This is a genomic window from Streptomyces sp. NPDC048331, assembly GCF_043201215.1.
Classification (GTDB): Bacteria; Actinomycetota; Actinomycetes; order Streptomycetales; family Streptomycetaceae; genus Streptomyces.
This window is the reverse complement of sequence record NZ_JBICYT010000028.1, coordinates 1-55,753: the sequence shown is the minus strand read 5'-3', so window position 1 is coordinate 55,753 and position 55,753 is coordinate 1. Positions and strand designations below refer to the sequence as shown.

50 protein-coding genes and 1 pseudogene (1 of these 51 cut by a window edge) are annotated in these 55,753 nt (G+C 72.1%); 22 read left to right on the top strand and 29 right to left on the bottom strand.

Going from position 1 to position 55,753, the window contains the following annotated elements:
• The 5 genes from ACGFYY_RS31190 to ACGFYY_RS31170 form a co-directional block, all read left to right on the top strand.
• Positions 1–1,693, top strand: the 3' portion of a protein-coding gene (locus tag ACGFYY_RS31190; RefSeq protein ID WP_365281241.1) for an urease subunit alpha. 29 nt of this gene lie to the left of the window's left edge; 1,693 of the gene's 1,722 nt are visible here — the last part of the coding sequence; the start codon falls outside the window, past its left edge; its stop codon occupies positions 1,691–1,693.
• A 16-nt stretch (positions 1,694–1,709) separates the two neighbouring features.
• Positions 1,710–2,384, top strand: coding sequence for an urease accessory protein UreF (locus ACGFYY_RS31185; RefSeq protein ID WP_393714525.1), 675 nt, complete (start codon positions 1,710–1,712; stop codon positions 2,382–2,384).
• A 19-nt stretch (positions 2,385–2,403) separates the two neighbouring features.
• Positions 2,404–3,099: an urease accessory protein UreG gene (ureG, locus tag ACGFYY_RS31180; RefSeq protein ID WP_393714523.1), complete on the top strand. Its 696-nt coding sequence runs from the start codon at positions 2,404–2,406 to the stop codon at positions 3,097–3,099.
• On the top strand, positions 3,096–3,902 hold the full coding sequence (locus tag ACGFYY_RS31175) for an urease accessory protein UreD (protein ID WP_393714521.1): 807 nt from the start codon (positions 3,096–3,098) through the stop codon (positions 3,900–3,902). Before ureG ends, ACGFYY_RS31175 begins: the two co-directional genes overlap by 4 nt.
• Positions 3,903–4,084: 182 nt before the next feature.
• A complete protein-coding gene (locus ACGFYY_RS31170) occupies positions 4,085–5,758 on the top strand; it encodes an alpha/beta hydrolase (RefSeq protein WP_393714519.1) in 1,674 nt (557 codons plus the stop codon).
• A gap of 36 nt (positions 5,759–5,794) precedes the next feature.
• Here ACGFYY_RS31170 and ACGFYY_RS31165 read toward each other — a convergent pair whose 3' ends face one another.
• From ACGFYY_RS31165 to ACGFYY_RS31140, 6 genes are all read right to left on the bottom strand, one after another.
• Complete coding sequence (locus ACGFYY_RS31165; RefSeq protein ID WP_266358926.1) at positions 5,795–6,505, bottom strand: 1-acyl-sn-glycerol-3-phosphate acyltransferase; 711 nt, start codon at positions 6,503–6,505, stop codon at positions 5,795–5,797.
• Between the two features lie 84 nt (positions 6,506–6,589).
• A complete protein-coding gene (locus ACGFYY_RS31160; RefSeq protein ID WP_030719054.1) occupies positions 6,590–6,748 on the bottom strand; it encodes a hypothetical protein in 159 nt (52 codons plus the stop codon).
• Positions 6,749–6,780: 32 nt separating this feature from the next.
• Positions 6,781–7,743: a cytochrome c oxidase assembly protein gene (locus ACGFYY_RS31155; RefSeq protein ID WP_365280612.1), complete on the bottom strand. Its 963-nt coding sequence runs from the start codon at positions 7,741–7,743 to the stop codon at positions 6,781–6,783.
• A gap of 105 nt (positions 7,744–7,848) precedes the next feature.
• A complete protein-coding gene (locus tag ACGFYY_RS31150) occupies positions 7,849–8,874 on the bottom strand; it encodes a 6-phosphofructokinase (RefSeq protein ID WP_365280615.1) in 1,026 nt (341 codons plus the stop codon).
• A gap of 215 nt (positions 8,875–9,089) precedes the next feature.
• Complete coding sequence (locus tag ACGFYY_RS31145) at positions 9,090–9,818, bottom strand: type 1 glutamine amidotransferase (protein ID WP_393714516.1); 729 nt, start codon at positions 9,816–9,818, stop codon at positions 9,090–9,092.
• Positions 9,819–9,838: 20 nt separating this feature from the next.
• Positions 9,839–11,077 carry a MurT ligase domain-containing protein gene (locus ACGFYY_RS31140; RefSeq protein ID WP_365280621.1) on the bottom strand — a complete coding sequence of 413 codons (1,239 nt, stop codon included), beginning with the start codon at positions 11,075–11,077 and terminating at the stop codon, positions 9,839–9,841.
• 123 nt (positions 11,078–11,200) lie between these two features.
• Between ACGFYY_RS31140 and def the strand changes: the two genes are divergently transcribed.
• Positions 11,201–11,746, top strand: coding sequence for a peptide deformylase (gene def / locus ACGFYY_RS31135; protein WP_393714514.1), 546 nt, complete (start codon positions 11,201–11,203; stop codon positions 11,744–11,746).
• Positions 11,747–11,897: 151 nt separating this feature from the next.
• Here def and ACGFYY_RS31130 read toward each other — a convergent pair whose 3' ends face one another.
• Positions 11,898–12,542, bottom strand: a complete 645-nt coding sequence (locus ACGFYY_RS31130) for a TetR family transcriptional regulator (protein ID WP_393714512.1) — start codon at positions 12,540–12,542, stop codon at positions 11,898–11,900.
• A gap of 216 nt (positions 12,543–12,758) precedes the next feature.
• Here ACGFYY_RS31130 and ACGFYY_RS31125 point away from each other — a divergent pair, with 216 nt between their 5' ends.
• Positions 12,759–13,988 (top strand): acyl-CoA dehydrogenase family protein, encoded by a 1,230-nt coding sequence (locus ACGFYY_RS31125; protein WP_329104625.1) that lies wholly within the window; start codon positions 12,759–12,761, stop codon positions 13,986–13,988.
• A gap of 76 nt (positions 13,989–14,064) precedes the next feature.
• Here ACGFYY_RS31125 and ACGFYY_RS31120 read toward each other — a convergent pair whose 3' ends face one another.
• Positions 14,065–14,502, bottom strand: a complete 438-nt coding sequence (locus ACGFYY_RS31120; RefSeq protein WP_393714509.1) for an SRPBCC family protein — start codon at positions 14,500–14,502, stop codon at positions 14,065–14,067.
• Positions 14,503–14,657: 155 nt separating this feature from the next.
• On the opposite strand from ACGFYY_RS31120, the gene ACGFYY_RS31115 reads away from it, so the two are divergent.
• Entirely contained in the window at positions 14,658–14,843 is a 186-nt protein-coding gene (locus ACGFYY_RS31115; RefSeq protein ID WP_030388211.1) for a DUF5999 family protein, read from the top strand.
• Between the two features lie 152 nt (positions 14,844–14,995).
• Here ACGFYY_RS31115 and ACGFYY_RS31110 read toward each other — a convergent pair whose 3' ends face one another.
• Complete coding sequence (locus ACGFYY_RS31110; protein ID WP_393714507.1) at positions 14,996–17,017, bottom strand: ATP-binding protein; 2,022 nt, start codon at positions 17,015–17,017, stop codon at positions 14,996–14,998.
• 137 nt (positions 17,018–17,154) lie between these two features.
• Positions 17,155–18,111, bottom strand: a complete 957-nt coding sequence (locus ACGFYY_RS31105) for a fibronectin type III domain-containing protein (protein ID WP_393714505.1) — start codon at positions 18,109–18,111, stop codon at positions 17,155–17,157.
• A gap of 293 nt (positions 18,112–18,404) precedes the next feature.
• Between ACGFYY_RS31105 and ACGFYY_RS31100 the strand changes: the two genes are divergently transcribed.
• Complete coding sequence (locus ACGFYY_RS31100; RefSeq protein ID WP_030719085.1) at positions 18,405–18,599, top strand: hypothetical protein; 195 nt, start codon at positions 18,405–18,407, stop codon at positions 18,597–18,599.
• A gap of 127 nt (positions 18,600–18,726) precedes the next feature.
• Positions 18,727–20,292 (top strand): hypothetical protein, encoded by a 1,566-nt coding sequence (locus tag ACGFYY_RS31095; RefSeq protein ID WP_393714503.1) that lies wholly within the window; start codon positions 18,727–18,729, stop codon positions 20,290–20,292.
• A gap of 48 nt (positions 20,293–20,340) precedes the next feature.
• Here ACGFYY_RS31095 and ACGFYY_RS31090 read toward each other — a convergent pair whose 3' ends face one another.
• Complete coding sequence (locus ACGFYY_RS31090; protein ID WP_393714501.1) at positions 20,341–21,792, bottom strand: amidase; 1,452 nt, start codon at positions 21,790–21,792, stop codon at positions 20,341–20,343.
• Between the two features lie 119 nt (positions 21,793–21,911).
• Between ACGFYY_RS31090 and ACGFYY_RS31085 the strand changes: the two genes are divergently transcribed.
• On the top strand, positions 21,912–22,532 hold the full coding sequence (locus ACGFYY_RS31085; RefSeq protein ID WP_393714499.1) for a TetR/AcrR family transcriptional regulator: 621 nt from the start codon (positions 21,912–21,914) through the stop codon (positions 22,530–22,532).
• Between the two features lie 77 nt (positions 22,533–22,609).
• On the opposite strand, the gene ACGFYY_RS31080 is transcribed toward ACGFYY_RS31085, so the two are convergent.
• From ACGFYY_RS31080 to ACGFYY_RS31050, 7 genes are all read right to left on the bottom strand, one after another.
• Complete coding sequence (locus ACGFYY_RS31080) at positions 22,610–23,749, bottom strand: LLM class flavin-dependent oxidoreductase (RefSeq protein ID WP_393714497.1); 1,140 nt, start codon at positions 23,747–23,749, stop codon at positions 22,610–22,612.
• A gap of 47 nt (positions 23,750–23,796) precedes the next feature.
• The gene (locus tag ACGFYY_RS31075; RefSeq protein WP_393714495.1) at positions 23,797–25,197 is read right to left on the bottom strand and encodes an NtaA/DmoA family FMN-dependent monooxygenase; all 1,401 of its coding nucleotides are present in this window, start codon (positions 25,195–25,197) and stop codon (positions 23,797–23,799) included.
• 37 nt (positions 25,198–25,234) lie between these two features.
• Positions 25,235–26,452, bottom strand: a complete 1,218-nt coding sequence (locus ACGFYY_RS31070) for an LLM class flavin-dependent oxidoreductase (RefSeq protein ID WP_393714493.1) — start codon at positions 26,450–26,452, stop codon at positions 25,235–25,237.
• Between the two features lie 180 nt (positions 26,453–26,632).
• Positions 26,633–27,748, bottom strand: a complete 1,116-nt coding sequence (locus ACGFYY_RS31065) for an aryl-sulfate sulfotransferase (RefSeq protein WP_393714491.1) — start codon at positions 27,746–27,748, stop codon at positions 26,633–26,635.
• Between the two features lie 48 nt (positions 27,749–27,796).
• Complete coding sequence (locus ACGFYY_RS31060; protein WP_393714489.1) at positions 27,797–28,795, bottom strand: ABC transporter substrate-binding protein; 999 nt, start codon at positions 28,793–28,795, stop codon at positions 27,797–27,799.
• Positions 28,796–28,873: 78 nt separating this feature from the next.
• Positions 28,874–29,593 (bottom strand): ABC transporter ATP-binding protein, encoded by a 720-nt coding sequence (locus tag ACGFYY_RS31055; protein ID WP_393714487.1) that lies wholly within the window; start codon positions 29,591–29,593, stop codon positions 28,874–28,876.
• Entirely contained in the window at positions 29,590–30,369 is a 780-nt protein-coding gene (locus ACGFYY_RS31050; RefSeq protein WP_393714485.1) for an ABC transporter permease, read from the bottom strand. The genes ACGFYY_RS31055 and ACGFYY_RS31050 overlap by 4 nt, the downstream gene beginning before the upstream one ends.
• A gap of 138 nt (positions 30,370–30,507) precedes the next feature.
• Between ACGFYY_RS31050 and ACGFYY_RS31045 the strand changes: the two genes are divergently transcribed.
• Positions 30,508–31,077 (top strand): helix-turn-helix domain-containing protein, encoded by a 570-nt coding sequence (locus ACGFYY_RS31045; protein WP_393714483.1) that lies wholly within the window; start codon positions 30,508–30,510, stop codon positions 31,075–31,077.
• Here the strand turns inward: ACGFYY_RS31045 and ACGFYY_RS31040 are convergent.
• Both ACGFYY_RS31040 and ACGFYY_RS31035 read right to left on the bottom strand, forming a co-directional pair.
• The gene (locus ACGFYY_RS31040; protein WP_393714481.1) at positions 31,061–35,050 is read right to left on the bottom strand and encodes a helix-turn-helix domain-containing protein; all 3,990 of its coding nucleotides are present in this window, start codon (positions 35,048–35,050) and stop codon (positions 31,061–31,063) included. The two genes, ACGFYY_RS31045 and ACGFYY_RS31040, sit on opposite strands and share 17 nt — an antisense overlap.
• 150 nt (positions 35,051–35,200) lie before the next feature.
• A complete protein-coding gene (locus ACGFYY_RS31035) occupies positions 35,201–35,563 on the bottom strand; it encodes a hypothetical protein (RefSeq protein WP_365274038.1) in 363 nt (120 codons plus the stop codon).
• A gap of 255 nt (positions 35,564–35,818) precedes the next feature.
• Here ACGFYY_RS31035 and ACGFYY_RS31030 point away from each other — a divergent pair, with 255 nt between their 5' ends.
• The 3 genes from ACGFYY_RS31030 to ACGFYY_RS31020 all read left to right on the top strand — a co-directional run bounded on the left by ACGFYY_RS31030 (position 35,819) and on the right by ACGFYY_RS31020 (position 38,849).
• Entirely contained in the window at positions 35,819–36,367 is a 549-nt protein-coding gene (locus ACGFYY_RS31030) for a DM13 domain-containing protein (RefSeq protein WP_393714479.1), read from the top strand.
• Between the two features lie 242 nt (positions 36,368–36,609).
• Positions 36,610–37,755, top strand: coding sequence for a nitrous oxide reductase family maturation protein NosD (locus tag ACGFYY_RS31025; protein ID WP_393714582.1), 1,146 nt, complete (start codon positions 36,610–36,612; stop codon positions 37,753–37,755).
• Between the two features lie 35 nt (positions 37,756–37,790).
• Positions 37,791–38,849: a methyltransferase gene (locus ACGFYY_RS31020; protein ID WP_393714477.1), complete on the top strand. Its 1,059-nt coding sequence runs from the start codon at positions 37,791–37,793 to the stop codon at positions 38,847–38,849.
• An 82-nt stretch (positions 38,850–38,931) separates the two neighbouring features.
• Here ACGFYY_RS31020 and ACGFYY_RS31015 read toward each other — a convergent pair whose 3' ends face one another.
• Both ACGFYY_RS31015 and ACGFYY_RS31010 read right to left on the bottom strand, forming a co-directional pair.
• Positions 38,932–39,183 (bottom strand): acyl carrier protein, encoded by a 252-nt coding sequence (locus tag ACGFYY_RS31015; protein WP_314251526.1) that lies wholly within the window; start codon positions 39,181–39,183, stop codon positions 38,932–38,934.
• Positions 39,184–39,196: 13 nt separating this feature from the next.
• Complete coding sequence (locus ACGFYY_RS31010) at positions 39,197–40,378, bottom strand: SchA/CurD-like domain-containing protein (protein ID WP_393714475.1); 1,182 nt, start codon at positions 40,376–40,378, stop codon at positions 39,197–39,199.
• Positions 40,379–40,479: 101 nt separating this feature from the next.
• Here ACGFYY_RS31010 and ACGFYY_RS31005 point away from each other — a divergent pair, with 101 nt between their 5' ends.
• The gene (locus tag ACGFYY_RS31005) at positions 40,480–42,213 is read left to right on the top strand and encodes an FAD-dependent oxidoreductase (RefSeq protein ID WP_393714473.1); all 1,734 of its coding nucleotides are present in this window, start codon (positions 40,480–40,482) and stop codon (positions 42,211–42,213) included.
• A gap of 118 nt (positions 42,214–42,331) precedes the next feature.
• On the opposite strand, the gene ACGFYY_RS31000 is transcribed toward ACGFYY_RS31005, so the two are convergent.
• The 5 genes from ACGFYY_RS31000 to ACGFYY_RS30980 form a co-directional block, all read right to left on the bottom strand.
• Positions 42,332–42,874, bottom strand: coding sequence for a hypothetical protein (locus ACGFYY_RS31000; protein WP_393714471.1), 543 nt, complete (start codon positions 42,872–42,874; stop codon positions 42,332–42,334).
• Positions 42,871–43,398: a hypothetical protein gene (locus tag ACGFYY_RS30995; RefSeq protein ID WP_393714469.1), complete on the bottom strand. Its 528-nt coding sequence runs from the start codon at positions 43,396–43,398 to the stop codon at positions 42,871–42,873. The genes ACGFYY_RS31000 and ACGFYY_RS30995 overlap by 4 nt, the downstream gene beginning before the upstream one ends.
• Positions 43,399–43,582: 184 nt before the next feature.
• Entirely contained in the window at positions 43,583–44,194 is a 612-nt protein-coding gene (locus ACGFYY_RS30990) for a TetR/AcrR family transcriptional regulator (protein ID WP_393714467.1), read from the bottom strand.
• Between the two features lie 159 nt (positions 44,195–44,353).
• Positions 44,354–46,423, bottom strand: a complete 2,070-nt coding sequence (locus ACGFYY_RS30985) for a discoidin domain-containing protein (protein WP_393714465.1) — start codon at positions 46,421–46,423, stop codon at positions 44,354–44,356.
• Between the two features lie 325 nt (positions 46,424–46,748).
• Positions 46,749–47,945, bottom strand: a complete 1,197-nt coding sequence (locus ACGFYY_RS30980; protein WP_393714463.1) for a serine hydrolase domain-containing protein — start codon at positions 47,943–47,945, stop codon at positions 46,749–46,751.
• A 286-nt stretch (positions 47,946–48,231) separates the two neighbouring features.
• Between ACGFYY_RS30980 and ACGFYY_RS30975 the strand changes: the two genes are divergently transcribed.
• Positions 48,232–49,068 carry a helix-turn-helix transcriptional regulator gene (locus ACGFYY_RS30975; RefSeq protein WP_393714461.1) on the top strand — a complete coding sequence of 279 codons (837 nt, stop codon included), beginning with the start codon at positions 48,232–48,234 and terminating at the stop codon, positions 49,066–49,068.
• 58 nt (positions 49,069–49,126) lie between these two features.
• On the opposite strand, the gene ACGFYY_RS30970 is transcribed toward ACGFYY_RS30975, so the two are convergent.
• Entirely contained in the window at positions 49,127–50,668 is a 1,542-nt protein-coding gene (locus ACGFYY_RS30970; RefSeq protein ID WP_393714459.1) for a monooxygenase, read from the bottom strand.
• A gap of 61 nt (positions 50,669–50,729) precedes the next feature.
• On the opposite strand from ACGFYY_RS30970, the gene ACGFYY_RS30965 reads away from it, so the two are divergent.
• On the top strand, positions 50,730–51,404 hold the full coding sequence (locus ACGFYY_RS30965; protein ID WP_393714457.1) for a TetR/AcrR family transcriptional regulator: 675 nt from the start codon (positions 50,730–50,732) through the stop codon (positions 51,402–51,404).
• 62 nt (positions 51,405–51,466) lie between these two features.
• Entirely contained in the window at positions 51,467–51,823 is a 357-nt protein-coding gene (locus ACGFYY_RS30960; protein WP_365280089.1) for a zinc ribbon domain-containing protein YjdM, read from the top strand.
• Positions 51,824–51,994: 171 nt separating this feature from the next.
• On the opposite strand, the gene ACGFYY_RS30955 is transcribed toward ACGFYY_RS30960, so the two are convergent.
• A complete protein-coding gene (locus tag ACGFYY_RS30955; RefSeq protein WP_393714455.1) occupies positions 51,995–52,969 on the bottom strand; it encodes a ScbA/BarX family gamma-butyrolactone biosynthesis protein in 975 nt (324 codons plus the stop codon).
• Positions 52,970–53,070: 101 nt separating this feature from the next.
• On the opposite strand from ACGFYY_RS30955, the gene ACGFYY_RS30950 reads away from it, so the two are divergent.
• The 3 genes and pseudogenes from ACGFYY_RS30950 to manB form a co-directional block, all read left to right on the top strand.
• Positions 53,071–53,802, top strand: coding sequence for a ScbR family autoregulator-binding transcription factor (locus ACGFYY_RS30950; protein ID WP_393714453.1), 732 nt, complete (start codon positions 53,071–53,073; stop codon positions 53,800–53,802).
• Entirely contained in the window at positions 53,799–54,779 is a 981-nt protein-coding gene (locus ACGFYY_RS30945; protein ID WP_393714451.1) for an NAD-dependent epimerase/dehydratase family protein, read from the top strand. The genes ACGFYY_RS30950 and ACGFYY_RS30945 overlap by 4 nt, the downstream gene beginning before the upstream one ends.
• A gap of 106 nt (positions 54,780–54,885) precedes the next feature.
• Positions 54,886–55,753: pseudogene (manB, locus tag ACGFYY_RS30940) on the top strand (phosphomannomutase/phosphoglucomutase); the annotation flags it as partial.

The following is a 55,753-nucleotide window of genomic DNA, read 5'->3' as shown; positions in this document are numbered from 1 at the left end:
CGACCTCTTCGGGCCGACCACCGGTGACCGCATCCGGCTCGCCGACACCGACCTCTTCGTCGAGATCGAGCAGGACCTCGGCGGCGGCCCCGGACGGGCCGGCGACGAGGCCGTCTTCGGCGGCGGCAAGGTGATCCGCGAATCCATGGGGCAGGCCCGCACCACCCGGGCCGAGGGCGCCCCCGACACCGTCATCACCGGCGTCGTCGTCCTCGACCACTGGGGGATCGTCAAGGCCGACCTCGGCATCCGCGACGGCCGGATCTGCGGCATCGGCAAGGCCGGCAACCCCGACACCATGGACGGGGTCGACCCCGCACTGGTCATCGGCCCCGAGACCGAGATCATCGCCGGCAACGGGAAGATCGTCACCGCCGGCGCCATCGACGCCCACGTCCACTTCATCTCCCCGACGGTCATCGAGGAGGCGCTCGCCTCCGGGATCACCACCCTCGTCGGCGGCGGCACCGGACCGGCCGAAGGCACCAAGGCCACCACCGTGACCCCCGGCCCCTGGCACCTGGCCCGGATGTTCGCGGCCCTGGAGGCCTACCCGGTCAACATCGGCCTGCTCGGCAAGGGCAACACCATGTCCCGTGAGGGGATGCATTCCCAACTGCGCGGCGGTGCCCTCGGATTCAAGATCCACGAGGACTGGGGAGCCACCCCCGCCGTCATCGACGCCTGCCTCTCCGTGTGCGAGGAGACCGGCGCCCAGGTCGCCATCCACACCGACACGCTCAACGAGGCCGGATTCGTCGCCGACACCCTCGCCGCCATCGCCGGGCGGACCATCCACTCGTACCACACCGAGGGCGCGGGCGGCGGGCACGCGCCCGACATCATCACCGTGGTCTCCGAGCCGAACGTCCTGCCCAGCTCCACGAACCCCACCCGGCCGCACACCGTCAACACCGTCGAGGAACACCTCGACATGCTGATGGTCTGCCACCACCTCAACCCGGCCGTCCCCGAGGACCTCGCCTTCGCCGAATCGCGGATCCGGCCCTCGACCATAGCGGCCGAGGACGTCCTCCACGACCTCGGAGCCATCTCCATCATCTCCTCCGACTCGCAGGCCATGGGCCGGGTCGGCGAGGTCGTCCTGCGCACCTGGCAGACCGCCCACGTGATGAAGAAGCGCCGCGGCTTCCTTCCCGGCGACGGCCCCGCCGACAACCACCGCGCCCGCCGCTACGTCGCCAAGTACACGATCAACCCCGCCGTCGCCCAGGGGCTCGCCCGCGAGATCGGCTCGGTCGAGACCGGGAAACTCGCGGACCTCGTGCTCTGGAACCCGGCCTTCTTCGGGGTCAAGCCCGAACTCGTCATCAAGGGCGGCCAGATCGCCTACGCGCAGATGGGCGACGCCAACGCCTCCATCCCCACCCCGCAACCCGTCCTGCCCCGGCCCATGTTCGGCAGCCACGGCCGCGCCCCCGCCCTCAACTCGCTGAACTTCACCGCCCAGGCGGCGCTCGACGACGGGCTGCCCGAACGGCTGGGGCTCGGCAAGCGGTTCGTGGCCATCGAGAGCACCCGCAAGGTGACCAAGGCCGACATGCGGGGCAACGACGCCATGCCGCGGGTCGAGGTCGACGCCGACACCTTCACCGTCACCATCGACGGGGAGGCCGTGGAACCCGCGCCCGCGGTGGAACTTCCCATGGCCCAGCGCTACTTCCTGTTCTGAGAAGAGGTCCCTGCCGATGAGCCGCGCCGCGCTGCTCGTCCTCGCCGACGGCCGCTTCCCCGCCGGGGGCCACGCCCACTCCGGCGGGGCCGAGGCCGCCTGCAAGGCGGGCCGGATCCATGACGCCGCCACCCTGGAGGACTTCTGCCGGGGCCGGCTGCACACTGCCGGCCTCACCGCCGCCGCGCTCGCCGCGGCCGCCGCCCTCGGGCTCGACCCGGCCGTCCTCGACGCCGCCGCCGAGGCCCGCACCCCCTCGCCGGCGCTGCGCACCGCGGCCCGGCGGCTCGGGCGGCAGTTGCTGCGCGCCGCTCGGGCCACCTGGCCCGCCGCCGAACTGGAGTCCCTGGCGGCGGCGTTCCCGCGCGGCGCCCACCAGCCCGTGGTGCTCGGCGTCACCGCCCGGGCGGCCGGGCTCGGGCCACTGGACGCCGCGCACGTGGCGGCGTACGAGAGCGTCGGCGGGCCCGCCACGGCGACCGTACGACTGCTGGGCCTGGACCCCTTCGAGGCGAGCGGGGTCCTGGCCCGGCTCGCCCCCGAACTCGACGCCGTCGCGGCACGGGCGGAGCGGGCCGCGCTGCGTGCCCGCTCCGAGGGCCCGGACGCGTTGCCCGCGGCCTCCTCGCCGCTGCTGGACATCTCGGCGGAGGTCCATGCCGACTGGCCGGTCCGCCTCTTCGCTTCCTGACCTCCTGAAGGAGACCCCCATGCACCTCGACCACGCGGTGACCTACCCCCACCGGCACAGCCACAGCGCCGACCCTCTGCGCCCCGACGGCACCCGGCGGGCCCTGCGCATCGGACTCGGCGGCCCCGTCGGCTCCGGCAAGACCGCCACCGTCGCCGCCCTGTGCCGCGCGCTGCGCACCGAACTGTCCATGGCCGTCGTCACCAACGACATCTACACCCGTGAGGACGCCGAGTTCCTGCTCCGTGAGGCCGTGCTGCCGGCCGAGCGGATCACCGCCGTCGAGACCGGGGCCTGCCCGCACACCGCCATCCGCGACGACATCTCCGCCAACCTGGAGGCCGTGGAGGAACTGGAGGACACCTTCCGGGAGACCGGCCGACTGGACCTGATCCTGGTCGAGTCCGGCGGGGACAACCTCACCGCCACCTTCTCCCGCGGACTCGTCGACGCCCAGATCTTCGTCATCGACGTGGCCGGCGGCGACGACATCCCCCGCAAGGGCGGACCCGGCGTCACCACCGCCTACCTGCTCGTCGTCAACAAGACCGACCTCGCTCCCCATGTCGGCTCCGACCTCGACCGGATGGCCCGAGACGCCGCCGCACAGCGCGGCGAACTCCCCGTCGCCTTCCAGTCGCTGCGCGGCCCCGAAGGGGTCGGCCCGGTCGCCGCCTGGGTGCGCGAGCGGATCGCCGCCTGGTCCTCGCGGTGAGCGCCGCGGTCACCGAGGAGACCGAACACGCACCACCGACGCCTCCCGCGGGACTACGGGCCACCGCCCGCATCCACGCCGTGGCCGACGGGCGGGGCGGCACCGCCCTGCCGCTGCTGGCCGGGGAAGGCCCGCTCGCGCTGCGCCGCACCCGCTCGTCGTCGCGGGCCGAGGCGGGGGTCATGCTGGTCGGCGCGATGAGCGCCCCGCTCGGCGGGGACCACCTCACCGTCGAGGCCGCCGTCGGCCCCGGGGCACACCTCTCCCTCGCCTCGGCGGCGGCCACCCTGGCACTGCCCGGCCGGACCGGCGCGCCCGCGCGGTACGACGTACACCTCACCCTGGAGGACGGGGCGTCGCTACGGTGGCTGCCCGAGCCGCTGGTCTCGGTGCGCGGCAGCGACCTGAGGGTGCGCACCCGGGTCCGACTCGCCCCCACGGCACGGCTGGTGCTGCGTGAGGAACAGGTGCTGGGCCGCACCGGGGAGGCTCCGGGCCTGCTGCGCAGTCGCCTCGCCGTCGAGTATGCGGGCCGTCCGCTCCTGGACCAGGAGCTCGCCTGCGGTCCCGGCGCGCCCGGCGGCTGGGACGGGCCGGCGGGCCTGGCCGGGCACCGGGCGCTCGGCCAACTCCTGGTCGTGGACCCCGCCTTCGGTGAGGACGCGCCCGACGCGGCGGTCCTGGGGGAGTTCGCCGCGGTCACGCCGCTGGCCGGTCCGGCCGTCCTGGTGACGGCCCTCGCCACGGACGCGCTGGGGGTGCGCGAGCTGCTCGACGCGGCCTGCCGTAGGTACGGGTGGTGAAAGCGGGACGCATCAGGCACCGCTCAGCGGTACACGCCTTTCCGGTTATCGGGTTGGCAAAGAAGTCGATCGGGCCCTGTCGCCGGGTCCCGGTCAGACGACAGGATCCCCCTGCACGCCGACGACCGAACCCGACCAACCCGGCCGCCCACGGCGGTACCTGACGCAGGGGGAACAACCACGTGATACGCAACGCGGCGCTGGGGAGCGCCGCCACACTGATCACCGGCACACTCGCGGCGAGCCTGCTGCTGGCCCCGCCGGCCGCGGCTGCCCCGGCCGGCAGTGACGGAAGGCTGCCGGAGGCACTGGGCGTTCAGATCGCCGCGGCCCGCGCCGCCCGCGCCGGGATCGACTGGAAGGACTGCCCGGCGGACTGGGGCTTCGAGAAGCCCATCCAGTGCGGCTGGGTGAAGGTCCCGCTCGACTACGCGAAGCCGTACGGCAAGACCATCGACATCGCCGTCGACCGGATCGGGAGCACCGGTACCAAGGAGGAGCGCCAAGGCGCGCTCGTCTACAACCCCGGCGGCCCCGGTGGCTCCGGCATGCGCTTCCCGCGCCGCGTCACCACCAAGAGCCCGCTGTGGGTCAACACCTCCAAGGCCTACGACTTCGTGGGCTTCGACCCCCGCGGTGTCGGCCACTCGGCGCCGATCTCCTGCATCGACCCGCAGGAGTTCGTCAAGGCTCCGAAGGCCGACCCGGTCCCGGACTCCGAGGCCGACAAGCGCGCCCAGCGCAAGCTCGCCGCCGAGTACGCGGACGGCTGCAAGGAGCGCAGCGGCGAGATGCTGCCGCACATGACCACGCCGAACACCGCGCGCGACCTCGACGTGATCCGGGCCGGCCTCGGCGAGAAGAAGCTGAACTACCTCGGCGTCTCCTACGGCACCTACCTGGGCGGGGTCTACGCGACCCTCTTCCCGACGCATGTGCGCCGCATGATCGTCGACAGCGTGGTGGACCCCTCGCAGGACAACATCTGGTACGAGGCCAACCTCGGCCAGGACGTCGCCTTCCAGATGCGCTGGAACGACTGGCAGGACTGGGTCGCCAAGAACGACGCGGTCTTCCACCTCGGCGACACCCGCGCCAAGGTCGAGGCCCGTTACCAGAAGCTGCGCGCCAAGGCCAAGGCCGCCCCGCTCGGCGGGGTCGTCGGTCCGGCCGAGCTCATCGGCTTCTTCCAGGGCGCCCCGTACTACGACTCCTCCTGGGTGCCCGTCGCCCAGACCTGGGCGGCGTACGAGGCCGGTGACGAGCAGGCCCTCGTCGACGCCATCGCCCCGGACATGACGGACACCAAGGGCAACGCGGCCGCGGAGAACAGCAACGCCGTCTACACCGCGGTCGAGTGCGCCGACGCCAAGTGGCCCACCAGCTGGTCCAAGTGGGACCGGGACAACACCAAGCTGCACCAGAAGTACCCGTTCCTGACCTGGTCCAACGCCTGGATGAACCTGCCCTGCGCGACCTGGAAGGCCAAGCAGAGCACCCCGATCGCCGTCGGCGCCAAGCGCGGGCTGCCGCCCGTACTGATCGTCCAGTCCGAGCGGGACGCGGCCACGCCGTACAAGGGCGCGGTCGAGCTGCACCGCAGCCTCGCCGGCTCACGTCTGATCACCGAGAAGGGCGCCGGCTCGCACGGTGTCACCAGCCTGGTGAACCCCTGCATCAACACCCGGGTGGACAGCTACCTGCTCACCGGCAAGGTCGACGCCAAGGACGTGACGTGCGCCCCGCACGCCACCCCCGTGGCCCCGGCCCCGGCCGCGGCGAAGTCCCTGTCGTCCGACGCCCCGGCCGAGTCCTCGGTCCTCCCGGCGCCGGAGGAGCTCCCCGCCGTCCGGTAAGGACCGGCGGTAGCGATTCGACGAGCGGGAGAAGGCTCAGCGCGCGGTGCGCCGGGCCTTCTTCCGCTGTTCCTCCTCCTCGGCCTTGACCTCGGCCGCGTACCGGTCGACGTACTCCTGCCCGGACAGTCCGAGGATCGCGTACATGATCTCGTCGGTGACCGCCCGCAGGACGGCGCGCTCGCCCTCCATCCCGGCGTACCGGGAGAACTCCATCGGCTCGCCGAAGCGGATCGTCACCCGCCGGATCTTCGGGAGCTTCTTCCCGGGCGGCTGGATCTCGAAGGTGCCGACCATCGCGCAGGGGATCACCGGCACCCCGGCGCCCAGAGCCATCGCCGCGACCCCCACCTTGCCCTTGTAGAGCCGACCGTCGTGCGAGCGCGTGCCCTCCGGATAGATCCCGAGCAACTCGTCCTTGGCCAGCACGCCCAGGCCCTCGCGCAGGGCCGCCTGCCCGGCGTTCTTGCCCGAGCGGTCCACCGGGATCTGTCCGGCGCTGCGGAAGAAGAACGCGGTGAGCCGACCCTTGACCCCAGGGCCCGTGAAGTACTCGGCCTTCGCCAGGAAGGTGATCCGCCGCTTGAGGATGGCGGGCATCAGGAAATGGTCGGAGAAGGACAGGTGATTGCCCGCGACGATGGCGGCCCCGTCGGCGGGGATGTTCTCCAGACCCTCGATCCGAGGTCTGAACAGCAGCCGCAGCAGAGGGCCGAGCAACACGTGCTTGAGCAAGTGGTAGAACACCAGGCCGCTCCCGTCGATATCCCGTTGTCACCGCCATTTTACGAACGGTGAGCCGCGGGACGCAGGGGCGGGGAGGGACCTTACTCAGACATTGCGTGTCGCGGCCATCCCGGCGGTCAGCAGCCCCAGCACCACCCAGCCGAACCACAGCCAGCCGTTGCTGCCGAGGGCCACGGAATACGCGGCGACGGCCACCAGAGCGGCGAAGGTCATGACGCACATCGCCTTAACGGATCCGGTCATGCCCCATGGTGGCGCGCGAAGCCGGTGTCGCGCTACTGGCCACGCGCTTGGAGCGAGGCGAGATACGCGTTGTACGCGGCCAGCTCCTTGTCACCGCTGCGGTCCTCGGCCCGGTCGGACCGCCGCGCGGCCCGCTGCTCGGAGTGGTACCACTGGTAGACGAGGGCGATCAGCACCAGGACCGAGGGGATCTCGCTGAAGGCCCAGGCGATGCCGCCACCCCACTGCTGGTCCAGCAGCGGGTCGATGCCGAGGGACGCCGGCGGGTTCTCGTACGTCTTGATCATCGGCTGGCTCGCCATCATCAGGGCGATGCCGAAGAAGGCGTGGAAGGGCATGCCCGCGAACAGCTCCAGCATCCGCATCACGTAGCCCGGCCGGTGCGGACCCGGGTCGATGCCCATGATCGGCCAGAAGAAGATCAGGCCGACGGCGAGGAAGTGCACCATCATCGCGATGTGCCCGGTCCGGCTCTCCATCAGGAAGTCGAAGAGCGGGGTGAAGTACAGGGCGTAGAGGCTCGCGATGAACATCGGGATCGTGAAGGCCGGGTGGGTGATCACCTTCATGTACCGGCTGTGCAGCAGCATCAGGAGCAGCTCGCGCGGCCCCTTGCGACCGCGGGCGGCGGGCGGCAGCGCGCGCAGCGCCAGCGTCACCGGTGCGCCCAGCAGCACCAGGATCGGTGTGACCATGCTGATCACCATGTGCTGCACCATGTGCACGCTGAACATGACCATGCCGTAGTCGTTCAGCTTGGTGCACATCACGAGGATCACCGTCAGCACGCCCACGGTGAAGGCGATGGTCCGGCCGAGCGGCCAGGAGTCCCCGCGCCGACGCAGCCGCAGCACGCCCCACCCGTACAGGGCGAGCCCGACCAGCGAGCCGATCAGGAAGAAGGCGTCGAAGGAGAACTCCAGCCCGCGCCCGAGAGTGAACGGCGGCAGGTCCATGTCCATGTGCATGTCCATGCCGTGCCCGCTGTGATCCATCTGTTCACTCCCTTGACCGTGATGCCCCACCACAGTAATGCCGCCCCCGAGCGCTCGTGCGCGCGGGGGCGGCCTGTCACAAAAGGGACGTCGCGGAAGGGGACGTCACAGAACGGTCTGCGCCTCGTCGTACCGCTCGGACGGCACCGTCTTGAGGGTCGAGGTCGCCTCGGAGAGCGGCACCATCACGATGTCCGTCCCGCGCAGCGCCGTCAGCATGCCGAACTCGCCGCGGTGCGCGGCCTCCACCGCGTGCCAGCCGAAGCGGGTGGCCAGGACCCGGTCGTACGCGGTGGGCGTGCCGCCGCGCTGGACGTGGCCCAGGATCACCGGCCGGGCTTCCTTGCCCAGGCGGTTCTCCAGCTCCACGGCCAGCAGGTTGCCGATGCCGGCGAACCGCTCGTGGCCGTAGATGTCCTTGCCGCGCTCCTCGAAGTCCATCGAGCCCGGCTTGGGCTTGGCGCCCTCGGCCACCACGACGATCGCGAACCGCTTGCCCGCCGAGAACCGCTCGCCGACGATCGCCGTCAGCTCGTCGATGTCGAAGGGGCGCTCCGGGACGACGATCGCGTGCGCGCCGGCCGCCATGCCCGAGTGCAGGGCGATCCAGCCGGTGTGGCGGCCCATGACCTCGACGACCATCACGCGCTGGTGGGACTCTGCGGTGGTCTTCAGCCGGTCCAGGGCCTCCGTCGCCACTCCGACGGCCGTGTCGAAGCCGAAGGTGACGTCGGTGGAGGCGATGTCGTTGTCGATGGTCTTCGGGACGCCGACGATCGGCAGACCGGCCTCGGACAGCAGGTTCGCGGCCTTCAGCGTGCCCTCGCCGCCGATCGGGATGATCGCGTCGAGGCCGAGGTCCGCGACGTGGCCGCGGGCGCGCTCCACGCCGTCGCGCAGGTGCGCGGGCTGGACCCGGGAGGAGCCGAGGATGGTGCCGCCGCGGGCCAGGATGCCACCGACGGCGTCGAGGTCGAGCTTGCGGTAGTCCGCCTCCAGCAGGCCCTTCCAGCCGTCGAGGAAGCCGATGACCTCGTCGCCGTGGTCGACCACGGCGCGGTGCACGACGGAGCGGATGACGGCGTTGAGACCGGGGCAGTCGCCACCGGAAGTGAGCACACCTATGCGCATGGCAGGAACGGACCTTTGCAACGTGGGCCGACGACCGGACCACGTCGTCCGGTTGGAACTACGGCCACCCTACAAGCGGTGGAGAGGTGGACTGAACCATCCTCCACATGCTGGTCGTACTCGTCGTACGAAACCACGTCGGCCCGGTTCCCCCTAGGGAAAACCGGGCCGAACAGATGATGACGGGGCCGCCCCGATGAGCGCTCCGCAGTGCCTCAGGCGGGCTGCGTCGCGGCGGCGATGCGCTCCGCGCGCAGCGCCTCGTACCACCGGTCGTCTATGGCCGGCAGCGCGTTCACGTCGAGGGCCAGCTTCAGCAGCAGGTCCGCGATCTGCGGGTTGCGGGCCATCACGGGACCGTGCATGTACGTGCCGAACACCGTGTCGTTGTACGCGCCTTCGGTGCCGTCACCGGTGCCGTTGCCACGGCCCATGCTCACCCGGGCGAACGGCCTGGCCGTCGGCCCGAGGTGGGTCACGCCCTGGTGGTTCTCGAAACCCGTCAGCTGCGGCAGACCCAGGCGCGGGTCGATGTCCGCGAGGACGTCGCCGACGCACCGCTCGCCCTCACCGCGCACGGTGACGACGTCCAGCAGGCCGAGGCCCTCCTGACGCTGTCCCTGGTCGTTGACGAACTCCTTGCCGAGGATCTGGTACCCGGCGCAGACCGAGAAGACGATCGCCCCGTTCGAGACGGCCCGCTCCAGACCGCCGTCGCGCAGCAGGCGCTCCGCGGCCAGGCGCTGCGGCCGGTCCTCGCCACCGCCGATCAGGTAGATGTCGCCCGAGGTGGGGATCGGCTGGTCGCTGCGCACGTCCACGCGCTGCACGTCCAGGCCGCGCTGGCGTGCCCGGCGCTCCACCACGAGGGCGTTGCCCTGGTCTCCGTACGTGCTCAGCAGGTCCGGGTAGACCCACACCAGACGCAGGCTGTTGTCGCTCATGCTCTTGTCCTTTATGGGTACTAGTTGCCGACGCGGCGGCGCACGTCCTGGAAGGCGGTGTAGTTGGCGATCAGCTCGATCTGGCCGGGCGGCGCCAGCTGCACGGCCTCGTCGAGGGAGTCGCACACCCGGAACTCCAGGCCGGCGACCTCCAGGCGGACCGCGAGGTCCAGCTTGCGGTCACCGATCACGAAGATCGGGTGACCGGCCAGCCGCGGGTAGTCCACGTCCCACAGCCAGGACGTGTCGGTGCCGTCGGCGCCGCGCGCGTTCACCGAGAGGATCACCGGGGTCGGCGGGGGATCGATCAGCGAAAACGTTTCGAGCCAGCCCGCCGGGTTCTTCGCGAGCAGCAGCCGCAGTTCACGGCCCTGGAAGTTCACCACGTCGTAGCGGCCGGCGACGGCCTGCACCTGGTACATCCGCTCCAGCGCGACCTGCGGCGGGACGCCGAAGACGGCGGCCACGGCGGCCGAGGTCGCGGCGTTGGCCTTGTTGGCGCGGCCGGGCAGCTGGAGGTGGATCGGCCAGGCCGAGCCGTGCGGGTCCAGGACGTGGTCGCCGGAGAGCACCCAGGTCGGGGTCGGGCGCCGGAATCCGCACTCACCGCAGAACCAGTCGTCGCCGGGGCGCTGCATGACGCCACCGCAGGAGGGGCACGACCAGGCGTCGTCCTTCCATTCCTGGCCGGCCGCGACCCACACCACGTTCTGGGAGGAGGAGGCGGACCACACGATGAGCGGGTCGTCGCAGTTGGCGACGATGACCGCCTTGGAACCCTGGAGGCCCTCGCGCCACTTCTCCGCGAGCATGCGGGTCTCGGCGGCGCGGTCCAACTGGTCGCGGGAGAGGTTGAGCAGGGCGATCACCTTGGGGGTGACGTCCCGGGCCACTCCGGCCAGGTACTTCTCGTCCACCTCGATGACGCCGTACTTGGCGTCGGAGCCACCGGCCAGCGCGGAGGTGATGCCGGCCGGCATGTTGGCGCCGAGGGCGTTGGAGACGACCGGACCGCTGGCCCGCAGGGCCTCCGCGATCAGTCGGGTCGTCGTGGTCTTGCCGTTCGTCGCGGAGACGAGGACGACATCGAGGTGTTGCGCCAGCGCGCCGAGAAGATCGGGGTCGAGCCTGAGTGCGACCTTGCCACCGATCACCGATCCGCTTCCGCGTCCCGCGGCCCGCGACACCGCCGCCGCGGCCTTGCCCGCCGTCACGGCCAGCTTGGCCCGCGGCGAAAGCGGCTCTGTGTTGCCTGCCATCGTCCCTTGTCCTCCTTGCGTCGGTCGGCCCCAGCCTATCCAGTACCGGCCGGAGCCTTGACCGCGGCGCCCCCGCCCCGCCGCGGATCTCCTCATATAGTCGCCCGTCGTAGGCTTACCGCCATGCGACAGCGCCCCATCCCCGGTACCACCGGCCTCGTCCGCACCATGAGCCTGCTGGGTGATCCGGTGCTCCACTCCGCGTGCGCGGAAGTCACCGAATTCGGCCCGGGTCTCGACCGGCTCATCGAGGACATGTTCGCCACGATGTACGCCGCCGAGGGTGTCGGGCTCGCCGCGAACCAGATCGGCGTCGGACAGCGGGTGTTCGTCTACGACTGCCCCGACGACGAGGACGTCCGCCACGTCGGGCACATCGTCAACCCGCGGTTGGTGACGGCCGACGGGGACGAGTTCCTGGGGCCGGAGGGATGCCTGTCCCTGCCGGGGCTGGAGGCGGGTACGGCCCGCTTCGACCACGCGGTGGTGGAAGGGGTCACGTCGGACGGGGCGGCGGTGCGGATCTCGGGGACGGGGTTCTTCGCGCGGTGCCTTCAGCATGAGTGCGACCACCTCGACGGGACGGTGTACGCGGACCGCGTGACGGGCCTGCGAGCCCGTCGCCTGCGGCGGGCCATCCGCAAGGCGGCCTGGGGAGCCGAAGCCTAGCCCCATCCAGCCTCGCCGGCGTTTGAGGCAGGGGGCACCTCCCGGCGGAGCCGGGTTTCCTGGGGCTCCGCCCCGGACCCCGCGCCTCAAACGCCGGCGAGGCTGAGGGTGGCCCGGCCGAGGCTGGATGTGCCGGCGGGGCTGGATCGGGCTAGAAGCCCGGGCCGTCCTTGCGGTTGCCGGCGGTGGCCAGGCGGCCCCAGAGGAGGTCGGTGAGGCCCGCGACCAGGTCCGCGCGCTCGCAGGGGCGTTCGCCCAGCCACCAGTCACCGGCCGCGTGCATCATGCCGACGATGCCGTGGCCCCAGATCCGGGCGAGGCGTTCGCCCCCCGGGCCGAGGTCCACCCGTTCGCCGATCACCTCGGCCAGCTCCTCGCCGAGCCTGCGCAGCAGCGGGGCCGAGTGCAGGCCGACGTCGAAGCCGCGTTCCGCGGTGTGGGAGTCCTCGGCCGGGTGCATGAGGAAGCGGTAGACCTGCGGGCGGGCCTCGATGGCGGCGAGGTAGGTGTCGAGGGTCGCCTCCACCCGGTGGCGCCGCTCGGCGGGGGCGTCCAGCGCGGCCCTCAGCGAGTCGAGCAGCGCGTCGGTGTGCCGGACGGCGAGGGCCTGGTAGAGGCCCGCCTTGTCCCCGAAGTGCCGGTAGAGGATGGGCTTGGTGATGCCGGCCTCCGCCGCGATCGCGTTCATGGAGGCCTTGGGGCCGTCCCTGAGCACGACCCGGTCGGCGGCTTCGAGCAGCTCCCGCCGGCGGCGTTCGGCCGCTCCCGGCTCACCGGCCTGCTGAGTGGTCTCCATGACGTGTTTCTCTCCCCGCCCTTGCGATGTGCGTGACGCCCACGCAACGTAACACCCCGCACACCCTGTCGTTCGAATCGCCGGTCACCCCGTCCGGCGTCAGGGCCGGTGCGGGCGGTGCTTGACAGTGCTTACTCGTCAGTAACAGACTGTGGCCTTCGCGTAGGTTACCGCTAGTAACTTCCGCAGGGACGAGTACAGACAGGTGGAGGGGACATGGCGGAGTTCACCATGGAGCTGAACGACGACCAGAAGCAGGTGCGGGACTGGATCCACGGCTTCGCCGCCGATGTGATGCGTCCCGCCGCCGCGGAATGGGACGAGCGCGAAGAGACTCCCTGGCCCGTCATCCAGGAGGCCGCCAAGGTCGGCATCTACTCGCTCGACTTCTACGCCCAGCAGTTCTTCGACCCGACGGGCCTCGGCATCCCGATGGCGATGGAAGAGCTCTTCTGGGGCGACGCGGGCATCGCGCTGTCGATCGTCGGCACCGGACTCGCGGCCATCGGCGTCGTGGCCAACGGCACCGAGGAGCAGATCGGTACCTGGATCCCGCAGATGTACGGCACCCCCGACGACGTCAAGGTCGCCGCCTTCTGTTCCTCCGAGCCGGACGCCGGCTCCGACGTCGGCTCCATGCGCACCCGCGCGGTCTACGACCAGGCCAAGGACGAGTGGGTGCTCAACGGCACCAAGACCTGGGCGACGAACGGCGGTATCGCCAACGTCCACATCGTCGTCGCGGTCGTCGACCCCGCGCTGGGCACCAAGGGGCACGCCTCCTTCATCATCCCGCCGAACACCCCCGGTCTGTCCCAGGGTCAGAAGTTCAAGAAGCACGGCATCCGCGCCTCGCACACCGCCGAGGTGGTGCTGGAGGACGTACGGATCCCCGGCTCCTGCCTGCTCGGCGGCAAGGAGAAGCTGGACGAACGCCTCGCGCGGGCCCACGAGCGCGCCCGCAGCGGTGGCGGCGAGCGGGTGAAGAACGCGGCCATGGCCACCTTCGAGGCCTCCCGGCCGGCAGTCGGCGCGATGGCCGTCGGCACCGCCCGCGCCGCGTACGAGGTGGCCCTCGACTACGCGAAGACCCGTACGCAGTTCGGTCGCCCGATCATCGACAACCAGGGCGTGGCCTTCCAGCTCGCCGACATGCGGACACAGATCGACGCGGCCCGGCTGCTGGTGTGGCGCGCGTCCTGGATGGCCGTGGCGGGCCGGCCGTTCGAGTCGGCCGAGGGCTCGATGTCGAAGCTCTTCGCGAGCGAGGTCGCCAAGAAGGTCACCGCCCAGGCGGTCCAGATCCTCGGCGGCAACGGCTTCACCCGTGAATACCCGGTGGAGCGCATGCACCGGGACAGCGCCATCTACACCATCTTCGAAGGCACCAGCGAGATCCAGCGACTGGTGATCGCCCGCACGATCTCCGGCATGCCGATCCGGTAGTCGCGGGGTCCCGCCGGGTACGGGGTGAGCGCCCCGTACCCCGCACCCGATCCGCGGCTGCTGTCAGGCCACCGCCTCAGGGGCGGAGCAGCCGCGTGAGGGCCCGGCCGAAGAGGAGTCGGCCGGCGGCCGCGACCAGGGGATCCAGGGCGCGGGGGAGGCCGCGCAGGCGCAGCTCCTCGCGCCAGTGGATCTCCGCGCCGCCCGTGGCGAGGGGGCGGATCTCGATCTCCGCCCAGCCCGTCACCGTCCGTCCGCGCTTCTCCAACCGGACCAATCCCGACGAACCCTCCGAGGGGGGTCGCCACACGACGACTTCCATGCGGTCGTCGAATGTGATCCTGCTCACGCCGGTGCGCGCGGTGAAGATCGTTCCGACGCGGGTCGGGGGCGGCGTCTCGATGATCGTCCGGGTGAGGGGGACCTGTGCGCCGTGGCGCTCCCAGTCCGTGAGCATCGACCACGCCTGGACCGGCGCGAAAGACGTGCGATGAATGATCCGGATAGCGGGCATGAGCGCATCGTAAGCGGGCATACACACCCTGAACTGGACGGTCGATATGGGTTCCGTCCGGGGGCGGCGATCAGTAATACTCACCGCCACCGTGGATCGCGGATTCGACCGGGTGACCACCGGCGCTCCCGCCCCACTTCGCGAGGAGGTGCGCCATGTGCTCCCACCAGCCACCCTGCCCGACCGCCGACAGCGCCGATCACGACGCCGCCCGCATCGTGGCCTCTCACCCTGAACAGGGCTGGAGCCTGCTGTGCAACGGAGTCGTGATGTTCGACGACACCGGTGAACTGCTCCCCGACAGCCGCACGGTGGAACCCCGCCGCCCGGCCCTGGTCTGAGCGAGGAGGCAGCATGCGCCAGCAGCTGATCCGTAAGCCCGTCCCGAAGCCCGCCCCCCGAGACCTGGACCTGCGCACACCGTCGGGCAGACCCCTCCCGTACTGACGGGAGCCCAGGTCTCAGGACGTACTCCGGTCCCACCGGCCGAGACTCAGCCGGTGGGCGCGGCCGTGCCGCCCAGGAACGCCGTCTCGTAGGCGGCGTCCCCGATCGCGGCGCGGGCCTGCCGCTCGCCCTGGTCCCGTAGGGCCGTCAGCGAGGGCGAGCCCATCTGCGGCCGGCCGACCGTGCGCCACCAGGCGTGCCCGGTGCCCAGCAGCCGGGCCGCGAGTTCCCCGTCGCCCAGCCCGGCCACCGCCGCGGCCAGCAGGTCCAGGCCGAGCGCGATGCCGAAGCGGTCGCCGAGCAGCCGTTTCCCCGAGAGCATGGCCCGTACGTGCCGGGCCGCCTCCCCGTGATCGCCCAGGCCCAGCGCGGCCACCGCCAGGATGTAGTCCGCGTACGCCCGCAGCCAGCGATCGCCCAGCTCCACGCAGGCCTCCCGCAGGGACCGCGCCTCCTCGGTCGCCTCCTCGAACCGCCGCAGGTCGCACAGGGCGTAGCCGGTGGCCAGCTTGCACAGGAGCCAGCCCGCGCCGCTGGTGCGTCCGCCGTGCCCCGCCCGGGCCCGGGGACCGGCCAGCCGCAGGGCCCGTACGGGGTCGCCGGGCATCAGGACGGATACCGCGTGCAGATAGCCGGCGCGCAGCTCCCGCTCCGGGTCCGCGAGCCGGGCCGCGTCGCGCGCGCACTCGTCGCCGAGCTGCTGGGCCGCGTCCATGTCGCCCTGGAGCAGCGCGGTGAGCCCGAGGGCCCACACCGCCTGGTTGTACGCGGCCCCGGTGCGCGGAGCCGCCCGCCGGGCCCGTTCCAGGAAGCCGCGGCCCTCGTGCACGTGCCCGCACGCGAACCAGTAGAACCACAGCGCGCCGGCCATCTCCAGCGCCGCCGTCGGGTCGGCGGCGATCAGGTGTTCCAGGGCGGTACGCAGCTGCGCGTGCTCGGCGGTGATCCTGCGGTACCAGTCCACCTGCCCCGGGCCCAGCCAGCCCCGGTCGGCGGCCTGGGAGAGCGCCGCGTACCAGTGCGCGTGCCGGTCGGTGACGATCCCCACCTCGCCGAGCTCGCCCAGCCAGTCCCGCCCGTATTCGCGGATCGTGTCCAGCATCCGGTAGCGGGGCCCGGTCCCGCGTTCCTCGGTGCGCAGCACCACGGACTTGGCGGCCAGGCCCGCCAGTACGCGCTCCACCCGGGCGGCGGGCAGCGGACCGCCGGAGCAGACGGCGCGCGCCGCCGCGATGTCGAAGTCACCGGTGAAGACCGAGAGCCGGGCCCACAGCAACCGCTCCAGCGGCTCGCACAGTTCGTGGCTCCAGCCGATCGTGGTCCGCATCGTCTGGTGCCGCAGCGGCAGCGCGGCCCGGGCGTCGGACAACACCTCGAAGCGTGCGCCGATCCGTTCGGCCATGTGCTCGAGGCTCCACAACCGCATCCGGGCGCCCGCGAGTTCCAGCGCGAGCGGGATGCCGTCCAGGCGTCGGCACACCTCGGCGGCCACGGCGGTCCGCGCGGGGTCGGCGAAGACGGCGTCCGCCCGCGGAGTCGCGGCCAGGGCGCGGGCCCGGAAGAGGGCGAGGGCGTCGCTGTCGGTCCCTTCGCAGGGCAGCGGCCGCACCTCGACGACCTCCTCGGTCGGCATGTCGAGCGGCTCGCGGGAGGTGACCAGGATCGTCAGACCGGGTGCGGACTGCAGGAGTTCGCCGACCAGGTGGCGGCAGTCGGCCACCAGGTGCTCGCAGGTGTCCAACACCAGCAGCAGCTCCTTGTCGGCCATCCACGCGCACAGCTCCTCGGCGGGAGGGCGGGGGGAGTGGTCGGCGAGGCCGACCGTGTGGGCGACGGTGGCCGTGAGCAGGCTCGGATCGCGCAGGGGGGAGAGCTCCGTCCACCAGACCCCGTCGGGGCGTCCCTGGCGGGCGGCGGCGACGGCTCGTAGGGCGAGCCGGGACTTGCCGACGCCGCCCACGCCCGTGAGAGTGATCAGTCTCCGTTCTCGCAAGAGGTCGTCGAGCAGCTGGAGTTCGTGCTCCCGGCCGACGAAACTCGCGGGTTCCGCGGGAAGGTTGCCGGGCACCGGGCAGGGGGGCGGCCCGGGATCGCCGGCCGCGGAGTCTGCCTGATTGTCATGGAACGAATACTCACCGAACACGGATGTATTGTGCGCGATCTTCTCGGGCGGCCGCGCCGTTCGAGCCGGATCGGTGTCTTCTTTCACGCGAGGAGTGTGATCCGCCGCTCCGCGGAGAAGGCTCCCCAGTTGCCGTCGGGGAGTCTGGCCCGCAGTTTCACGGCCCACACCGTGCCGGACGGCTCGGTCACCGTGATCCGGTGCTCCGCCCGCCCGCTGGGTACCGCGCCCGCCCCGAACTGGATGACGGTCGTGGGCGCCCCGTTGACGTACAGCTCGTACTCGGTGGTCCGGCCACCGGTGTCCGGGGCGGTCCAGGTCAGGGTGACGGCGCCCGGGGAGGCGGTCGCGGCGAACTCGGCGGGGGCGGTGCCGGGGCCGTCGCCGGAGGCGGGCGGGGTCGTCACGTCCACCGCCGGGCCGTCGGGGGAGGAGTTGTCCGCCCCGTCGCGGGCCCGGACGGTGAACGTGTAGACGGTGTCGGGCCGGAGGTTGTCCAGGGTGGTGGCGCTCTCGCCGGGGCCGGTGGTGTGGATCCGGACGCCGCCCTGGTAGATGTCGTAGGCGGTGATCCCGGTGTCGTCGGTCGCCGCCGTCCAGGACACCCGGGCGGACCGGGGCCCGGTCGCCCGGGCGGTGGTGGTGGCCGGGGAGGTGGGGGCCGCGCGGTCCTCGGCCTTGGCGGCGGGCGTGGTCACCCGGGCGACCGGGGCGGGGCCGGAGAGATTGCCGGCGGCGTCCTCGGCCCGGACCGTGAAGGCGTAGCCCGTCTGCGGGGCCAGGCCGGTGATGTCCACCATGGTCTTCTCGGCGGGGAGTTCGCGGACCAGGCGGTCGGCCTCGAAGACCTGGTAGCCGGTCACTCCGTCCCGGTCGGCGGCCGCGTTCCACATGACGTGCACGCTGGTGGCGCTGCCTGCCTGGGCGGTCAGTCCGGCGGGTGCGGGCGGGGGTCGGGTGTCGGGCGTGGTGCAGGCCGTGAGGCCGGTGATGCCCGCGACGGCCAGGCAGAGGGCGAGCGTGGGGGCGCTGCGTCGCACGGGGTCCCTTCCTCGGTTTCCTTGGCTTCCTTGACTCCTTATTGGTCTAGACATATATGGCACGGTGGGCGGGAGCCCGACAAGACCCCTGCGCCCGGCGGTCGGTGGCCTGCCCGGGTTCGTGTGCTTTGTTCCGGCGAGGGGCGGAGCCTCCGCGATCTCCGACGGGTCGACGAGGTGATCGTCAAGGACCGACCGACCGTCACGGACCGTCAACACCCGTACGGCGGACACGTCTTTCGCCCGAAGGCACCCTCTTCTGCGCCACCATGACGGCGAGTAAGGAGGTTTCGATGGTGATTTCCCTTTCGGTGGTCGTCCTGCTCCTCATCCTGGCCTGGATCTTCCTGCGCAGCGGCGGGCTCAAGTTCTCGCACGCGGTCGTCTGCGCACTGCTCGGCTTCTACCTCGCGAGCAGCAGCATGGCCACGACCATCCACAACGGCCTGACGGCCACCGCGAACGTGGTGTCCGGCCTCAATCCTTGATCGACTGTTGCGCCTTCGTGAATCATCCCGCCCATCCATGGACTCCTCGCGCGGTGCGATCTAGCGTCTGGCGGCGGCGCGACATCAGACGCGATGTCAACAACGGAGAGACATGGAGGAGGCTCGGATGTTCCGAAGATCGCTGAACTGCGCCGTGCTGCCCGTCGTCGCCGCACTCACGGTGATGTACGGCGGCTCCCCGGCCCAGGCCGAGGAGATACCCAAGGCCCCCGGTCACCGCCTCGTCACCCACTACGACGGCAGCCCCGCGGCCGCCACCCCATTGCCCGGCGAGGCGCCGCCGCAGCACCCCTTCCTCGCGCCCAACGGCCGCAGCGGCATGCACTCCGACGCGGCGGGCAGCGCCACCTCCCCCTGGTCGGGGCCGCTCGGCAAGAACCCGAAGGTGACGAGCGAGAAGATCGCCGCCCTCGGCGGTGAGTGCGCCACCGCGACCTTCGACTCGGCCGGCCGGCTCGTCACGGTGTGCGGCACCTTCTCCGGCTTCAAGGTCAAGCTCCTGGAGCCCCGTACGCTCGCCACACTTGCGGAATTCCAGCTCCCGCAGCGCTCCTCGACGGTCGAGGCGATCACCACGCTCGACTTCGCGAAGATCTTCAAGGACACCTCGGGCGGCGCCTACTTCTACCTGGACGACCAGGACCGGGCCGTGCTGGCCGACTCCCGCCAGCACCTCCTGCGCCTCTCCCATGCGCAGAGCCCCGACGGCAGCTGGAAGTTCACGGTCGACGACGACTGGGACCTCACCGGGCAGGTCCCGCACGACTGCGTGACCTGGACCAACCTGTGGCCCAGCGGCACCTGTGACCCCGTCACCTCCGTGATGCCCGACTGGGACGGCCGCATCTGGTGGGTCACCCGCCAGGGCCGGGTCGGCACGGTGGATCCGACGACCGACCGGATCCGCTCCGTACAACTGCGGGGCGAGGAGATCCAGAACTCCTTCTCGGTCGCCGAGGACGGTGTCTCCATCGTCTCCGACCACGCGCTCTACAGCTTCCGCGCCGCCGCCGACGGCACCCCCGAGGTGCAATGGCGCCAGACGTACGACCGTGGCACGGCGGCCAAGCCAGGCTCCGTCAACCAGGGCTCGGGCACCACCCCGGACCTCTTCGGCCAGGGCTACGTCGCCATCACCGACAACGCCGACGACCGGATGAACGTCCTGGTCTACAAGCGGGGGGCGGACGTGCCCGCCGACCGGCGGCTGGTCTGCAAGGTGCCGGTGTTCGGCTCCGGCGCCTCGACCACCGACAACTCCCTCATCACCTGGGGCAACAGCATCGTCGTCGAGAACAACTACGGCTACGAGAACCCCACCACCCTGCTGCTCGGCAAGTCCGTTGTGGGCGGAGCCGCCCGCATCGACGTGCGGGCCGACGGCAGCGGCTGCGACACGGTCTGGGAGAGCGCGATCCGCGCTCCCTCCGTGGTCCCGAAGCTCTCCACCGCGAACGGGCTCCTCTACTTCTACGAGAAGGAGCCCAACGTCTGGGGCGTCGACGCCTGGTACCTCACGGCCGTGGACTTCCGCACCGGCGAGCGGCGCTGGCGGCAACTGACCGGCACCGGTCCGCTCTACGACAACAACTGGGCGCCGATCACCCTCGGCCCCGACGGGACCGCGTACGTCGGTGTCTTCAACGGCATCGTCGCGGTGCGCGACAGCTGACCGGCGAACCGCCCGCCGCCGGGCACCCCGCGCGGCGGGTGGCTCACGTCAGGCCTGACGGGCCGCGCCCGCCCATACGGGAGGCCTCCGGTCCCTCCAGGGGGCGGCCCGCTCCAGTTGCGCGGCGAGCCGGAACAGGGTGTCCTCGCGTCCCTGGCCTGCGGCGAACTGGACGCCTATCGGCAGGCCGGTGGCCGGGTCGGACGCGAGCGGTACGGACATCGCGGGCGTCCCCGCGACGTTGAAGGCGGCGGTGAACGGCGAGCGGCGGAACAGGTGCTCCAGCCGGCCCGGCCCGTCGGCGTCCTCCGCGCCCTGGCCGTAGGTGCCCAGGGGCACCGGCGCCTCGGGCAGGGTGGGGGTCAGCACCAGGTCCTGGGTCTCGAAGTGGGCGCCGATCGAGCGGGCGACCCGGTTGCGCACGTCGAGGGCGTGGACGAACTGTGCTCCGCTCACCCCGAGTCCCCACCGGTAGCTCGTGAGCGTCTCCGGTTCGAGGGTGGACCCGTCCACGGGGCGGCCGGAGGTCGCGGCGAAGCCGTCGATCCAGGTCACCAGGTTCGCGGACCACAGGCGGGCGTTGGCCAGGACGAACTCCTCCCAGCTCACGCCGAGATCCACGGTGGTGACGTCGACCCGGTGGCCGAGGGATTCCAGCAGCCGGGCGGCCGTCAGGGTGGCCTTGAGCACGGCCGGTTCCACGGCGCGCCCGTTCCCCGGGGTGGTGACCAGGCCGACGCGCAGGCGGCCGGGCTCCTGGGTGATCTCCTCCAGGTACGGGCGGCGGGGGCGCTCCGCGAAGTAGGGGTCGCCGGTCTCCGGGCCCTGGATCAGGTCGAGCAGGGCCGCGCTGTCCCGCACGGTTCGGCTGAGCCCGCCGTGCACCGCGAGGCCGTTGAACACCTCGTCGGCGTCCGGGCCGAGCGAGACCCGGCCCCGGGTGGGCTTGAGCCCGAACAGCCCGGTGGAGGCGGCGGGCACGCGGATCGACCCGGCCGCGTCGGTGGCGTGCGCGAGGGGAGTGATGCCGGCGGCGACGGCCGCGGCCGATCCGCCGCTGGAGCCACCCGGTGTCCGGGTGGGGTCCCAGGGATTGCGGGTGGGGCCGTACAGGACCGGCTCCGTGGTGGTGCTGTAGGCGAACTCGGGTGTGGCCGTGCGGCCCAACGTCACCAGACCGGCCCGGCGGAACCGCCGCATCAGGAAGGAGTCCGCCGCGGCCACGTTGCCGGCGGCGAGGCGACTGCCCAGCTCGACGCGCTTGCCCCGCATGGACACGGCGATGTCCTTGATGAGGAACGGCACGCCCGCGAGCGGGGTGCTGCCCGGGGTCGGGGAGTCCTCCGCGGGCCAGCTCTCCACGACCGCGTTGATCCGCGGATTCACGGCCGCCGTCGCGGCCTGCGCCGCGCGGACGAGCTCGGCCGAGGTCACCTCCCCTCGGGCCACCAGCCCGGCCAGTCCCACCGCGTCGTATGCGGCGTATTCGTGCAGTTCCATGGCGCTCTCCCTACGCTACCCAACGGTCCCGGACGATACCGATCGGTATCGTCCGGGAGTGATCGGTAACGTAGCATGGCTCGGGAGGCGCCGGCCGGCGCGACCGAAGCGAGGCACACATGACGAGCGGCACCACTCCGAGGCCGGGGCGGGACACGAGGGTGGCCCGCCTCCCCCCGCGCGAGCGCATCCTCGACGCGGCCGAGGAACTCTTCCTCCGTGAGGGCGTCCGGGCCGTCGGGGTCCAGGCCATCGCCGAGCGGGCGAACACCACGAAGATGGCGCTCTACCGGCACTTCGCCACCAAGGACGCGCTGATCGAGGAGTGGCTGAGGATCGTCGCGGCGGAGTACACCACCGCCTTCGACCGGGTGGAGGCCGAGCACGCGGACGACGGTCGGGCCCAGGTGCTCGCCGTGGCACGGTTCGTCGCGGATGGGCTGCCCGACGTCGCCCGAAGGGGCTGCCCCTTCGTGAACTCCTTCGCCGGCCTGTCCGACGCCGACCATGCGGCCCGCCGGCTCATCGAGGACCACAAGGCCCGGCAGCGGCGACGGCTGACGGCCATGTGCGAGCGGGCGGGCGCGCACGCGCCCGACGACGTCTCCGCGGAGATCACCTTCCTCCTGGAAGGCGCCCAGATCAGCGCGCAGAACGGCAGCGTCGACCGTGCGGGCGACCGACTCGTGGCAGCTGTCTCGGGAGTTCTGGACAGGGGGACGGCGGGGCGCGAGGAATGAGCCGCACCGGCGTCGGGGCGCGCTGAACCTCCCTCGCGGCCCCTCGGCCCGGGCGTCGTGGTGCCACGGCGCCCAGGTCAGCGCGCCGACCGGCGGTGCCACTCCTCGGCGAGCAGGCGGTAGGAGCGGACCCGGTCCGCGTGTCCGTGGGTGATCGTGGTGATCAGCAGCTCGTCCGCGCCCGTCGCCTCCTGGAGCCGCTCCAGGTGATCGGCGACGGTCCCCGCCGAGCCGACGAACCGGGTCTCCATTCGGTCGGCCACCAACCGCCGGTCCGCGTCGGTCCACGGCAGGGCCCGCGCCTCGGCCGGCGTCGGGTACGGGATGGCCCCCTCGGCCGTCCGGATGCCGCGCACCCAGGCCCCGTACCCGGTGGCCAGTTCGCGCGCCGTCTCCTCGTCCTCGGCCACCACCACATCGGCGGACACCGACAGATACGGCCGTTCCAGCTCGGCCGACGGCTTGAACGCCGCCCGGTACCCCTCGGCGGCCTCCAGCACCGCCGCCGGACTGACGTGGTAATTGGCCGCGAACCGGAGCCCGTTGCGGCCCGCCGTCTCCGCGCTCACACCGCCGCTGCTGCCCAGGATCCACACCTCCACGTCGGCCCCCTCACCGGGGACCGCGTGCGCCGCCACCCCCTCCGGGGAGCGGTATTCGCCCCGCAGCAGGGCGAGTACGTCGTCGACCTGCTCGCCGTACTCCTGCGGCCGGGCTCCCGGCAGGTTCAGCAGCTTCTGCTGGAGGGCCACCCGTGGATGGCCCAGCAGAGGGGCGAAGGAGAACGGCTCCGGGATCCGCAGCCCGTTCGGGGCGTACCCGTCCACGACCGCCGTGACCGGCGGCCGCGGGGCGGGACCCTCGGGCGGCCGGGGCCGGCCGGCCGAGCGGCCCAGCCCCAGGTCGACGCGGCCGGGGTGCAGCGCGTCGATCAGCCCGAACTCCTCGACCGTCGACAGCGCGGTGCGGTGCCCGAGCTGCACCGCGCCGGAGCCGAGCCGGATGGTCGAGGTCGCGGAGGCGGTCAGCGCGAGCACCACCGCCGGGGAGGACCCGGCGACCCCGGGATTGAGGTGGTGCTCGGCGAACCAGTAGCGGGCGTAGCCGAACTCCTCGGCCCGCCGCGCGAGATCGATGCTGTGCCGCAGGGCCTCGGCGGCGGTGGAACCGGAGGAGACGGGGACGAGGTCGAGGACCCCGAGAGGGATGCCGGGCATGGCCGGACTCCTTGAAGGTCGGGGAGGGTGGGGGAGGGCGAGGAAGGTCACGAGGTCGGGGTCGACGTCGGGGCCGGGGTCGGAGCCGTTGTCCGAGCCGGCGCCGGGACCGTGAGCCCGAGGTGGTCGCGCAGGGTCGTGCCCTCGTACTCGGTGCGGAACACCCCCCGCTCCTGGAGCAGCGGTACGACGGAGTCCGCGAACCCGTCCAGGCCGCCCGGGGTGATGTGGGGGACCAGGATGAAGCCGTCGGCCGCGTCCGCCTGCACCAGCGCGTCGATGGACTCGGCGATGGTGGCGGCCGAACCGACGAAGGTCTGATCGGCCGTGGTGGCGATGACCAGCTCGCGGATCGACAGGTTCTCGGCCCGGGCCAGCTCGCGCCACTGCCGGGCGGTGGCGAGCGGATCACGGAACTGCCGTACGCTCGCACGTCCCAGCGCGATGGTGTTCTCCCCGATCAGGGGATCGACCTCGGGCAGCGGGCCGTCCGGGTCGTAGGCGGACAGGTCCCGGTTCCAGACGTGCTCCAGGAACTTGATCGCGGTCTGCCCGCTGACCTGGAGGCGGCGCACCTCGTGCGCGATCTCCCGGGCCTCGGCGTCGGTGTCCCCGAGGACGAAGGTGGCTGCCGGAAGGATCTTCAACTGGTCGTGCGTACGGCCGTACTTGGCGAGCCGGCCCTTGACGTCCGCGTAGAATTCCCGCCCCGCGTCGAGGGTTCCGTAGCGGCCGAAGATCGCGTCGGCACCGGCTGCGGCGAACTCCCGGCCCTCCTCGGAATCACCCGCCTGGAAGATCACCGGTCGGCCCTGCGGGCTGCGCGGCACATTGAAGCGACCCTCGATGTCGAAGTGCCGGCCCCGATGGGCGAAGGCCCCGGCCCGCGCGTCCCGCAGGAAAGTGCCGGACCCCGCGTCGGCGGCGATCTCGGAGCCGTCCCAGGAGTCGAACAGCTCGGTGGCGGCGGCCAGGAACTCCTGGGCACGGGAGTAGCGGTCCTCGCGCGGCAGGAATCCGCCGCGCCGGAAGTTCTCACCGGTGAAGGCGTCCCAGGAGGTGACCACGTTCCAGGCGGCCCGGCCCTCCGAGAGATGGTCGAGCGTGGCGAACTGGCGGGCTACCTCGTACGGCTCGTTGAAGGTGGAGTTGATGGTGCCGGTCAGCCCCAGCCGGTCGGTCACCGCGGCCAGGGCGGCGAGCACCGTGAAGGTGTCGGGTCGACCGACCACGTCCAAGTCGTAGATCTCGCCGCCCTGTTCCCGCAGTCGCAAGCCCTCCGCGAGGAAGAGGAAGTCGAACTTCGCGCGCTCGGCCGTCCGCGCGAAGTGGCGGAACGAGTCGAAGTCGATATGGCTGCCGGCGGCCGGGTCGCTCCACACGGTGGTGTTGTTGACGCCGGGGAAGTGGGCCGCGAGATGTATGTGCTTGAGCGGCTTGCTGCTCATGGTTCGTCCTTCCGGAGGGTCCGGGGCGGGCAGCGGGTCAGGCGGCCGGCCGTGCGTAGCGGTTGGCCGGGCGCTCCAGCCCGAGCAGGCCGCGCAGCGTGTCCGCCCGGTACTCCCGTCGGAAGACCCCGCGCCGCTGGAGCTCGGGCACCAGGGATCGGGTGATGGCGGGCAGGTCGTGGGCGATCACGCCCGGCCGCAGCAGGAAGCCCGACAGCCCCGCCGTCCGCCGCTCCAGCAGCAGGTCGGCCAGCTGCCCGGGGCTTCCGGCGAAAACCGGGCCGTCGCCGTCGCCGTCGTGGTGCTCGCGGTGGCCGCCGTGGTCGCCGTGTGCGAGTCCCGCGCGCGCGTCGAGGCGCTCCAGACGTGCGGCGGCGGCCGGGCCGTCCGCGTCGAGGAACACCGTGAGCTCCCCGAACAGGTGCAGCGGGTCCGCCGCGCGCCCGGTCGCCTCCCGGGCCCGCCGGATCGCCGCCACGGCCGCGCGCGCACCGTCGCCGTCGTGCGCGGGCACGTACCCGACCTCGGCGGACCGGGCGATGAGCGCGTACGAGGCCTCGCCCGCACCGGACGCGCCGACCACGGGCTGCCCCTGTGGCGGTCGGGGGGTGATCGACGGCCCCCTGACGCTGAAGTGACGGCCCTCGAAGTCGATGTGGTGCAACTTGGCGCGGTCGACGAACCGGCCCGTGGCCACGTCCCGGATCTCCGCGTCGTCCTCCCAGCTGTCCCACAGCCGCCGGATCACCTCCACGTGGTCGGCGGCCTCCGCGTGCAGCTCCCCGTCCGTGAACGGCGCGGTCCGTCTCCCGAAGTGCCGTGCCTCGTGGGCGAGTCCGGACACCTGGACGCGGAGACCGGCGCGGCCGCGGCTGACGTGGTCGAGCGTGGCGATCGCCTTGGAGATGTGGAAGGGCTCGGTGTGGGTGACCGTCACGGCGGGGACCAGCCCGATGCGCCGGGTCAGGGGCGCCACCCGCGCCGCGGTGAGCACCGCGTCCAGCCGCCCGCGGACCCGGTCCGTGCGCTCGTCGGCCGCGGTGTTCGAGGAGGACTGGAGGGCGAGGCCGTCGCCGAAGGTGATGAAGTCGAGCAGCCCGGCCTCGGCCTCGGCGGCGAGATCGGCCCAGTAGCGGGCGGTGAAGAGCTCGGCGGGCCGGGCACCCGGCTCGCGCCAGGCGGCCGCGTGCCGGCCCGCTCCGTCGAGAGCGACGGCGAGGTGCAGGGGTATCGGAGGCGATGAGGGAACGGACACGTGGAACAGCGCCTTCCTGCTCGGCGTTCGGAAAGGAAGCCGATGCGGGGTCACGTCTCCGGACCGCCATCGAATTCTCCCGAAAACGCTACGCCTGACACCTGTGCCATACAATGACCGCAGTATGAAGAGAAGTTGGCAGTGGTGTTGCCGGGGCGCCGGCCGGGAGTCGGGCTCGCCTCACAGCCAGGGGAGCTGCTCGGCGGCGTAGCGGTAGGCGCGGAAGACCGAGTTCTGGGCGCCGGCCGAGGACTCCAGGCCCACGCCCTCCCCGAAGGAGCGGAACTGCGGGACCACGAACTCCCACACGACCTCCCCGCCAGGAGTGACCTCGAAGAGCCGCCCGAAGGAGCCCTCGGCGACGAAGGTGTTCCCGTTGGGCAGGCGCTGGGCGCTGGACATGTACGGGCTGAAGAAGTTCTGCGGCGGGTTGTCCTCGTACGCCCACACCTCCTCGCCGGTGCGCGGGTCGAGCTCCAGCACCCGCGAGTACGGCACGGAGGTGGTGTCGCGGTAGGTTCCGTTGTCGAAGACCAGCAGGGTGCCGCCGGGCAGTTCGTGCGGATGGTGCTGCTGGGCGAGCACGTCCGGGCCGATGCGCCACCGCACCGCCCCGTCGGCGCGGTCGATCGACACGGTGGTGGACGCGCTGCGGAAGCCCACCACGATCGAGCCGTCCGCGCTCTCGTTGACGGTGTTGGCCATCGGCCAGTGGTTGCGGGCGAAGTGCCGGTTCAGCGGCACCTCCTCCGGGTCCAGGTGCTCGATGGCGGCCCAGCGCCACACGATTTCCCCGTCCCAGGTCAGCTCGTACACCACGTCCCCGTAGACCACCCCGTCGGGCGCCTCGGATCCGGGGGTGCCGCCCCGGATCCGGGCCGCGTCGGCCGGGTCCAGCGGCTCCACGGCTCCGATGAGCAGGTTGCCGTTGCGCAGGATCGAGGCGTCGTGGTGGTGGAGGGGGTGCCGCACCTCGCGGAGGACTGTGGAGTCCGGCGCCAGCTCCTGGAAGATGCCGCCGTGGTACACGTCCCAGATGGGGAAGAGGGTCGGGCCGCTCGTGTCCTTGGCCGCGTAGAAGAGGTTGCCGTTCGGCAGGATCTGCGCCTGGCGGCCGGGCGGGTGCGGGGAGTTCCAGGTGTGGACTGGCCGGCCCTCGATGTCGACGAGGTGGATCTCGCCGGCACTGGTGATCGGCGTGTAGAGGGTGAGGCCGCCGTAGCTGCGCGCGGGGTCGTGGGCGATCAGGCCGACGCCGCGGCGGCGCAGGGTGTTCTGGTCGACGGTCACGGTCATGGGATCTCTCCAGGATGTGGGTGCGGGTGCGGGTGGTGGGTGGTGGGTTCAGCGGACGGTGACGGCGGCCGGGTCGACGGCCGCGAGCGGGTCGGAGTCCAGGTACCGCAGCAGTGCGGCGCGGTCGGCGGTGCCGGGCAGGTTCTGGGCGGCCTTGGCCCAGGCGGCCTCCTCCTCCAACTGGGTCAGCAGCTCGGGGGAGAGGGTGGCGCCGTACGAGTAGCGGAGCTGGTAGGTCTCGACGTAGGCGGCCTGCAGGACGCCCTTGGACTGGGCGAGTACGGCCTTGCGCGCCCCGGCCGGGTCGGCCTCGAGCTCCCGCTGGGCGCGCAGCAGCGTACGCAGGACCGCGATGGTGCTCTCCGCGTTCGCGGACGGGCCGGCGACGAGGAGGGTCCTGGCCGTGTATCCGGTGAAGGGGAGCTCGGCGTAGGCGCCGGCCAGGGCGGTGCGCGCGGCGTCGTAGAAGCTGGGGAAGGTGACCCCGGCGTCGATGTCGCCGCGGGCCAGGGCCGAAGTGACTTGGTTCGGCGCCAGGTTGACCACGGTCACGTCCGACGCGGTCAGCTGCGCCGAGGCGAGCATCCGCGACAGCGCGTACTCGCCGTTCGTCCCCTGCGGGACCCCGACCCTGCGGCCCTTCAGGGCGGCGAAGTCGGTGATCCGCCGGTCGGTCCGGGTGAGCAGCCGCCAGTCCGAGAACCGGGACAGGTCGGCGACGACCCGCAGCTCGCGCCCGCCCAGCGCGGCGGTCACGGCGGGCAGATCGCCGACGACGCCGAGCTGGGCCTGACCGCCGAGTACGGCGTTCAGCGCGTCCCGGCCGGTGGGCCGGGTGGTGACGGTGGCCTCGATGCCCTCGGCCGACCAGAGGTCGTCCTCCTCGGCCAGGTGGACGGGCGCGCCGCCGAGGTGGTCGCTGGTGGCGAGGGTGACGGCCGGGCGGGCATCGTCCGGGGTGCCTGACGCGGAGCCGGCGCAGGCGGTGGCGAGCGGGAAGAGCAGGACGGCGAGCAGTACGGCGGCCACCGCGCGGGGTCCGGGCATGGTGAACAGTCCTTCCGTGGACAGGAGGGCGAGCAGCGGGGACAGGGGAAGCGGGAAGCGCCCGGGGATCGGCGTGGATCATTCGGAGCCGAGGTGGCGGGCGATCAGGGAGCGCAGGTCGGGGTCGGGCGGCCCGGCGGGTACGGCGTGGTCGGCGAGCACCCGCCCGGGACTCCCGCCGAGGACGATCACGCGCCCGGCGAGCGCCAGCGCCTCGTCGATGTCGTGCGTGACGAACAGGACGGTGGTGCCGCGGCGCTGCCACAACTCCCGCAGCAGGGTCTGCATGCGGGTCCGGGTCAGCGCGTCCAGCGCTCCGAACGGCTCGTCCATCAGCAGCACTTCGGGCTCGGCGGCCAACGCCCGGGCCAACGCAACCCGCTGTTGCATCCCGCCCGACAGCTGGGCCGGGTACTTCTCCGCGCCGTCCGCGAGCCCCACCTCTGCCAGCGCCGCGAGCGCGCGTCGGCTGCGCTCCGCCCGGGGCAGGCCGAGCCGCTTGAGGGCGAACTCGACGTTTCCGCGGGCCGTGCGCCAGGGGAACAGCGCGTAGTGCTGGAAGACCACACCCCGCTCCGGGCCCGGTCCGCGCACCGGTTCCGTCCCCGCCGTCACCTTCCCCGCGGTGGGCCGTACGAAGCCGGCCACCGTGTTGATGACCGTGGACTTGCCGCATCCGCTGGGCCCGAGCAGCGCCGTGAAGGATCCCGCCGCGAATTCCAGGTCGGTGTGCTCCAGCACCGGGGCGCCGGTCCCGTAGCCGGCCGACAGCCCCTCCAGCCGTACCTCCAGGCTCATGACGCGCTCCAGTGCACGAACCGGCGGCCCACGGCGGCCAGTACGAGGTCGACGGCCACCCCGAGCAGCCCGAGCACGAGCAGCCCCGCGAACATCCGGTCCACCCGCAGGAACTGGCCGTCCACCTGGAGCCGGTACGCCAACCCGCTGTCGGCGCCGCCCAGTTCGGCCGCCACCAGCGCGAGCAGGGCCACCGAGGCCCCGTAGCGCAGCGCCGCGATCAGGGCGGGGGCGGCGGCGGGCAGCAGTACCTCGGTGAACCGCCGGTGCGGCGGAGCCCCCAGCGACCGGGCCGCGCGCAGATGGGAGACCGGGACCCGGGACACCCCGTCGTGGACGTACAGCCAGACGGCGAGCAGGACGGCGTACGCGATGAGCAGGCGCTTGGCGCTCTCGCCGATGCCGAACCAGGCGGTCGCGAGCGGCACCAGGGCGATGGCCGGGATCGGCCGCAGGAAGGAGATCACCGGGGTGACGGCGGCGGACAGCTTCGGCAGGTAGCCGGTGGTGAAGCCGAGCACCCCGCCGACGACGGCGCCCAACGCGAAGCCCTGTCCGGCCCGCGCCAGGCTGGCACCGAGGTCGGTGGCCAGGGTGCCGCTGCGGGCGCCGTCCGCCAGTGCGGCCAGGGTCTCGCCGGGGGTGGGCAGCAGTCCCGGGGCGACCTCGCCGAAGTGGGCGAGGAGGTACCAGAGCGCGAGGACGACGCCGGCCGCGCCCAGGGCCGGGCCGAGCCCGGCGAGGCCCCGGCCGGGGGGAGAGGGGGTGGCGTGCACGGGGCGACTCCTCGTTCGTTCCGACGCGTTGATAAGTGAGGTCAATAATTGACCCTGCTTATGACGAGCGTGTTGCGGCAGTGCGAAACCTCCCGCGGCCCCCGGGCACGCCGGACCCCATGAGGTACGTTCACCTGCGTGTCTCGCCCAGAACCCACGCCCGAGGCGATCGAGGTCGGACGGGTGATCCGCGGCTGCCGCAAACAGCGCGGCGTCTCCATGGCCGTACTCGCCACCCGCTCCGGCCTTTCCCAGCCCTTCCTCAGCCAGCTGGAACGCGGGCTCGCCACGCCCAGCCTCAGCTCGATCTACCGGATCGCCGAGGCCCTGGACGTCACCCCGGGCACCTTCCTGCGGCCGCCCGACCGGCCCGGCGCCGTCAGCCACGAGAGCGACCCCCAGGTGATCCGCGTGAGCGAGGCCGCGGGCCAGATCGCCCAGGTGCTCATCCCCGGCGGGCGCAGCGCCTTGATGGAGGCCTACGAGCACCACTTCGAGCCCGGCCGGGGCGAGCGCGGCTGGTTCGAACACCCCGGCGAGGACTTCCTCTACGTCCTGGAGGGAGAGATCGTCCTGGAGGTCGAGGGGGAGGAACCGCTGACCCTGCGCGCGGGCCAGAGCGCCCACCATCGGGGCGAAGTCCCGCACCGCTGCCGCCTGTCGGGCCCGGCCCCGGCACGCACCCTGCTCGTCATCGCGAACGCCTGACCCCGAGGGGCGGACCCCCGTCCTGTCCCTCGGGGTCAGGCGCCCGCAGCCTGTCGACCACCGCGAGGCGCGCCTCGACGTCCAGGTCCCACAGCCGTACCGTGCCGTCCGTACCGCTGCTGGCCACCGTCCGCCCGTCGGGGGCGAACACCACGCCCCACACCGCGTTCGTGTGGCCGGACAGCGCGGCCACCGGTCGGCGCCCGGCCACGTCCCACAGACGGACCGTCCGGTCGTTGCCGCTGCTCGCGAGCGTGCGGCCGTCGGGGGAGAAGGCGATGCCCCGCGCGGAGCCGGTGTGCCCGGTCAGCGCCGCCAGGAAGCGGTGGCGCCGCGCGTCCCACAGCCGCACGGTCCCGTCGTTTCCGCTGCTCGCCAGTGTCCGCCCGTCCGGGCTGAAGGCCACGCCGCGCACCGCGCCCCGGTGACCGGTGAGGACGGCCTGCGGGCGACGCCCCGCCACGTCCCACAGACGGACCGTCAGATCGTCCCCGGCGCTCGCCAGGGTGCGCCCGTCCGGGCTGAACACCACGTCGTTGGCGAAGTCCGTGTGACCCGCCAGGACGGCGAGCGGGCGGCGCCCCACCACGTCCCACAGCCTGACGGTGCCATCGGATCCGGCCGAGGCCAGCGTCCGCCCGTCCGGGGAGAAGGCCACCGCGAACACGGTCCCGCCCTGGCCGGTCAGGACCGCCGGCTCGGCGCCGCCCCCCGTGTCCCAGAGCCGGATCGTCCCGTCGGAACCGGCCGATGCCAAGGTTCTCCCGTCGGGGGAGAACGCGACCGAGAACACCGTCTCGCCGTGGCCTTCGAACGTGGCCAGGACCCGGCGCTCCGCCACGTCCCACAACCGGACCGCGTGATCGCCCTCCGCGGTCGCCAGCCGCTTCCCGTCCGGGCTGTACGCGGCGTCCCAGATCTCCGTGAACGGCCGTGAGGTGAGCGCCGCGCCCCGCAGGTCCCACAGCACCACCGACGTGTCGAAACCGGCGGTGGCCAGCAAGGCGCCACGGCTGTCCACGGCCACCCCGAGGACGTAGTCGGTGTGCCCGGCCAGCGTCGCCACCGCCCGGCCCCCGGCCACGTCCCACAGTCGGGTCGTGCCGTCGCCGCCCGCGCTGACGACGGTCGTCCCGTCCGGCGTGTAGGCGACCCCGTTCACGTCGTCGCTGTGCCCGGTGAGGACGGCCGTCGTCCGGCGGCCCGCGACGTCCCACAGCCGTACGGTCCGGTCGACGCCCCCGGTGGCGACCGTACGGCCGTCCGGGGCGAACGCCGCGCCCAGCACCTCGTCGGTGTGCCCGGTGAGGACCGCGAGCGGACCCGCGGCCACCGGATCCCACAGCCGTACGGTCCGGTCGGCGCCGGCCGACACCAGCGTCCGGCCGTCGGGGGCGTACGCCAACGCGTTGACCCGTCCCGTGTGACCGGTCAGGGAGGCCAACGCACCGTGGTCCCCGGCGGCGTCCCACAGCCCGATCGTCCCGTCGGCACCGGCGACGGCCAGGCTCCGCCCGTCCGGCGCGAAGGCGACGGCCCGGGCGCCGGCCGTACTCGCCGGGAGCGGTGTGCCGCGACCGCCACCGGCGGCGATCTCCCACAGCCGGGCCGGACCGTCCGTCGAGGTGGCCGCGAGCGTCGAGCCGTCGGGGCTGAAGGCCACCGCGCGCACCCGCCCGGGCAGGGAGAAGGTCGCGATCGTCCGGCGGTCGGCCACCCGCCGCAGGAGCACCGTCCCGTCCGAACCGGCCGTCGCCAGCGTGCCGTTGTCCGGCGCGAAGGCCACCGCGTTGACCGGCCCGCCGTGCCCGCCCAGGCGGGCGACGAAAGGCTGGGACTGGGTGCTCAGCAGCGCCCCGCGGGCTTCCACCGTCGCCGAGGTCCGGTACGCCTGACCGGCGAGCCGCATGGACGCCTCGGGCTGGCCCACGACCAGCGCCGCGGACTGCAGGGCGAGCGCCCGCGACCGGGCGACGCGCTCCTGGCCGAGCGCGCCCGCGCGCTGCTGGTACGCCAGCCCGCCCGCGCCCATGGCGACGACCAGCAGGACCACGAGCGTGGCCAGCGTCCACTGTCGAAGCCGGACCTGGCGCCCGGCCTGCCGTTCACGGCTGTCCTGCGCGTCCTGGCTCGCCCGCAGGAACGCGGCCTCCAGCGGGCCGAGCCGGCTCCTGCCGTCGTGCTCGTCGGCCCAGGCCCGGGCGTTCTCCAGCCGGGTCCCGCGGTGCAGCGCCGACGGATCGCGGCTCTCGCGCTCCCATTCGGCGGCGGCGTGGGCCAGTTGCTGATGGACCAGGAGCCCGGCCCGGTCGGCGCGGATCCAACCGCGCAGCCTCGGCCAGGCGTGCAGCAGGGCCTCGTGGGTGATCTCGACGGTGTCGCTGTCCATGGTGATCAGCCGGGCCCGGACGAAGGTGTCGAGCGCGGCAGCGGCGGGGCCCGCGTCCGCCAGCTGTTCCATCAGGGCGGTACGGCTCATCCGCCGGCGTGTGGCCCCCGTACCGTCCGCGACGTGCACCAGGCGCACCAGGACGCGGCGGAGCGTGTTCTGCTCGGCCGGGTAGAGGCGGGTGAACACCTCCTCGGCGGTGCGGGCGATCGCCCCTTGGATGCCGCCGGTGCGCTCGTACCCGGCGACGGTCAAGGTGGCGCCCTCGCGCTGGTCCCAGGTCGCCAGCAGGGCGTGGGAGACCAGGGGGAGCACCCCGGAGGGAATCCGGTCGGGCGGATCGTCACGCAGGCCGACATCGCGCATCAGCAGCGGGAACAGGCCCGGTTCGAGGGTCAGGCCGGCGAGGTCCGCCGGGCGGGTGATGGATTCCCGTAATTCCGGAAGGGACATCGGGGGCAGGACGAACAGCCCTCGGGTGAAGACCGGGGCCAGCTCCGGCAGGTCCAGGCAGTTCCCGGAGAAGTCGGCCCGCACGCCGAGCACCACGACGGCGGGGTCGAGGGCCTCCGGTTCCGGGCCGTTCGCTCCGAGGCCGTTCGTTCCGAGACCGTTCGTTCCGAGACCGTCCTGCTCGGGGCCGTCCGCTTCGAGGCCGTCCGGTTCGGGTGGGGCGGCCGCCAGCGCGCACAGCACCCGGACGAACGCGCGTCGCTCGTCCTCGTCGGCGCACAGCGTGAACAGCTCCTCGAACTGGTCGACGAGCAGCACCGGACGTGAAGGCGGCGGCGTCCGGTCGAGGCCGTCCGCCAGGGGAGCGTCCGAACGTCGCCGGACGGCCGCGAGCAACGCGTGCGGCCGGCCACGTACCTCGTCCGCGGTGACGCCGAGATGCCCGCCCAAGGTCTTCGCGGCGCAGTCCAGCAGTTCCTCCAGCGGGTGCGCGGTGGGCGTGAACCGCAGCACCGGCCAGGTGTCGGAGCCCGGCATCGGGAAGTCGCCCCCGCGCAGCGCCGGCACCAGACCGGCGTTGAGCAGGGAGGACTTGCCGGCACCCGACGGGGCGAGCAGCATCAGCGGCCCGTCGCCGATCCGTTCGAAGACCCGCTCGATCAGCTCGGCCGTCGCCCGCTCCCGCCCGAAGAACCAGCGGGCCTCGCGCGTGGTGAAGGCCGGCAGGCCCCGGTAGGGACACTCGGCGGCCACCTGCGGACCGGCGTGCGCACCGCCGTCGCCCGGGCCGTTGCCACCGGTGCCGGTGCCGGTGCCGGTGCCGGTGCCGGTGGCAACGGCGTCGGAGCCACGCGGCCCCGTCTCCCGGACCATCCGCACGAGTTCACCCCCGGCCCGTAGGACGTCGTCGCAGCGTCGTGCGACGTCGACGGTGACGCGCTTCGAGCCGGTCTCGATCTTGCTCAGGTAGCCCTTGCTGTAATGCGTCTGCCGGGCGAGGTCCGCGAGGGACAGGCCGCGTTGCACCCGCAGACGTCTCAGCTGCGCGGGAAAGTGCATCGCGGCGCCGTCGGACTCGGGCTGGCGATCGGTCTTCCGCCGGTGGTCCGGATCCCCCAAGACATCCCCCATGGCAGTGCGCGCCCAGGCAGCGGTACGGGAGTGCCCAGGCTACAGCGGGGGTGGGGCGGACGACCGCCTCTTCGGACCGGTACGACCGGCACACGGGCGTGCGGAGCCACCTCGAGGACGGCTCCGCACGCCGCCCTGACGGGGGTGCGGCTACCGGTTGAGCCGGACCGAGTTGATGGGCGTGAGGTCGGCGTAGACACCGGTCTTGGCGGCGATGGGGCTGCCGCAGCCCGCGCCCCCGGAGCCCGTGCACAGATTTGCGGTCGCACCGCCGTACTGGTTGTTGAGCACCCAGTGGTTCCCGAACTGGTTGCTCAGATTGTGCGCCCCGTAGGAGTAGAAGACGTGCGTCGGCTTGACGGCGGGGTTCTGGTTCTGAGGGTAGATGCAGACCGCCCCGTCCGGGCATCCCGCCCACGCGTCGGCCGGCTTGGCCTCGACCGGGCCGCTGAGGGCGAGCACGGCGACGACGGCGGTGGCGAGCGCGGCGGCGCCGCGGAACATCTTGCGCATGGTTTCCCCTTGTGGTGCTGGCCTCGTGCTGACGGCTTCAGCCTGCCCCCGGCCCGCACCGCGGTCGACGGGTTGCCCGTCGCCCATCGCGGCCGAACCCGGGAAACCTGCTGCCACCAGCACGAACGCGGAGCGGCGGGCAACGGTCGGGCGGGTCGACGTAAGACTTTCGTCATGGGCGCGGGCCTGGCGTACGGCGGCCCGGCCGCGTTGAATCCGTAGGGACAGGCGCAGGACGAGGAAGAGGGAACGGCAGTGACACGGACAGGGCGGCGCGGGCGGCTGTGGGGCGGAGCGTCGATCGCGGCGGCGGTGGTACTGGCGGTGGCCCTGTACTGGCTGCAGCCGTGGAAGTTGTGGCAGGACGAGACCGTCCGGGAGGAGCTCCCGGCCGCCGCCGCGCCGTCGGCCCCGGGCGCCTCCGCGGACGTACCCGGCGCTCCGGCGACCCCGGTGACCGTGGCCCGCGGGACGCTGATCAGCCACGAGCACAGCACCACCGGCACGGTGGAACTCATCCGACTGCCCGACGGGTCCCACACCCTGCGGCTGGCGGACCTCGACACCAGCAACGGCCCGGACCTGCGGGTGTGGCTGACCGACGCCCCGGTGAAGGAGGGCGTGGCGGGCTGGCGCGTCTTCGACGACGGCAAGCACACGAGTCTCGGCAAGCTCAAGGGCAACAAGGGGGACCAGAACTACCCGGTCCCCGCCGACGTGAACCTCGCCGACTTCAGCAGCGTGACCATCTGGTGCGACCGCTTCGACGTCTCCTTCGGCGCGGCGAGTCTCGCCGCCGTGTGACGCGCCGCCGGGGGTCCGTCCGGGCCGGGCGACACGCCGTGAGGCCGTAGCTGATCCGGCGTCACCCCGTTCGGCCGTCGCCCGGAGTACGACTATCCACTCCTCCGGACGTCAAAATGCGGCCGTTTGCCCACGGGGTGTGTCCATCCGCTCGCGCAGTGTGGCGAGCGGTCGTAATCGCCCATAACTTCGGCATCGTGACGAACCGACAAATCAAGTCCCTCACGTGCATCGCAGTCGTCATGGCCGCAGGACTCGGCGTGCTCGCGCCGTCCTCGGCCGCGGCCGGACGCAGAGTGCACCCCGGCGACTCGATCCAGGACGCGGTGGACTACGCCAGGCCGGGCGACACCATCACCGTGATGCCCGGCACCTACTACGAGAACGTGCTGATCACCAAGCGGCTCACCCTGCGCGGGTTCGGTGCCCGGACGGTGATCAAGCCGCCGGTCACGGCCGTCACGCCGGTCGCGCCGGTCACGCCGCCGGCCTCCGGGGCGGCGGCCCCGGCGGCACCCGGAGCGGCCCAGGCGCCGGCCGCCAAGCCGGCCGCGAACCCGGCCGCGAAGCCCGCCACGTCCGGGACCTCCGACCGGGCGCTCGCCTGTTCGCAGGCCGACACCGGCATCTGCGTCATGGGCACGGCGGAGCAGCCCGTCGTCGACGTGGACATCCACTCGCTGACCGTCTCGGGCTTCAAGCGCAACGGCATCTGGGCGTCCTACACCGACCGGCTGAGCGTCCAGCGGGTGATCTCCGAGAGGAACGGCACCTGGGGCATCGCCCAGGAACGGTCCACGCGCGGGCTCTTCCGCGACAACACCGCCCGCGACAACGCCGAGTCGGGCCTCTTCATCGCCAACACGGTCGACCGCGAGGGCGGCGCCACCGACACCCTCGGCGCCGTGGTCCGCCGCAACACGCTGACCGGCAACCGGATCGGCGTCACCGTCAGGCGCGTCCGCAACCTCTCCGTCTACGGCAACAACCTCACCGGCAACTGCGGCGGCATCTTCGTCGTCGGCGACGAGGGCGAGCCCGGGGCCGGGGACATGACGATCCGCAACAACCGGATCCACGAGAACAACAAGTTCTGCAAGGGCAACAGCCGCCTCCCCGACATCCAGGGCGTCGGCATCGTCCTCACCGGGGCGGAGGAGACGGTCATCCGTTCCAACGACATCCGCGGCAACGTCGGAGCCTCCCCGCTGTCGGGCGGAATCCTGCTGTTCAAGAGCTTCGTGGGCGCGACGAACACCGACAACGTCATCCGGGACAACGTGGTGCGGGACAACAAGCCGGCGGACCTGGCCAACCAGGGGACCGGAACGGGCAACCAGTTCGTCAACAACCGCTGCGCATCCTCCGTGCCGGCCGGGATGTGCTGACGCGTGACCCCCCTGACCAGCAGAATCGAGGCCTCATGACCACGGTAAGTCCCACCTCCACCCCGATCCCGTCCCCGCAGCACACCCCCCAGCCGGCCATGCGCATGCGGGAGCTCGTCTTCGGCGCCGCCTGCGCCGCCGCCGTACGGGCCGCGGCCCGCCTGGGAGTGGCCGACGCCCTCGGGGAGTCGCCCGCCACCGCGGCCGAACTCGCGACCGCGGTGAACGCCGAGCCCCTGCCCCTGCAGCGGCTGCTCCGCGCCCTGTCCTGCTACGGGATCTTCGCGGAGACGGAGGACGGGAAGTTCGTCCACACCGAGATGTCGCACCTGCTGCGCGAGGAGGACCCGCACAGCCTGCGCTACATCGCCCTGTGGTGCACGGAGCCCTGGACCTGGCAGGCCTGGCCGCGGCTCGACGACGCCGTCCGCTCCGGCGGCAGCGTCTTCCAGGAGCTGTACGGCAAGGGGTTCTTCGACTACCTGCACCAGGACGCGCACGAGTCGGCCCACGTCTTCAACCGGGCCATGACCACCTCCAGCATGCAGTCGGCGCTGGACGTCGCGGAGCTCCTCGACCTCACCGGGATCTCGGTCGTCGCGGACATCGGCGGCGGCCAGGGGCACGTACTGGCGAGCCTGCTGGAGAAGCACCCGACGGTACGGGGCGTCCTGCTCGACCTGCCCGGCGTGGCGGCGAAGGCGGACCCGCGACTGCGGGAGGACGGGCCGCTCGCCGCGCGGGCCGACATCGTCCCCGGGGACTGCCGCGAGGCCATCCCGGTCGACGCCGACATGTACATCATCAAGAACATCCTGGAGTGGGACGACGACAGCACGCGCAGGACCCTGCGCAACGTCGTCGAGGCGGCCCGCCCCGGTTCCCGGGTCGTCATCATCGAGAACCTGGTCGACGACACCCCGTCGATGAAGTTCACCACGGCCATGGACCTGTTGCTGCTGCTCAACGTCGGCGGCGCGAAGCACACCAAGGCCAGCCTCTGCACCCGCATGGAGGACGCCGGACTGGTGATCGGCGAGATCCGGCCGGTCAACGCGTACCTGCACGCGTTCGAGTGCACCGTGCCCGGCTGATGCCGGCCGGCATACGACCGCACGCCTCGAGACCGGCACGGAGCCGGTCTCGAGGGCGTCGTCGCCCTTCCGGGCGCCGCCGTCAGGCCGCCAGGGCGTTGTTGACGAGGTCGAGGAACTCGCGCGGGGACTTGCACCGGTCCGCATCGGCCGGCAGCGGCTTGCTGTGCCGGTTCTCCAGCTCACCGACGATGCCGAGGAGTCCCAGGGAGTCCAGGCCCCACTCGTCGAAGCCCGAGTCGGGGCGGCTCGCCATGGCCGCGGGGTCGACGGTGACGCCGGCCCCCTTCTTCATGAGGGCGGCCAGTTCTTCCATGGTCAGTCGAGCGGTCATGACGGACAACTCCTCAGGCTTGGACCGGCGAACGCCGGTCGGTGATCAGGCGCATTTCAGAGCGCGCGAGGAAGCGGGAGATCTCCTGGTCGGTGGTGGGGACGCCGTCCTTGGCGCTGTCGAGCAGCCGGGCGAGCACGGCCGCCTTGTGGCCGCCCTCGACGCCGAGGGCCAGTGCGGGGCGCGCGTCGAGCGGGCCGCGCAGGTCGAGGAGGCGCACGACGATGTCGTCGCGCTGGAAGACGGTGCTGCCCTCGATGGGGCTCGTCGGATCGTCCACGGCCGCCTCGTCCTGCCCGGCGAGCAGCCGGGCGAGCGCCATGCCGCATCCGTCCTTCGCGGGGTAGAAGAGGGCGTGCCGGCCGAGGTCCGCGCTCTCACGGCCGCCGGCCGCCACATGGTGCACCGCGGGGAGCGCCGCACGGGTGAAGAACATCCGCGCCGATCCGGGATCGCTGAGGTCCCGGTCCTGTTCCAGGTACGGGTTGATCGCCTCCTCCAACGCCCGTACCTCGGGCTGCTGGGCCACGTGGCGCAGGGCCGCCAGCAGGTCGCCCTCCACCTCGACCGCCCGCACGACGCGGTTGCCGTGCATGAACAGCGAGGTGCGGCGTAGCCGGGTGCTCTCGTCGACCTGGGCCTGCGGGGAGGTGTAGCCGGCCAGGAGCTCCGCCACCACCGGCTCGCTGCCGGGTTTCACGGTGAAGGTGAGCGCGTGCCGGACCACTCCGTCACCGCGCCGAGGAGCGACCTGGAGGTTGCCCCGGGCCCGGTCCGCGGCGTCCGGTGAGGCGACGGCGGAGGGAGCGGTGGAGGGCGGGCCGGTGCGGGAGGGGGAACCGGGGCCGGGCCCCTTGCCGATCTCCCGCAGCACGCTGAAACGCAGCGAGCGGGTGTCCCGTACGCAGCCGTGCAGCGGCTGCACCGACGCGACGTGTTCCTCGCTGTTGATCCAGGCCAAGAACCGCGGTGCGCTCTCCCATTCGCTGGTGATGAGCCACTGGGACGGGTTCTCGATCGACTGGCACAACTCGTCACTGATGTGTCCGGGGACGGAGGACACCTGCTTCTGGAGATGTTCGTACACCTCGAGGAACTGATTCTGCGCACCGTCGTACAGATCCAGCAGCAGCACGACCCGAAGCCGCGAGCCGTCGAAGGCGGACTGGGATATCCGTTCCGACAAGGTTGTCATCTTCACACTCCTTCGAGACCACACGGTCGCCACGGGGCGGCGTCACCCGAACCGATCGTCGTTCCGTAATCCGTGCGGCGCGAGAGGAGAGAACCAAGCGGGTGAACGAGCGAGGGAAGCGGCCTCGTACAGGGCATGGAAGAGCCATGAAGGAAAACGTCGACCACCACGTCCCGGTCCTCATCGTGGGCGGCTCGCTGGTGGGTCTGTGCACCTCGCTCTTCCTCGGCCGGCATGGCATTCCGCACATGGTGGTCGAGAAGCACGCGGGTACCTCGATGCACCCACGCGGACGCGGTATCAACGTACGGACGATGGAACTGTTCCGGGTCGCCCGTGTCGAGGACCGGATCCGTGAGGCCGCCTCGGTCCTGGCGGACAACCACGGCATCCTGCAGGGCGGCTCGCTGACCGGTGACGACCAGGAGTGGCTCTTCGAGGAAATCGACCCGGGTGGCGCGCTCGCGCGCTTCAGTCCGGCGGCATGGTGTCTGTGCAGCCAGAACGACATCGAGCCGGTCCTGATGTCCGTGACCCCGACCCTGGGGGCCGACCTGCGGTTCTCCACCGAACTCCTCTCCTTCGACCAGGACCCGGGCGGGGTCACCGCGATCGTGAAGAACCGGGAGACCGGGGAGCACAGCACGGTGCGCGCGGACTACCTCGTCGCCGCCGACGGGCCGCGCAGTCCCGTGCGGGAGGCGCTCCGGATCGGCCAGAGCGGCTCCGGGGACCTGTTCCACAACGTGAGCATCACCTTCCGGTCCCGGATGCTGTCCCACGTGGTCGGCGACCGGCGTTTCATCGTGTGCTACCTGACGAAGCCCGACGCCGACGGGGCCCTGCTGCCGGTCGACAACGGCGAGCGGTGGGTCTTCCACGCGCCCTGGCACCCGGACCGGGGCGAGACGCTGGAGGACTTCACCGACGAGCGCTGCGTCGAGCACATCCGCCGGGCCGTCGGTGCCCCCGACCTGGACGTCGAGGTCACCGGGAAGGCCCCGTGGCACGCCGCCGAGCGGGTTGCCGAGCGGTACGCGGTCGGCCGCGTCTTCCTGGCCGGCGACTCCGCGCACGAGATGTCGCCCACCGGCGCGTTCGGCTCGAACACCGGCATCCAGGACGCCCACAACATCGCCTGGAAGCTCGCCGCCGTGCTGGACGGTTCGGCCGGGCCGGGACTGCTGAAGACCTACGAGGCCGAGCGGTTGCCGGTGGCCAGGGCGACGAGCGAGCGCGCCTCGGCGCGTTCGGCGGAGCACAGCCACCCGGGCTACGAGCCCGAGCCCGAGCCCGCGTCCGCCGCCGGATCCGTGCCCGCGGCCCTGCCGGACGGCGCGCCGGGCGCCGGCGGACGGCAGGGCGGGGTGCTCTCCGTGGCCATGGGCTACCGCTACAACCGGGGCGCGGTGCTCGGAGCCGACCCGGACCGGCCGGTCGTGCCCGACCGGATGCGGCTCTGCGGTGATCCGGGCAGCCGCGCACCGCACATGTGGCTCTGTGCTCCGGGAGATCCGGAGCCCAAGTCCACCGTGGACCTCTACGAGCGCTGCTTCGTCCTGCTGTGCTCGGAGGAGACGCCGTGGTGGGCCGCGGGGCGATCCGTCTCCGAGGAGCTCGGCCTGGCTCTGGACGTGTACGCGATCGGCACCGGGCCCGAGGCCGACCTGATCCCGGCGAACGGCGGCGACTGGGCCGAGGTGCACGGCACGACCCCCGAGGGTGCGATCCTCGTCCGCCCGGACGGGTTCGTGGCCTGGCGCTCGGCGCAGGCGGTGGCCGATCCGGCGGCCGTCCTCCACGAGGTCCTGACCACGCTGCTGGACCGGTCCTGATCCGACCGCTCCCGCCCGCGTTCCCGTTCCCGGTCTCGCTCCCGTGGACATCGAGGGCGCCGTCCGATGGAGTGATCCACGGACGGCGCCTTCCCCGTGGCGATGACGTCGGACCCGGTCAGCGCGGCGTTTTCGAGCCGAGGCCCCCGGGTGTACGCGGAACCCAGTCGGGCGCCGAGGAGGCCTGCTTCGGGTCGGGCTCGCGCATGGTCACGCGCCAGCCGTCCTCCCCGGCCATTCCGGTGAGGTGGACCGTGAACGACTTGGTCTGGCCCGTGTCGTGGAAGTACACGACGACGAGCTGCCGCACGGACCCCTCGTCGTAGAACTCCGCGGTCACCTTCCCCTTGGCCCCCTCGTGGAAGGACCGGATCCAGTTCCGGGCGGTCCGCTCGACGTCCCCTCGCGCCTCGTCGGGATCGGCGGCGAGCCCTTCCACCTCCTCGGCCTTGCCGTCGGCGAGCCGCCAGACCAGCTGCTGGGTGATCCGGAGGGACTCGGAGGTGGGGTATCCGACCACGCCGAGCGGTTCGTGGTTCGCGTAGTCGGTCGCGTACAGCAGGTCCTCCTCGTCGGCGCCGCACGCGGTGAGACCGCCGCATGCCAGCACGGACACCAGGGCGACGCGGACGAGGAAGGCGGTCCTCGGGCGGGCGCTCATCGCGGAACCCTCGAATCGAGCTCGCCCGGTGTCTTCGGGATCCAGGGCTCCACGGCGGTGGCTTCGGCGGGGTCCGCCTCGGCCATGCGCACCCGCCAGGCCTCCTTGCGGTCCACCATCACGGCCCGGACGTAGAGTTCTTTGATCTGGCCGGTGTTGTGCAGGTAGAGCACGACGGTCTGCCGGTACGAGCCCTCGTCGTAGAACTCCGCGGTGACGTGCCCGCCGGCGCCCTTGCGGAACGCGGTGACCCAGTTCTGGGCGGTCTTCTCCGGGATGTCCTCGCCCTGCTTGTCCGAGACCAGCGATGCCAGCTCGTCGACGTCACCGTCGGCGATCCGCCACACCACTTCCTGGGTGATCCCCAACGATCCCGTGGTGGGATATCCGACGACGGAGAGCGGCTGGTGCCTGGCGTAGTCGCCCTCGTAGTTGCCTTCGGCGTCGATCTCCGCCGAGCAGGCGGTCAGCGCGGCGAGTGCCAGGGCGCAGGCGAGTGCGGCGCGCGGGACCGGTCCAGCCATACTTCCTCGGTCTTCCGGTGGTCATCGAGCGATCTCGATGGAGTGAGCTGCAACGTACTGCCCTGACCGGACAGTTCGATCCGGTAAACGGACAAGAGGGACACAACTTGCGTCGCAGTGATGCAATTCACTCAATGGCTGGATTTCGACCCTGTATGTCGCGCCACGCCATGCGGAAGAGCCCTTAGCCCCGGGGTCCCTGGTCGTCGCCGACGAGGCCCGCGACATGGTCGGTGATCATGTCGAGGATGTCCGCCGCGATCTTGTCGTCGCCGAGGACGAGGTGGTTCAGCGTCAGCCCGTCGGTCATGGCGGCCAGATAGCGGGCCAACACGGCCACGGGCACGCGGAGTTCGAAGGCCATGTGGGGCCGGAGCTGCTCGATCAGTTCGGTGTAGGTGTCGCAGTACCGTTCGTACTGCCGCCGTGCCAGGTGCTCGAAGTCCGGTCGGCGCAAGGCGTACTGGGTGAGTTCGTAGGTGAGCATGTGTTCGCCCGGGTGGGCGGACACGTGCTCCCAGTACGCCTGGAAGCCCGCCCGGACGGTCTCCCGGAGGGTCGCCTTCGGCCGGATCGCCCGCTTCACCAGGGTGACGCTGTGGTCGGTGATCGCCGCGATGACGGATTCGAGCAGGGCCTGCTTCGAGTCGAAGCAGTAGTGGAAGACGCTCAGGGACACCCCCGCCTCGGCGGCGATCGACCTGGTCGTCGTCGCGGCGACGCCGTCCCGGGTCATCGCGCGGATGGCGGCCTCGGTCAGCTGCCGGCGCCGCTCGGCCGAGGGCATCCGTGCCATGGGCGTTCCTTTCGGTTTCGTGCCGCGGTGCGTGGTGCGTGGTGCGTGGTGCGTCGTACGGGGTGCGATGGGGGCCGGGGGGGGGGGGGGGGGGGGGCGGCGCCCGCGCCCCCCCCCCCCCCCCCCCCCCCCCGGCCCCTGGAGTCCCGCTCGGCGGGATCAGCTGCTGTAGACGCCGACCTCGTGGAGCGAGTACCCCCACTTCGTCGCGCGTTGGAGTCCCTGGACGCGGATGTAGCGGGCCGACACCCCGGAGAAGCGCGCGGTGTCCAGGCCGCCGTCACTCGCGGTCGTGGACCAGACGGTCTGCCAGTTCGTGTCGTCCGTGGAGACCTCGATGCGGTACGCCTTCCCGTACGCGGCCTCCCAGTCGAGGGTGACGCGTCCCACCCGGTTCGCGGAGCCGAGGTCGATGCGCAGCCACTGGTTGTCGTTCCACTCGCTCGCCCAGCGGGAGCCCGAGTCCCCGTCCACGGCCCGGCCCGGGGAGTAGTTCACGAACGGGTTCCACCACTCCGCGCTGGACGCCGAGGCCGGGGATCCCGTGGCCATGTTCACCCCGGACCTGTGCTTCTCGGAGTTCCCCCAGGTGGTCAGGTAGGACTCGGCGCCCTTGAACAGGTCGTCCACCACACCCTGGCCGCCGACGAGGCGGATGTCCTCGATCCAGTCGGGGACCAGACCGTAGTGCGAGGCGCCGTCGGTGTTGAGGTCCCACGTGCGCGAACCGGTGGTCTGCTTGTCGATGACGGAGCCGCCGTCGGTGCTGCGGAACGGGTAGCGCACCGGGTTGGGGGTGTCGGCCCCGCGCGGTCCGGGCCAGCCGCCGACACCGTTCATGTCGGTGCCGAATCCGTAGCCGACCTTGTACTTGTCGCGCAGCGCGTCCGTCCGCTTCGCCTCGGCGCTGAATCCCTCGGCGCCGCTCATGTACGAGGCGATGAAGCCGCCGAGCTTGTAGACCCGCTCGGTCCAGTCCATGTCCATCCAGCTGTGCGAGGAGATCACCCCCGGGTAGGACTCGGACTCCATGATGTCGAAGGACCGGCCCGCGGCCTTCACGCTCATGTGGTCGACCTCGAGCATCATCTTGCGCTTCATCATGCCGCGCACCGCGTACTCGCCCAGTTCGGTGAGTCCTCGGGTGTTGCACTGGGCGTCGGCGGCGTACGAGGGAACCGCCACACCGGCGGGCAGCTTGCTCTGCACCGCCGGCGCGGCCGCCGCCAGTCCGATCGGGTTGTCGTGCTGCGGGCCGGTGCACTTCTCCGTCTTCCAGAAGGTCCCGGTCGACAGGAACTGGCCCACGTTGATGGCCGTGCCGAGGGCGCCCTCGTCGAAGCGGACCCCGCACAGGGCGTTGTCGAACTTGTGGCACAGGAACATGCTGCGCACCCCGAGGCGGTACAGCTCGTCCAGGCCGCGGTCGATGTCCTGCTTGCTGCACTGCGCGATGTCGAGGATCTGCTTGCAGCCGAACGGCTCGGAGGTCTCGACCCCGAGGACCACGGCCAGCTTGCCCTGCTGGACGACGTCGCGGGCCTGCGCGGAGTCGGTGACGATCCGGAACCAGCCCTTGCCCGGGCCGCCGTACATCTTGTCGATGTAGGCCTGCATGTCGTAGGTCTTCTGGGCTTCGAGCCGGATGGCGGTCATCTCGTCGCAGCCGCGGTCCTTGAAGAAGTAGACCGAGCAGATGACGCCGTTGGTGACGAGGTCGTTCACGAGCACGCGCTGACCGCCGCGCCAGGCCCGCTCGACCCAGGCGTAGTAGTTCTGCTGGTGGGTCAGCGAGTCGTGGGCGGGCCAGTCCTTGAAGGTCGGCCAGCCGTTCGGGTCGTGCTTGCCGTCACCGCCCTTGGTGATGAAGTCGAAGATCGCGAGAGTGCCGTCGGGGTAGTGCTCGGGGCAGTCCTTGAGCGCGTCGGCCACCCCCGCCTCGGAGAACGGCTTGCCGCAGATGAGCCGGCCGCCGAATCCCTCGTTGGACATCAGGTGGTCGTGCGCGTCGACGAAGCCCCGGACCCGCCCCTGGGCGTCGGTGCCCTTGAAGGGCTCGCCCGTGACGTTGATGTCGGAGTCGGGTGCGGGTCGCGCGACCGGGTTCCACCAGCCGGGATCGGCGGCGGAAGCGGGTACGGGGCCGAGCACCATGGCCACCACGGCGAGGAGCAACGACAGGACCGCCAGGGGCCTACGCCTGTGGTGCGTGTGTCGAGGAAGGGTCATCACTCACGTCTCAAGGTCAGCCGGATGGCGCGGTCGAGGAGCCGGATCCGTTCGGAGGCACGACGGCCACGCGCGTGACTTGTCATGGACCTCACAAATGGTGGGTCGAGAATCGCGACTGCCGTCGACCAAGTCAATAGTCCGGGACAAGCGACCTGATGATTCATCAGATCCGACGATCCTTCACAAGGTCCACCCACCCCGTGCGGGGGGCGCGGCCGCGGCGATGCGGATACGGCGACGGGGCAGCCCGGCCCGGCGGCGTACGAGGAGCGGTACGCGAGCCGGGCCGGTCTGCCCCGTCGGGGACGAAGGCGCCGCGGTGTCAGCGCGAGTTGTGCTCCGGCAGGTCCATCTCGGCCGGGGCGAATCCGAATCCGCGCGTGGTGGTCTTCGGGGCCGGCTTGCCGCAGAACGCCGCTTCGAGGGTGCCGCCGAGGGCCGTGTTCGCGTCCCCCTTGTTCGAGGTGTTCGCCATCGCGGAGAGGGAGCGGCGCCCGTCGCGGGTGGAGAAGGCGTAGGTGTAGAAGCCCTGCACGGTGCCCGTGTGCCCGTAGACCGAGGTGCCGCACGACAGGTCGTAGCGGCGGAGGCCGAGTCCGTAGAACCGGGTGTTCGTGGTGTCGGTCGGCGTCACGGTGAGCATGGCGTCCAGCATCCGGGCGGGCAGCAGGCGACCGCCGAGGAGCGCGGAGGTGAAGGTGTTCAGGTCGGCGGGGTCGGAGATCACCGCTCCGGCCGACTGGGCCCATGACACCGTCTGCTCGGTGGAGTCGACCAGCGGCGCGCCGGCCTCGTCGGGGTGGAGGTAGCCGCGGGTGTGCAGCCCCTTGATCTGGGTGTCGGGGTGCACGTAGGAGGTGTTGCGCAGCTTCAGCGGCTTGATGACGCGCCGCTCGTACTCCTTGGCCACGCCGTTGCCGGTGACCTTCTCGATGAGCATGCCGACGACCACGAAATTGGTGTTCGAGTACTTGTAGGCGACGCCGGGCTCGGTCGTCCGCGGTGCGCGGAGCGAGAGGTCCACCAGCTCCTGGTGGCCGAACACCTTGTTGCGCACGGCCTCGAAGCCCGGCACGGTGTGCTCGAACATCGCGTCCGTGTAGTCCGCCAGCCCGCTGCGGTGGGTCAGCAGATGCCGCACCGTGATCCGGTCGTCGGGCAGCAGACCGGGCAGGTACCGGTTGACGGCGGTGTCCAGATCGATCCGGCCCTCGTCCACCAACTGCAACAGGACGACCGAGGTGAACGTCTTGCTGACGCTCCCGATCCGGAAGCGGGCCTGCGGGTCCATCGCCGAGCCCGTGGTCCTGTCGCGTACCCCCACCGTCCGGACGCTGACCCCGCCGGGTCCGCTGAAGCGCGCCAACGCGCCCGGCGCGCCGGCGGCGGTCGTGTTGCGCAACGCCTGGGTCAGCGCTTCGAGATCGGGGGTGGTCGGGGCGGCGTGGGCGGTGGTCGCCGGAGCCACGGCGGCCGTCACCGCGAGCAGCGCCGCGGTGAGGGCCAGACGTCGGTTCATGGACAGGGGCACGATGCTCCTCCGGTGGGGGCGTACGGGGCGGGCGACACGAGCCTACGCAAGATCATCGGGCCGATCGGCCGCCGGTACGAGCGGGAACGCGCCGTTGACGAAGGGCAGTTCCGCCACATGGGCGAGCCACTTAGGGCCTGTCTTTCGGATCAGGCCGGATCAGGGAGGCACCGCGAGCCCGGCATGATCCGAAGGGTAGGCCCTGGTGGCGCGCCGCCTGCCTGGGGGCGCCGCACCCAGGCAGGCGCGCGCGGTCCCGCTCTAGTCTGAAGCCGTGACCAGCAGCGATCTCGGAGATTTCCTGCGCGCCCGGCGCGCACGCCTGCGGCCGGACGACGTCGGACTCGTCTCCTACGGGCGCCGCCGCGTGGCAGGGCTGCGCCGCGAGGAGGTCGCGGTCCTGGCCGGGATGAACAGCGACTACTACGCCCGACTGGAACAGGGGCGCGAACGCGGCCCGTCCGCGCAGATCCTCGACGCGATCGGCGACGCCCTGCGCCTGGACGAGGCGGCACGGGAGCACCTCTTCCGGCTCGCGGGCACCGCCCCGGACGGTGACCGGCGCGGTGCCCGGCGGCCACGGGAGTCGGTCGGTGCCTCGCTGCGCCGACTGCTGGACGGGTATACGGGCACCCCGGCCTTCGTCCTGAATCCCGCCACCGACCTGCTGGCGTCCAACGCCCTGGCCGACGCGCTGTTCTCCCCGTTCGCGCGGCGGGACAACCTCGCGCGCATGACCTTCCTCGACCCGGCGGCCCGGTCGTTCTTCGTCCGCCGGGACCGTGCGGCCGAGGCGGTGGTGGCCGCCCTGCGCCACGCGACCGGCCTCGACCCGCATCACCCGCGCTTGAGCGGCCTGACACGGGAACTCTGCGGGTCGAGCGCGGAGTTCGCGGAGCTCTGGGCCGCGCACTCCGTTCGCGGCAAGACCTGGGACACCAAGGAACTGGACCACCCCGACATCGGGCGGCTGTCGCTCGCCTTCGAGTCGTTCGCCGTGCTCGGGGCGCCGGGCCAGCAACTGGTGATCTACCACGCCGAACCGGGAAGCCCGAGCGCCCGGGGCCTCGCCCTGCTCGGCAGCCTGCACGCGACCCGCCGGACGCCTTGACCGCGCCGGACGCCCTGACCGCCCGGCGGACGCGCTGACCGCCCGGCGGCCCGGCCGCTCAGGCGGGGGTGGCCCGCGCCGTCCAGGCCGTGAGCGCGCTCTCGCGCCCGGTGCGGCGCAGGTCGGCGTCGGCGCTCCGGGTGGCCCAGGCGACGTGCCCGTCGGGGCGGACCAGGACCTCGCGGACCCCGTCGAGCTCCGGGTGTCGCTCGGCCGCCCGAGCGGTGACGGCGCTGATCCGCGGCCCCCGTCCGGTGGCGGGGGCGTCGTACGCCGGCGGGTGCGGGTCCCGCCCGGGTGTGAGGCGGAGCAGGACGAAGCCGCCCCGGCGCAGGAGCTCGTACACCCGCGTCCCGTCCGAACCGGCCGGCTCGGTCACACTCAGGCCGATGTCGGGCATCCGGCGCCCGACCAGTGGATCGGCGTCGGGGCAGGCCGCCGGGTAGGCGGTGCCGAGCGCCGAGACCTGCTCGGCGAGGCGGCGGTTGACCTCGGGCATCGCCAGCAGTTCCTCGAAGAGCCCGCGCAGCGCGGCGGCGGGCCGCCGGTACCCGGCCACCAGCGGCAGTTCCGCCAGCAGCGTCTGCACCTCGGTGTTCTCGGTGACGGCCCGGCCGACGGGGTGGCGCTCGGCGTGATAGGTGTCGAGGAGTCCGGGCGGGGCCCAGCCGCGCACCTCCGCCGCCAGTTTCCAGCCGAGGTTCATGGCGTCCTGGAGACCGGTGTTGAGACCTTGGCCCGCGGCCGGGAAGTGGATGTGGGCGGCGTCGCCGGCGAGCAGGACGCGGCCGGAGCGGTAGGTGGCGGCCAGCCGGGTGGCGTTGCCGAAGCGCGAGAGCCGGCGGGGCCGGTCGACCCCGAAGTCGGATCCGCAGATCCGCACGAGCCCCGTGCGGAACTCCTCCAGGGTCACCGGCACCCGGGCCGGCGTCCGCATCCGCTCCGGATCGATGTACACGAAGCGGGTCAGTCCGCCTTCCAGCGGGACGGCGAGCACGCCCGCGTCCCGCGCGGTGGCGAGGGCCGCGGCGTCGGCCTCGACGGTGGCGAAGTCCCCGAGCACCCCGGTCAAGGTCTCGTCGGTGCCGGGGAAGTCGATTCCGGCCGCCTGCCGGACGAAGCTGCGCCCACCGTCGCATCCCACCAGGTACCCGGCACGCACGAGCCGCGATCCCTCGGCCGGCCCGCGCACCTGCGCCTCGACCCCGTCCTCGTGCTGCCGCAGGCCGGTGAGCGTGTGCCCACGATGTATCCGGACCCCCAACTCGTGGGCACGTTCGGCCAGCAGGGCCTCGGTGCGCGCCTGGGCCAGGAACAGCGTGTGCGGATGGCGGCTGTCGAGGGCGGCGAAGTCCAGCGGGGTGTCGAGGGCGGCGAAATGCCAGCCCGGCAGGGTCCGGCCGAGAGCGAGGAAGCGGGGCGCGAGCCCGCGCAGGTCCATCAGTTCCAGGCTGCGCGGATGCAGGGTCAGCGCCCGGGAGTCCTGCTGGGGCTCGGTGCGCCGCTCGACGACGTGGGTCCGTACGCCCGCCAGTGCCAGCTCGCAGGCGAGCAGCAGCCCGGTCGGTCCCGCCCCCACGACGATCACATCGGTATCCATCGATGCCTCCCGTATTTAGTGAACGGTGTTCACGTGAACGATGTTCACTATAGTGAGATCCATGAGCACTCCGTCAACCCCGGCCCGGGGCCGCCCGGCCCGCCTCGACCGCGACCGGACGGTCGACACGGCCCTGGATCTCCTGGACGAGGTCGGCCTCGACGCGCTGACGATGCGCCGGCTGGCCGACGCGATGGACGTCCAGGCCGGCGCGCTGTACCGGTACTTCGCCACCAAGGACGACCTGCTGACCGCGATGGCGGAACGGATGCTGGCCGGCCTCGCGGCGACCGGGACCGACGGCGACCGGGACGGCGACTGGAGCGAGCGGCTGGCCACCCTCGCCCGCGCCATGCGGACGGCGTTGCTCGCCCGCCGCGACGGCGCGCGCGTCTACGCGGGCACGCACGCGACCGGCCCCCACACCCTCGGTTTCGCCGAGGAGGTCGTCGGGGTGCTGCGCGCGGCGGGCTTCGGCGAGGAGGACGCGGCGCGCTCGCTGATGGCGGTGGCCCACTTCACCATCGGCCACACGCTGGAGGAGCAGGCCGCGCTGCGGGCGTCGGGAGGCGGCGGGTCGGCGGATCCCGAGCGCCTGCGCCTGGCGGCCGAGCCCGAGCGGTATCCGCAGCTCGCCGCCGTGCTGCCCACCCTCACGAGCGGTGACTTCGCGGAGCACTTCGACTTCGGGCTGTCCCTGCTCCTGCGGGGGCTCCGAGGCCTTGGGCGCGCGTAGGGTCGGGCCGGCTCGTCTCGTCCGCCGACCTGCGGCGATGGGCCCTGAAATATACTGCCGGGGTGACTGAGACACCCCTGCCTCCCTGCCCCGCATGCGCGGGCGCGTACGCCTACGAGATGGGTGCGCTCCTGGTCTGCCCCGAGTGCGGCCACGAGTGGCCCCTCGCCTCCGGCGAGTCCGGCGGTGCCGCCGAGGAGCGGGTGATCAAGGACTCGGTCGGCAATGTGCTGGCCGACGGCGACACCGTGACGGTGGTCAAGGGCCTGAAGGTCAAGGGCAGCGCGTCGGGCATCAAGGCGGGCACGAAGGTGCGCAACATCCGCCTGGTGGACGGCGTCGACGGGCACGACATCGATTGCAGGATCGAGGGGTTCGGCGCGATGCAGCTGAAGTCCGGCGTGGTCAGGAAGGTCTGACCGGCGGCGTCGGCCGCGAGCGGAGGAAGGCGCCTGTCGGGCACGGACCCGATCAGGCGCCTTCGTCGTTCTTCCGCGGGGGTGGAGTCGATGCGGCGGACGGTCCGTGAGCCGGCGCGCTCACGAACCGACGGGAACGCCGGCGGCCCTTCCCCGGCGGGGGCGGGCGGGTCAGCCCGCGGTGTGCAGGCGGAGGGGGGCGGAGGCCACGGTGGCGACGGTCGCCGTGGCGGCGAAGACGACCTCGCCGTTCTGGTGGGCGACGACGCTCACGGGATGACGGTCCGGCGCGGTGGTCGCCTTCCCGGTGTCGGGGAGCGTCTCGATCCAGCAGGCCGAGGTCAACTCCGCGTAGCGGGAGAAGCGGATCTCCATGTCGGTCAGGACTCCCCGCCGGGGGAAGGCGGACCGGTAGGCGGTCTGGCGCACGGCTTCCAGGAGCAACATGCCCGGAGCGTGGTCGACGGGGTGGTCGAAGAGGATCGGATGGTTGACGTCGGCTCGGAGCTGGGCGCGCCGCGTGGAGCTGGTGGGGGAGAGGACCACGTCGTGGAAGCGGTCGCGGCCCACGCGGCGGGGGGTCAGCGGGGGCGGCAGCGGGATGGTGCGGGCGGCTATCTCGTCGAGGTTCGCGTTCCGGCCGCGCAGACGCTGGTAGACGGCCTCGGGCTGGTTGGTGAATCCGGCCTCGGCGGTGCCGAGGAGGGCGCCGTCGCGGGTCGCGGTCACGTGCATGGTGAGACCCGCGAGTCTGCGGCCGCGGCGTGAGATGGCGGAGCAGCGGATGTGCAGGGAGATGTCGGCCGGGGTCGCACCGACGGCGAGGGCGTCGGGGTCGGTCGCGTAGCTGAACGTGTCCCAGATCTGGCGGTGACCGAAGGGGACGTCGTACGCGACGTGGCTGAGGAGCGGGATGGCCTGGCGGACCGATTCGGCGAGGAGCAGGGGATCGTGGTGCCCCTCGTCCGGTGTGTAGAAGCTGTGGGTGCGCGGCCATTGGGCGGTGACGACGTACTCGTCGGGCGCGACGGTGCGCCATCCGGTCAGCAGGACTTCCGAGTGCGCGCTCTTGTGTACGTACTCCCGAGGTAAGGCGCTGCTGAGCGCGGCGATGGGCGAGGCGGAGCGATCAGTGGACATAGTCATGGTTGAGCCCCCCTGGACGTCGGACATGAGCTGGTGCTTGTTCGGCGCGGGTCCTAAAATAAAGGATGTTCGTTTTTTTTGTCGAGATTAGTTAGGTGCTCATGTCAGAACGAAAGCAGCAACGCGCCCCTCAACTAAGGGCAGTTCAGACCAAAGCGGCCATCCTCCGCGCCGCGGCCGAGGTCTTCGACGAGTTCGGCTTCAGTGGGGCCAGCATCAGCAAGATCATGAAGCGGGCGGACGTCACCCAGGGCGGGATGTACTTCCACTTCAGTTCGAAGGAGGAGCTCGCCTACGCCGTCATGGTCGGCCAGGGCGACGGCCTGGAGTTCCCCGCCGGGGAGGACGGCCTGCAGCACCTGGTGGACATCACGCTCTACCTCGCCGAGCAGCTCCGGCACAATCCGGTGCTTCGCGCCGGCGTCCGACTGGCCGTGGAGCAGGGTGAGTTCGGTCTCCGTGACGACGTGGCCTACCAGGCCTGGGTGCTGGAGTTCCGCCAGCAGCTGCGCTTCGCCCGGGCCAAGGGCGAACTCCAGCCGGACGTCGACGACCACGAACTGGCCTGGGTGCTGGTCAGCTCCTTCACCGGGGCGCAGCTCTTCTCCCAGGCGTCGACCGGTCGGGTCGACCTGCCGCAGCGGATCGCCTCCCTGTGGCGCTACCTGCTGCCCGCGGTGGCCGCCGACGGCATCCGCGGCGGACTGCGCCTGACGCTGCCGCCGAGCGAGCCCACGCCCGAGCCGGCGGCGGACCCGAAGGCGGAGCCGGAGCCGACGCCGGAGCCGACGCCGAAGCGGAGGTCCAGGTCGGTCCCGGAGAAGCGGGCTTGAGCCCCCGTCGCGTGGTCGTCACCGGCGCGACGGGCTTCGTGGGGTCGGCGGTACTGCGCCGGCTGGCCGCACGGAGCCAGGAGGACCACGGGGTCATGGTGCGTGCGGTGTCCCGTACGCGAGCCGCCGCGGGCTCATCCCCCTCGGACCCGTCCGGAGTGCATCGGGTGGCTGCGGATCTGGCCGACGGACGGTCCCTGCGCGGGGTGTGCGACGGTGCGGACGTCCTGCTGTCCCTGGCCTCCTACGTCGGACCGGACGCGGAGCGGTGCACCGCGATCAACGCCGACGGAACAGCGGCCCTGATGACCGAGGCCCGGCGGGCCGGAGTGGGGCGGATCATCCACCTGTCCACCTGCGCGGTGTACGGACCGGGTCCCCATCGGGGGCAGGACGTGGACGAGTTGACGACCGCCCCGGTCTCGGCGGCCAGCGGCAGCCGGCTGGTGGGGGAGGGGGCGGTGCTCGAAGCGGGGGGACTGGTCCTGCGCGCGGGGCTCGTGCTGGGAAGGGGCGACCGGTGGGCCGTACCGGCTCTCGTCGACGCCTTCCGGCGCGTACCCGCGGGGTGGGACGGAGGGGCGGGACTCGCCTCCTTCGTCGACGTCGACGACCTGGCACGGCTCGTCGTGGCGCTCGCGTTCACGGGTCGCGCCGAGGCCGACGCACCGGGTGTCCTGCACGCGCACCACCCGGAGCCGGTGCGCAACCGGGACCTGATGGCCGCCCTCGCCGAGCACCGGGTGCTGCCGGCGCGGCCCGAAGCCGACTGGTCGTGGCGCGGATGCCTGGACGCCCTGGCGGCGACCCCCGGATGGGTGAGCGAGCGTCAGTTCACCCTGCTGGCCGGTGACCACTGGTACCGCGCCGACGCGGCATGGGAACGCGCCGGGATCGCACCGGGGCCCGGCCCGCTGAGCCGGCTCGGGCCGGCGGCGCGCTGGTACCGGAAGAGAGGCGGGGTGGCCCCGGGCTGACGGCTATCTGCCAAAGCCTCCGTGGGATGGGGCGTGGACGGGCTGTGTCGAGCCGGGCGGCGGGTAGCGTCCGAAGCACAGCCGGTCACCCCCTGAAGGAGTGGAAATGCCCGACCTTTCGAACATCGTCAAGGCGTACGACGTGCGTGGTGTCGTGCCGGACGACTGGGACGAGTCCCTGGCCGAGCTGTTCGGTGCCGCGTTCGTGGAGGTCGTGGGCGCGTCGGCGATCGTGATCGGTCATGACATGCGGCCCTCGTCGCCGGGTCTGTCGGCGGCTTTCGCGCGGGGCGCGGCGGCGCGTGGGGTGGACGTGACGTTGATCGGTCTGTGCTCGACGGATCAGCTCTACTACGCGTCGGGTTCGTTGGACCTGCCGGGTGCGATGTTCACGGCCTCGCACAACCCGGCCAAGTACAACGGGATCAAGCTGTGCCGCGCCGGTGCCGCCCCGGTGGGCCAGGACACCGGCCTCTCGCAGATCCGCGAGCTGGTCGAGCAGTGGTCGGACACGGACGCCCCGGCGATCCCGGCCGGCACCGTCCCCGGCACCGTCACCGAGCAGGACTCCCTCCCCGGCTACGCCGCCCACCTGCGCGGCCTGGTCGACCTGACCGCCATCCGGCCGCTCAAGGTCGTCGTGGACGCGGGCAACGGCATGGGCGGCCACACCGTCCCGACGGTCTTCGAGGGCCTGCCCCTGAGCCTCGTCCCGATGTACTTCGAGCTGGACGGGACGTTCCCGAACCACGAGGCCAACCCGCTCGACCCGAAGAACATCGTGGACCTGCAGGCCCGCGTCCGGGCCGAGGGCGCCGACCTCGGCATCGCCTTCGACGGCGACGCCGACCGCTGCTTCATCGTCGACGAGCGGGGTGCGGGCGTGTCCCCGTCGGCAATCACCGCCCTCGTCGCGGCGCGCGAGCTGGCGCGCAACGGCGGGTCGGGCACCGTGATCCACAACCTGATCACCT

Bases quoted from the DNA above. Each gene is read 5' to 3' on its own strand.
- ACGFYY_RS31185 (WP_393714525.1), top strand. From the start codon at position 1,710: ATGAGCCGCGCCGCGCTGCTCGTCCTCGCCGACGGCCGCTTCCCCGCC.
- ureG (WP_393714523.1), top strand. From the start codon at position 2,404: ATGCACCTCGACCACGCGGTGACCTACCCCCACCGGCACAGCCACAGC.
- ACGFYY_RS31160 (WP_030719054.1), bottom strand. From the start codon at position 6,748: ATGACCGGATCCGTTAAGGCGATGTGCGTCATGACCTTCGCCGCTCTG.
- ACGFYY_RS31155 (WP_365280612.1), bottom strand. From the start codon at position 7,743: ATGGATCACAGCGGGCACGGCATGGACATGCACATGGACATGGACCTG.
- ACGFYY_RS31150 (WP_365280615.1), bottom strand. From the start codon at position 8,874: ATGCGCATAGGTGTGCTCACTTCCGGTGGCGACTGCCCCGGTCTCAAC.
- ACGFYY_RS31145 (WP_393714516.1), bottom strand. From the start codon at position 9,818: ATGAGCGACAACAGCCTGCGTCTGGTGTGGGTCTACCCGGACCTGCTG.
- ACGFYY_RS31140 (WP_365280621.1), bottom strand. From the start codon at position 11,077: ATGGCAGGCAACACAGAGCCGCTTTCGCCGCGGGCCAAGCTGGCCGTG.
- def (WP_393714514.1), top strand. From the start codon at position 11,201: ATGCGACAGCGCCCCATCCCCGGTACCACCGGCCTCGTCCGCACCATG.
- ACGFYY_RS31130 (WP_393714512.1), bottom strand. From the start codon at position 12,542: ATGGAGACCACTCAGCAGGCCGGTGAGCCGGGAGCGGCCGAACGCCGC.
- ACGFYY_RS31125 (WP_329104625.1), top strand. From the start codon at position 12,759: ATGGCGGAGTTCACCATGGAGCTGAACGACGACCAGAAGCAGGTGCGG.
- ACGFYY_RS31120 (WP_393714509.1), bottom strand. From the start codon at position 14,502: ATGCCCGCTATCCGGATCATTCATCGCACGTCTTTCGCGCCGGTCCAG.
- ACGFYY_RS31115 (WP_030388211.1), top strand. From the start codon at position 14,658: ATGTGCTCCCACCAGCCACCCTGCCCGACCGCCGACAGCGCCGATCAC.
- ACGFYY_RS31100 (WP_030719085.1), top strand. From the start codon at position 18,405: ATGGTGATTTCCCTTTCGGTGGTCGTCCTGCTCCTCATCCTGGCCTGG.
- ACGFYY_RS31095 (WP_393714503.1), top strand. From the start codon at position 18,727: ATGTTCCGAAGATCGCTGAACTGCGCCGTGCTGCCCGTCGTCGCCGCA.
- ACGFYY_RS31090 (WP_393714501.1), bottom strand. From the start codon at position 21,792: ATGGAACTGCACGAATACGCCGCATACGACGCGGTGGGACTGGCCGGG.
- ACGFYY_RS31085 (WP_393714499.1), top strand. From the start codon at position 21,912: ATGACGAGCGGCACCACTCCGAGGCCGGGGCGGGACACGAGGGTGGCC.
- ACGFYY_RS31080 (WP_393714497.1), bottom strand. From the start codon at position 23,749: ATGCCCGGCATCCCTCTCGGGGTCCTCGACCTCGTCCCCGTCTCCTCC.
- ACGFYY_RS31075 (WP_393714495.1), bottom strand. From the start codon at position 25,197: ATGAGCAGCAAGCCGCTCAAGCACATACATCTCGCGGCCCACTTCCCC.
- ACGFYY_RS31065 (WP_393714491.1), bottom strand. From the start codon at position 27,748: ATGACCGTGACCGTCGACCAGAACACCCTGCGCCGCCGCGGCGTCGGC.
- ACGFYY_RS31060 (WP_393714489.1), bottom strand. From the start codon at position 28,795: ATGCCCGGACCCCGCGCGGTGGCCGCCGTACTGCTCGCCGTCCTGCTC.
- ACGFYY_RS31055 (WP_393714487.1), bottom strand. From the start codon at position 29,593: ATGAGCCTGGAGGTACGGCTGGAGGGGCTGTCGGCCGGCTACGGGACC.
- ACGFYY_RS31040 (WP_393714481.1), bottom strand. From the start codon at position 35,050: ATGGGGGATGTCTTGGGGGATCCGGACCACCGGCGGAAGACCGATCGC.
- ACGFYY_RS31035 (WP_365274038.1), bottom strand. From the start codon at position 35,563: ATGCGCAAGATGTTCCGCGGCGCCGCCGCGCTCGCCACCGCCGTCGTC.
- ACGFYY_RS31025 (WP_393714582.1), top strand. From the start codon at position 36,610: ATGGCCGCAGGACTCGGCGTGCTCGCGCCGTCCTCGGCCGCGGCCGGA.
- ACGFYY_RS31020 (WP_393714477.1), top strand. From the start codon at position 37,791: ATGACCACGGTAAGTCCCACCTCCACCCCGATCCCGTCCCCGCAGCAC.
- ACGFYY_RS31015 (WP_314251526.1), bottom strand. From the start codon at position 39,183: ATGACCGCTCGACTGACCATGGAAGAACTGGCCGCCCTCATGAAGAAG.
- ACGFYY_RS31010 (WP_393714475.1), bottom strand. From the start codon at position 40,378: ATGACAACCTTGTCGGAACGGATATCCCAGTCCGCCTTCGACGGCTCG.
- ACGFYY_RS31000 (WP_393714471.1), bottom strand. From the start codon at position 42,874: ATGAGCGCCCGCCCGAGGACCGCCTTCCTCGTCCGCGTCGCCCTGGTG.
- ACGFYY_RS30995 (WP_393714469.1), bottom strand. From the start codon at position 43,398: ATGGCTGGACCGGTCCCGCGCGCCGCACTCGCCTGCGCCCTGGCACTC.
- ACGFYY_RS30990 (WP_393714467.1), bottom strand. From the start codon at position 44,194: ATGGCACGGATGCCCTCGGCCGAGCGGCGCCGGCAGCTGACCGAGGCC.
- ACGFYY_RS30985 (WP_393714465.1), bottom strand. From the start codon at position 46,423: ATGACCCTTCCTCGACACACGCACCACAGGCGTAGGCCCCTGGCGGTC.
- ACGFYY_RS30980 (WP_393714463.1), bottom strand. From the start codon at position 47,945: ATGAACCGACGTCTGGCCCTCACCGCGGCGCTGCTCGCGGTGACGGCC.
- ACGFYY_RS30970 (WP_393714459.1), bottom strand. From the start codon at position 50,668: ATGGATACCGATGTGATCGTCGTGGGGGCGGGACCGACCGGGCTGCTG.
- ACGFYY_RS30965 (WP_393714457.1), top strand. From the start codon at position 50,730: ATGAGCACTCCGTCAACCCCGGCCCGGGGCCGCCCGGCCCGCCTCGAC.
- ACGFYY_RS30955 (WP_393714455.1), bottom strand. From the start codon at position 52,969: ATGACTATGTCCACTGATCGCTCCGCCTCGCCCATCGCCGCGCTCAGC.
- ACGFYY_RS30950 (WP_393714453.1), top strand. From the start codon at position 53,071: ATGTCAGAACGAAAGCAGCAACGCGCCCCTCAACTAAGGGCAGTTCAG.